The 55489-nt window shown below is 66.4% G+C and carries 56 protein-coding genes, 3 tRNA genes and 1 other RNA gene (1 of these 60 cut by a window edge); 44 read left to right on the forward strand and 16 right to left on the reverse strand.

Annotated elements, in window-relative coordinates; all coding sequences use genetic code 11:
- Window positions 1-201: 201 nt before the first annotated feature.
- Window positions 202-405 (reverse strand): 30S ribosomal protein S21, encoded by a 204-nt coding sequence (gene rpsU / locus TSH64_RS25050; RefSeq protein ID WP_012974546.1) that lies wholly within the window; start codon window positions 403-405, stop codon window positions 202-204.
- A 216-nt stretch (window positions 406-621) separates the two neighbouring features.
- Between rpsU and def the strand changes: the two genes are divergently transcribed.
- Window positions 622-1182, forward strand: coding sequence for a peptide deformylase (def, locus tag TSH64_RS25055; protein WP_109449196.1), 561 nt, complete (start codon window positions 622-624; stop codon window positions 1180-1182).
- A 24-nt stretch (window positions 1183-1206) separates the two neighbouring features.
- On the forward strand, window positions 1207-1902 hold the full coding sequence (locus TSH64_RS25060; protein WP_109449198.1) for a COQ9 family protein: 696 nt from the start codon (window positions 1207-1209) through the stop codon (window positions 1900-1902).
- Window positions 1903-1939: 37 nt separating this feature from the next.
- On the opposite strand, the gene TSH64_RS25065 is transcribed toward TSH64_RS25060, so the two are convergent.
- The 3 genes from TSH64_RS25065 to ssrA all read right to left on the reverse strand — a co-directional run bounded on the left by TSH64_RS25065 (window position 1940) and on the right by ssrA (window position 3252).
- Entirely contained in the window at window positions 1940-2302 is a 363-nt protein-coding gene (locus TSH64_RS25065; protein WP_109449200.1) for a TfoX/Sxy family protein, read from the reverse strand.
- A gap of 12 nt (window positions 2303-2314) precedes the next feature.
- The gene (locus TSH64_RS25070; RefSeq protein ID WP_109050291.1) at window positions 2315-2812 is read right to left on the reverse strand and encodes a ClpXP protease specificity-enhancing factor SspB; all 498 of its coding nucleotides are present in this window, start codon (window positions 2810-2812) and stop codon (window positions 2315-2317) included.
- Between the two features lie 79 nt (window positions 2813-2891).
- Window positions 2892-3252: a transfer-messenger RNA gene (gene ssrA / locus TSH64_RS25075) on the reverse strand.
- 134 nt (window positions 3253-3386) lie between these two features.
- Here ssrA and thyX point away from each other — a divergent pair.
- A complete protein-coding gene (gene thyX, locus TSH64_RS25080; protein WP_109449202.1) occupies window positions 3387-4328 on the forward strand; it encodes an FAD-dependent thymidylate synthase in 942 nt (313 codons plus the stop codon).
- Window positions 4329-4345: 17 nt separating this feature from the next.
- Window positions 4346-4780 carry a tetratricopeptide repeat protein gene (locus TSH64_RS25085; protein ID WP_247873138.1) on the forward strand — a complete coding sequence of 145 codons (435 nt, stop codon included), beginning with the start codon at window positions 4346-4348 and terminating at the stop codon, window positions 4778-4780.
- A gap of 23 nt (window positions 4781-4803) precedes the next feature.
- On the opposite strand, the gene ruvX is transcribed toward TSH64_RS25085, so the two are convergent.
- Window positions 4804-5346, reverse strand: coding sequence for a Holliday junction resolvase RuvX (ruvX, locus tag TSH64_RS25090; RefSeq protein ID WP_109449204.1), 543 nt, complete (start codon window positions 5344-5346; stop codon window positions 4804-4806).
- A 76-nt stretch (window positions 5347-5422) separates the two neighbouring features.
- Here ruvX and TSH64_RS25095 point away from each other — a divergent pair, with 76 nt between their 5' ends.
- From TSH64_RS25095 to gatA, 4 genes are all read left to right on the forward strand, one after another.
- Window positions 5423-5965 carry a GNAT family N-acetyltransferase gene (locus TSH64_RS25095; protein ID WP_109449206.1) on the forward strand — a complete coding sequence of 181 codons (543 nt, stop codon included), beginning with the start codon at window positions 5423-5425 and terminating at the stop codon, window positions 5963-5965.
- Between the two features lie 126 nt (window positions 5966-6091).
- Window positions 6092-6409 (forward strand): hypothetical protein, encoded by a 318-nt coding sequence (locus tag TSH64_RS25100; RefSeq protein ID WP_109449209.1) that lies wholly within the window; start codon window positions 6092-6094, stop codon window positions 6407-6409.
- Between the two features lie 88 nt (window positions 6410-6497).
- Window positions 6498-6785 carry an Asp-tRNA(Asn)/Glu-tRNA(Gln) amidotransferase subunit GatC gene (gatC, locus tag TSH64_RS25105; RefSeq protein ID WP_042691134.1) on the forward strand — a complete coding sequence of 96 codons (288 nt, stop codon included), beginning with the start codon at window positions 6498-6500 and terminating at the stop codon, window positions 6783-6785.
- Window positions 6785-8266, forward strand: a complete 1482-nt coding sequence (gene gatA / locus TSH64_RS25110; RefSeq protein ID WP_109449211.1) for an Asp-tRNA(Asn)/Glu-tRNA(Gln) amidotransferase subunit GatA — start codon at window positions 6785-6787, stop codon at window positions 8264-8266. Before gatC ends, gatA begins: the two co-directional genes overlap by 1 nt.
- 87 nt (window positions 8267-8353) lie before the next feature.
- Here the strand turns inward: gatA and TSH64_RS25115 are convergent, their stop codons facing one another.
- Entirely contained in the window at window positions 8354-8554 is a 201-nt protein-coding gene (locus TSH64_RS25115) for a hypothetical protein (protein WP_109449213.1), read from the reverse strand.
- A gap of 76 nt (window positions 8555-8630) precedes the next feature.
- Window positions 8631-8825 carry a hypothetical protein gene (locus tag TSH64_RS25120; protein WP_109449215.1) on the reverse strand — a complete coding sequence of 65 codons (195 nt, stop codon included), beginning with the start codon at window positions 8823-8825 and terminating at the stop codon, window positions 8631-8633.
- A 142-nt stretch (window positions 8826-8967) separates the two neighbouring features.
- Here TSH64_RS25120 and TSH64_RS25125 point away from each other — a divergent pair, with 142 nt between their 5' ends.
- Window positions 8968-9291 (forward strand): hypothetical protein, encoded by a 324-nt coding sequence (locus TSH64_RS25125; protein ID WP_199237661.1) that lies wholly within the window; start codon window positions 8968-8970, stop codon window positions 9289-9291.
- 46 nt (window positions 9292-9337) lie between these two features.
- On the opposite strand, the gene glnA is transcribed toward TSH64_RS25125, so the two are convergent.
- Together glnA and TSH64_RS25135 are read right to left on the reverse strand one after the other, a co-directional pair.
- Window positions 9338-10747, reverse strand: a complete 1410-nt coding sequence (glnA, locus tag TSH64_RS25130) for a type I glutamate--ammonia ligase (protein WP_109050284.1) — start codon at window positions 10745-10747, stop codon at window positions 9338-9340.
- Between the two features lie 294 nt (window positions 10748-11041).
- Window positions 11042-11380 (reverse strand): P-II family nitrogen regulator, encoded by a 339-nt coding sequence (locus TSH64_RS25135; RefSeq protein ID WP_012974531.1) that lies wholly within the window; start codon window positions 11378-11380, stop codon window positions 11042-11044.
- Window positions 11381-11748: 368 nt separating this feature from the next.
- On the opposite strand from TSH64_RS25135, the gene TSH64_RS25140 reads away from it, so the two are divergent.
- The 11 genes from TSH64_RS25140 (at window position 11749) to TSH64_RS25190 (ending at window position 24729) form a co-directional block, all read left to right on the forward strand.
- Window positions 11749-11824: transfer RNA gene (locus TSH64_RS25140), tRNA-His, on the forward strand.
- Window positions 11825-12024: 200 nt separating this feature from the next.
- Window positions 12025-13488: an NAD(P)H-hydrate dehydratase gene (locus TSH64_RS25145; RefSeq protein WP_109449217.1), complete on the forward strand. Its 1464-nt coding sequence runs from the start codon at window positions 12025-12027 to the stop codon at window positions 13486-13488.
- Window positions 13489-13601: 113 nt separating this feature from the next.
- Window positions 13602-15155, forward strand: coding sequence for a malonyl-CoA decarboxylase (locus TSH64_RS25150; RefSeq protein ID WP_109449219.1), 1554 nt, complete (start codon window positions 13602-13604; stop codon window positions 15153-15155).
- Between the two features lie 137 nt (window positions 15156-15292).
- Window positions 15293-15377, forward strand: a tRNA-Leu gene (locus TSH64_RS25155).
- 91 nt (window positions 15378-15468) lie between these two features.
- Window positions 15469-16812: a trigger factor gene (gene tig, locus TSH64_RS25160; protein ID WP_109449221.1), complete on the forward strand. Its 1344-nt coding sequence runs from the start codon at window positions 15469-15471 to the stop codon at window positions 16810-16812.
- A 112-nt stretch (window positions 16813-16924) separates the two neighbouring features.
- On the forward strand, window positions 16925-17551 hold the full coding sequence (gene clpP, locus TSH64_RS25165) for an ATP-dependent Clp endopeptidase proteolytic subunit ClpP (RefSeq protein ID WP_098739527.1): 627 nt from the start codon (window positions 16925-16927) through the stop codon (window positions 17549-17551).
- Window positions 17552-17837: 286 nt separating this feature from the next.
- Window positions 17838-19100 carry an ATP-dependent Clp protease ATP-binding subunit ClpX gene (gene clpX, locus TSH64_RS25170; protein WP_012974526.1) on the forward strand — a complete coding sequence of 421 codons (1263 nt, stop codon included), beginning with the start codon at window positions 17838-17840 and terminating at the stop codon, window positions 19098-19100.
- Between the two features lie 331 nt (window positions 19101-19431).
- On the forward strand, window positions 19432-21459 hold the full coding sequence (locus TSH64_RS25175) for a methyl-accepting chemotaxis protein (protein ID WP_146208066.1): 2028 nt from the start codon (window positions 19432-19434) through the stop codon (window positions 21457-21459).
- A gap of 206 nt (window positions 21460-21665) precedes the next feature.
- Window positions 21666-24080, forward strand: coding sequence for an endopeptidase La (gene lon, locus TSH64_RS25180; protein WP_109449225.1), 2415 nt, complete (start codon window positions 21666-21668; stop codon window positions 24078-24080).
- Between the two features lie 198 nt (window positions 24081-24278).
- Complete coding sequence (locus tag TSH64_RS25185) at window positions 24279-24551, forward strand: HU family DNA-binding protein (protein ID WP_012974523.1); 273 nt, start codon at window positions 24279-24281, stop codon at window positions 24549-24551.
- Window positions 24552-24654: 103 nt separating this feature from the next.
- Window positions 24655-24729: transfer RNA gene (locus tag TSH64_RS25190), tRNA-Val, on the forward strand.
- 98 nt (window positions 24730-24827) lie between these two features.
- Here the strand turns inward: TSH64_RS25190 and TSH64_RS25195 are convergent.
- A complete protein-coding gene (locus TSH64_RS25195; RefSeq protein ID WP_109449228.1) occupies window positions 24828-25730 on the reverse strand; it encodes a DMT family transporter in 903 nt (300 codons plus the stop codon).
- Between the two features lie 215 nt (window positions 25731-25945).
- Here TSH64_RS25195 and TSH64_RS25200 point away from each other — a divergent pair, with 215 nt between their 5' ends.
- The 4 genes from TSH64_RS25200 to TSH64_RS25215 all read left to right on the forward strand — a co-directional run bounded on the left by TSH64_RS25200 (window position 25946) and on the right by TSH64_RS25215 (window position 28388).
- Complete coding sequence (locus TSH64_RS25200; protein ID WP_109449230.1) at window positions 25946-26959, forward strand: hypothetical protein; 1014 nt, start codon at window positions 25946-25948, stop codon at window positions 26957-26959.
- A 10-nt stretch (window positions 26960-26969) separates the two neighbouring features.
- Entirely contained in the window at window positions 26970-27440 is a 471-nt protein-coding gene (locus tag TSH64_RS25205) for a hypothetical protein (protein ID WP_109449232.1), read from the forward strand.
- 97 nt (window positions 27441-27537) lie between these two features.
- A complete protein-coding gene (locus tag TSH64_RS25210; protein WP_109449234.1) occupies window positions 27538-28068 on the forward strand; it encodes a hypothetical protein in 531 nt (176 codons plus the stop codon).
- Window positions 28062-28388, forward strand: a complete 327-nt coding sequence (locus TSH64_RS25215; protein ID WP_109449236.1) for a LuxR C-terminal-related transcriptional regulator — start codon at window positions 28062-28064, stop codon at window positions 28386-28388. Before TSH64_RS25210 ends, TSH64_RS25215 begins: the two co-directional genes overlap by 7 nt.
- 240 nt (window positions 28389-28628) lie before the next feature.
- Here the strand turns inward: TSH64_RS25215 and TSH64_RS25220 are convergent, their stop codons facing one another.
- Window positions 28629-30893 carry a DNA topoisomerase gene (locus TSH64_RS25220; protein WP_109449238.1) on the reverse strand — a complete coding sequence of 755 codons (2265 nt, stop codon included), beginning with the start codon at window positions 30891-30893 and terminating at the stop codon, window positions 28629-28631.
- Between the two features lie 87 nt (window positions 30894-30980).
- Here TSH64_RS25220 and TSH64_RS25225 point away from each other — a divergent pair, with 87 nt between their 5' ends.
- The 9 genes from TSH64_RS25225 (at window position 30981) to TSH64_RS25265 (ending at window position 38944) form a co-directional block, all read left to right on the forward strand.
- Complete coding sequence (locus TSH64_RS25225) at window positions 30981-31754, forward strand: trypsin-like serine protease (RefSeq protein WP_247873139.1); 774 nt, start codon at window positions 30981-30983, stop codon at window positions 31752-31754.
- Between the two features lie 95 nt (window positions 31755-31849).
- Window positions 31850-32197, forward strand: coding sequence for a RidA family protein (locus TSH64_RS25230; protein ID WP_063634880.1), 348 nt, complete (start codon window positions 31850-31852; stop codon window positions 32195-32197).
- A gap of 229 nt (window positions 32198-32426) precedes the next feature.
- Complete coding sequence (fusA, locus tag TSH64_RS25235; RefSeq protein WP_109449242.1) at window positions 32427-34568, forward strand: elongation factor G; 2142 nt, start codon at window positions 32427-32429, stop codon at window positions 34566-34568.
- 362 nt (window positions 34569-34930) lie between these two features.
- A complete protein-coding gene (locus TSH64_RS25240) occupies window positions 34931-35407 on the forward strand; it encodes a tetratricopeptide repeat protein (RefSeq protein ID WP_247873140.1) in 477 nt (158 codons plus the stop codon).
- A 282-nt stretch (window positions 35408-35689) separates the two neighbouring features.
- Window positions 35690-36058, forward strand: a complete 369-nt coding sequence (rpsM, locus tag TSH64_RS25245) for a 30S ribosomal protein S13 (protein ID WP_012974491.1) — start codon at window positions 35690-35692, stop codon at window positions 36056-36058.
- A gap of 15 nt (window positions 36059-36073) precedes the next feature.
- Entirely contained in the window at window positions 36074-36472 is a 399-nt protein-coding gene (gene rpsK / locus TSH64_RS25250) for a 30S ribosomal protein S11 (protein ID WP_012974490.1), read from the forward strand.
- A gap of 135 nt (window positions 36473-36607) precedes the next feature.
- Entirely contained in the window at window positions 36608-37624 is a 1017-nt protein-coding gene (locus TSH64_RS25255; RefSeq protein ID WP_098739536.1) for a DNA-directed RNA polymerase subunit alpha, read from the forward strand.
- A gap of 161 nt (window positions 37625-37785) precedes the next feature.
- Window positions 37786-38214 carry a 50S ribosomal protein L17 gene (gene rplQ / locus TSH64_RS25260; RefSeq protein WP_109049822.1) on the forward strand — a complete coding sequence of 143 codons (429 nt, stop codon included), beginning with the start codon at window positions 37786-37788 and terminating at the stop codon, window positions 38212-38214.
- 151 nt (window positions 38215-38365) lie between these two features.
- Complete coding sequence (locus TSH64_RS25265) at window positions 38366-38944, forward strand: YqaA family protein (RefSeq protein WP_098739538.1); 579 nt, start codon at window positions 38366-38368, stop codon at window positions 38942-38944.
- Window positions 38945-38972: 28 nt separating this feature from the next.
- Here the strand turns inward: TSH64_RS25265 and TSH64_RS25270 are convergent, their stop codons facing one another.
- Window positions 38973-39245 carry a hypothetical protein gene (locus TSH64_RS25270; protein WP_146208067.1) on the reverse strand — a complete coding sequence of 91 codons (273 nt, stop codon included), beginning with the start codon at window positions 39243-39245 and terminating at the stop codon, window positions 38973-38975.
- A 124-nt stretch (window positions 39246-39369) separates the two neighbouring features.
- On the opposite strand from TSH64_RS25270, the gene TSH64_RS25275 reads away from it, so the two are divergent.
- Both TSH64_RS25275 and TSH64_RS25280 read left to right on the forward strand, forming a co-directional pair.
- A complete protein-coding gene (locus tag TSH64_RS25275) occupies window positions 39370-39735 on the forward strand; it encodes a hypothetical protein (protein ID WP_146208068.1) in 366 nt (121 codons plus the stop codon).
- 10 nt (window positions 39736-39745) lie between these two features.
- A complete protein-coding gene (locus TSH64_RS25280) occupies window positions 39746-41065 on the forward strand; it encodes a replication-associated recombination protein A (RefSeq protein WP_109449250.1) in 1320 nt (439 codons plus the stop codon).
- 73 nt (window positions 41066-41138) lie between these two features.
- Here the strand turns inward: TSH64_RS25280 and TSH64_RS25285 are convergent, their stop codons facing one another.
- Together TSH64_RS25285 and TSH64_RS25290 are read right to left on the reverse strand one after the other, a co-directional pair.
- Window positions 41139-41366 (reverse strand): hypothetical protein, encoded by a 228-nt coding sequence (locus tag TSH64_RS25285; protein ID WP_109449252.1) that lies wholly within the window; start codon window positions 41364-41366, stop codon window positions 41139-41141.
- Between the two features lie 176 nt (window positions 41367-41542).
- Entirely contained in the window at window positions 41543-42400 is an 858-nt protein-coding gene (locus TSH64_RS25290; RefSeq protein ID WP_109453023.1) for a cell envelope integrity EipB family protein, read from the reverse strand.
- Between the two features lie 108 nt (window positions 42401-42508).
- On the opposite strand from TSH64_RS25290, the gene TSH64_RS25295 reads away from it, so the two are divergent.
- From TSH64_RS25295 to TSH64_RS25335, 9 genes are all read left to right on the forward strand, one after another.
- Window positions 42509-43537: a D-glycerate dehydrogenase gene (locus tag TSH64_RS25295; protein WP_247873141.1), complete on the forward strand. Its 1029-nt coding sequence runs from the start codon at window positions 42509-42511 to the stop codon at window positions 43535-43537.
- 297 nt (window positions 43538-43834) lie between these two features.
- Window positions 43835-44551 (forward strand): GGDEF domain-containing protein, encoded by a 717-nt coding sequence (locus TSH64_RS25300; RefSeq protein WP_109449254.1) that lies wholly within the window; start codon window positions 43835-43837, stop codon window positions 44549-44551.
- 301 nt (window positions 44552-44852) lie between these two features.
- Window positions 44853-45260 (forward strand): response regulator, encoded by a 408-nt coding sequence (locus TSH64_RS25305; RefSeq protein ID WP_098739544.1) that lies wholly within the window; start codon window positions 44853-44855, stop codon window positions 45258-45260.
- Window positions 45261-45301: 41 nt separating this feature from the next.
- The gene (locus TSH64_RS25310; RefSeq protein WP_109449256.1) at window positions 45302-46696 is read left to right on the forward strand and encodes a PleD family two-component system response regulator; all 1395 of its coding nucleotides are present in this window, start codon (window positions 45302-45304) and stop codon (window positions 46694-46696) included.
- A gap of 106 nt (window positions 46697-46802) precedes the next feature.
- Window positions 46803-47468: a phosphatase PAP2 family protein gene (locus tag TSH64_RS25315; protein WP_109449259.1), complete on the forward strand. Its 666-nt coding sequence runs from the start codon at window positions 46803-46805 to the stop codon at window positions 47466-47468.
- 224 nt (window positions 47469-47692) lie between these two features.
- Window positions 47693-51211, forward strand: a complete 3519-nt coding sequence (locus tag TSH64_RS25320; RefSeq protein ID WP_109449261.1) for a DEAD/DEAH box helicase — start codon at window positions 47693-47695, stop codon at window positions 51209-51211.
- Window positions 51212-51435: 224 nt separating this feature from the next.
- A complete protein-coding gene (locus tag TSH64_RS25325; RefSeq protein WP_109449263.1) occupies window positions 51436-52242 on the forward strand; it encodes an enoyl-CoA hydratase in 807 nt (268 codons plus the stop codon).
- Window positions 52239-52760 carry a CoA-binding protein gene (locus TSH64_RS25330; RefSeq protein WP_109449265.1) on the forward strand — a complete coding sequence of 174 codons (522 nt, stop codon included), beginning with the start codon at window positions 52239-52241 and terminating at the stop codon, window positions 52758-52760. Before TSH64_RS25325 ends, TSH64_RS25330 begins: the two co-directional genes overlap by 4 nt.
- A gap of 21 nt (window positions 52761-52781) precedes the next feature.
- On the forward strand, window positions 52782-54077 hold the full coding sequence (locus TSH64_RS25335; protein WP_109449267.1) for an O-acetylhomoserine aminocarboxypropyltransferase: 1296 nt from the start codon (window positions 52782-52784) through the stop codon (window positions 54075-54077).
- Window positions 54078-54098: 21 nt separating this feature from the next.
- Here the strand turns inward: TSH64_RS25335 and TSH64_RS25340 are convergent, their stop codons facing one another.
- On the reverse strand, window positions 54099-55340 hold the full coding sequence (locus tag TSH64_RS25340) for an MFS transporter (protein ID WP_109449269.1): 1242 nt from the start codon (window positions 55338-55340) through the stop codon (window positions 54099-54101).
- Between the two features lie 133 nt (window positions 55341-55473).
- Window positions 55474-55489, reverse strand: partial view of an alternative ribosome rescue aminoacyl-tRNA hydrolase ArfB gene (arfB, locus tag TSH64_RS25345; RefSeq protein ID WP_109049835.1) — the final stretch only. The gene runs 404 nt beyond the window's last position; only the last 16 of its 420 coding nucleotides appear in the window; the start codon falls outside the window, past its right edge; its stop codon occupies window positions 55474-55476.

A 55489-nucleotide genomic window follows, 5' to 3' on the forward strand; every position in this document is an offset into this window, starting at 1 on the left:
TGGATGCAGCGGGCCGAAGGGGGGCGGTCCAGCTCGCTGACCATTCAATACGCTTGGCCGACGCACAGTCGGACCAAGAAAAATGGCGCAGATACACCAAAACCGCCCACGCGAGATTCGCGGGACGGTCGGGTGCAAGACACAAGGGGTCTTGGGCGCGCATCACACGCGCCCTTCGCAGTCGCTAAGCGCGACCGACGATTAGTAGCCCTCGCGTTCCATCCGCTTGCGGAGCAGCTTGCGGGTGCGACGCACCGCTTCAGCCTTCTCACGCGCACGCTTCTCCGAGGGCTTCTCGTAGTTACGGCGGAGCTTCATTTCACGGAAAATGCCCTCGCGCTGCATCTTCTTCTTGAGCGCGCGGAGGGCCTGATCGACGTTGTTATCTCGGACCAGAACTTGCACGTTAACCGTCACCCTTCCAAGTGAAGCATGTTGCGCCAAGGCAACAAATAGGCATGCGCGGCGGGCGCACCCCTTGTGTGGGCGCAGTGTGTAGCACGACCCAACGCCTTTGTGAAGGGGAGTCTTCGGTTCACCAGCATGAGCCCGGCCATAAGCCCGGTTGGGACCCACAGGAAACGGTTGCCCCGGCGGTGCCCACACTCCAGATATAGAGACATGCCAGTGCTTCCAATCGCCCGGATGGGCAATCCCTTACTCCGCAAGATCGCGGAGCCCATCGCCGACCCGACCGATCCGGCAGTCGCCCGGCTGGCGGCCGACATGATCGCCACCATGCTGGACGCGCCCGGAGTCGGCCTTGCCGCTCCGCAGATCTCCGAGCCGCGCCGGATCATCGTGTTCCGCGTCCCCGTCGACCGCGGCGAGGGGGAGGAGGTGGCAAACACCGTCCTGGTCAATCCGGTGATCGAGCCGCTGACCGACGAAAAGGTTCTTGGGTGGGAAGGCTGCCTGTCGATTCCGGGCCTGCGCGGGCTGGTGCCACGCTACAAGCGCATCCGCTACCGCGGTTATGGGCTGGACGGCGCCCGGATCGAGCGGGAGGCGTCGGGGTTCCATGCCCGCGTCGTCCAGCACGAGGTCGACCACCTCGACGGCGTGCTCTATCTTGATCGCATGGACGATCTGCAGCTCCTGGTCTGCACCGAGGAGATGCATCACCTCAACGCCGCGCTGGCCGCGGCGACTCGTGACACCGACGCGCCGTCCCGGACCTGAGGGCCGGCGCAGGGAGAGTTGGCTATGAGCATCGACACGCTTCGCGACGAGATCCTGGTGGCGAGCCTGCCCAACGTCGTTTTCGACGGCTGGAGCCTGCAGTCCCTGCGTGACGGCACCCAGATGGCGGGGCATGAGCCGTCGGCGCTGCTGCGCGCCTTCCCCGGCGGCGTCACCGATGCGGTGGAGCATTTCGCTGACTGGGCCGACCGCCAGATGCTCGACCGGCTGGAGGCCCAGCCGCTGGCCGAGATGAAGGTGCGCGAGCGCATCTCGCTGGCCGTCCGCACCTATTTCGAAGTGCTGGAACCGTACCGCGAGGCCAAGCGCCGGCAGCTGTCCTATCTGGCCATGCCGCAGAATGTGGCGCTTGGCCTGCGGCTGCTCTACCGCACAGTCGATGCCATGTGGTTCGCGGCCGGCGACAGTTCGACCGACTACAACCACTACACCAAGCGGGCGCTGCTGTCGGCGGTGGTCAGCTCCTCCACCTTCTACTGGCTGGACGACAAGTCGGACGACCATGCCGAGACCCGCGCCTTCATCGACCGCCGTCTGGCCGACGTGATGGCGGTGGGCAAGGCGACCTCGTCGGTCGGCAAGCTCGGCTCGATGCTGAACCTCATTCCCAACCCCCTGCGTTTCGCCCGCCAGATGCGCCAGCGCACCACCGGTGCCCAGGCGAGCAACGCGACGGTCCACATGGCCGAGAATATCTGAGGAGAATACGCCCTCTCCCGACGCGGGAGAGGGCGCTTTATGTCCGCTTCGCCTTTGCGGCTTTCTTCGCCGCGGCCCGCAGCGCCGCCTCGAACCCCGACCGGGCCCAGGGCAGCAGTTCATCGCGGTCGTCGAACGCCGAATCGGGAGGTGGGTAGTAGGACAGGGTGGTGGGTTTGTCCGGCATCGGCCGGAAGGGCTCCAGGCCCAGCTCCGTGAAGGACGCTCGGTTCACGTCATCCGCCTTGAAATAGAGAATTTCGTCGGCGATCAGCGCGAAGGTCAGTCCGTCGATGGACAGGCCATAGCCGCCGAACATGCGGCGCACACGCACGTCGCCCAGCGGCGCCAGCATCTCGCAGAGTGTCGCGACATACTCACTGGGCGGCTGGGCGGGCATCTGTTCGGAAAGTTACTTCTTACGGAAAGCGTCCAGGGCCACGACCTCGCCACGCTTCGGCTCTTCGGCCGGAGCGCTTTCCTCTGCCTTCTCTTCCGCACGCTCGGCGGCGGCGCGGGGCGGCATGGTCGCGACCTCCGCCGATTCGGCGGCGGCCAGCGGCTGGAACTGGAGGGCGAAGTTCACCGACGGGTCGGCGAAGGTGGTGATGGCGGCGAACGGAATCACCAGCCGCTCATGCACGTTGTTGAAGCTCAGCGTGACCTCGAAATGATCGTCCGTCACGTCCAGCCCGTAATATTGGAACTGGAGGACGATGGTCATCTCGTTCGGATACTGAGAGGACAGGTAATCCGGAATCTCGACACCGGGGAAGCCAGTGCGGAAAGTCAGGTAGAAATGGTGATTGCCCGGCAAGCCGCGCTCGGCAACCTCGGTCAGCGCGTCGCGGACAACGCCTCGCAACGCGGTTTCGACCATCCGGTCATAGCGGAGCTGCTCTTTCGGCATGCTTGGGCGGGTCCCTGGTAACGCGATCGGTCTTGCGTCCCGCCTTGGCCAAGGGCCGGCACGAAACGCTGGGAAGAGAGGTGTGGGCCTTCTGTTGCTAGGCGGCCCACGGCCCCACCCTTAGGCGCTAACCCTCGGGGATTAGGTTTAGGCTACCAGCCGCCGTTAGGCAGCGAGGCGAGCCTGAGCAACGTTGTCGTTGGCAACTATTGCAACGGCCCGATAACGGCGGAACCATGCCGAGCGAAAACCATGCCTTTACTACGCGTGTCGATCCTGTTTCGCCCCCAACGACCCCGGTCAACGAGTCCGGTGTATGGTTGGTGGAGGCGCCGGGTACCGCCCCCGGGTCCACAACGCTTATTCCACAAGGCGTTTATCGCCATAGTCGGCGAACCGACGTCGCGAATATAGGCACTCCCGCCCGGCAAGGGAAGGGCTTGTGTGACGTGATCGCCAAATGCGTAGTTATCGAACACCTCCGCAGAGCTTCCCCCGCATGAGGACGGATTGTCCCGTTCCCGTGCCGCGCGCTGTCTGGTAAGACTGCCGGCTTCGTAACCCCGGAGTCACCATGCCGATCACGCCCGAGCAGCGCGACGAAATCGATCGCCTGCGCGCCGTCACCGCCACCACCCGCCGCGCCACCGTCCCGGCCCTGGAGGACATCCTCTATCAGCCGCTGGAGGTGCTGGACCACGGCTTCGTCCGCGTCATCGACTATATGGGCGACGATGCCGCGGTCGTGCAGGCGGCGCGCGTGTCCTATGGCAAGGGCACCAAGAAGGTCAGCGAGGATTCCGGCCTCATCAAGTATCTGATGCGCCATCGCCACTCGACCCCGTTCGAGATGTGCGAGATCAAGTTCCATGTGAAGCTGCCGATCTTCGTCGCCCGCCAGTGGATTCGCCACCGCACCGCGAACGTGAACGAATATTCGGCGCGCTATTCCATCCTCGACCGCGAGTTCTACGTGCCGGCGCCGGAACAGCTGGGCGCCCAGGCCGTGGTCAACCGCCAGGGCCGCGGCGACGTGCTGGAGGGCGAGGAGGCCGCCAACGTGATGCGGCTGCTGCGCGAGGATTCCGAACGCGCCTACGGCCACTATGAGGAGATGCTGAACCACCGTGAGGACGGTTCGGTCATCGATCCCAACCGCCAGGGGCTGGCGCGCGAACTGGCGCGGATGAACCTGTCGCTGAACTATTACACGCAGTGGTACTGGAAGGTCGATCTCCACAACCTTCTGCACTTCCTGTCGCTGCGTGCCGATGCGCATGCCCAGTATGAGATTCGCGTCTATGCCGACGCGATGCTGGACGTGGTGAAGCGCTGGGTTCCGGCGGTCTTCGACTCCTTCACCGAATACCGCATGGGCGGCGCCCATCTGTCGCGCACCGGCCTGGACGTGGTGAAGCGCTTGCTGGCCGGCGAGCCGGTGAGCCAGGAGGCCAGCGGCCTGTCCAAGCGCGAATGGCGCGAGCTGATGGACCAGCTCGGCCGCAGCGAGTCTTAAAGAGGGAAGTCGGACCGATGACGCCGGATCAGGCCGAAAGCATCTATCGCCAGGGCCTGATCGCCGCGCAGGCCGGCCGCTGGGCCGAGGCGCAGGAACTGATCGCCCAAGCCATCACCGCACGCCCCGGCGTCGCCGTCTGGTGGGCCACCTATGGGCTGGTGCTGGAAAGCCAGGGCGATCTGCCGGGTGCGGTGCAGGCCTTCGCCGGGGCGCTGAACCTCGACGGCGATCTCGCCATGGCAATGGACGGCCTGCTGGCGGCGGCAGAGACGCTGGCCGCTGCTGGCCACGCCGATCTGGCGGAGGGCTGTTACTGTCGCGCGCTGGCGCTGACCCCCGGCACGCCGGCCGCTCTCGTCAAGTCAAGCGCCCTGCTGCTGGTGCAGGGGGTCGACCCGTCCAAGCTGCTGCGCCGTGCCGCTCTGCTTCAGCCCGAACGCCAGGCCTGACCGAACCGCCGCCGGGGCCGCGGTCAGTCGCGGGCGTCGTGGTCTTCGTCGTCCCGCTCGTCTTCGTCCGCTTCGGCGGCGAGGCGGCGCTGGTTGGCCAGCATGTCGAGCGCGCCCTGGAGGATGTAGGCGGCGGCCATCTTGTCGACCACCTCGTCGCGGCGCTTCCGTGTCATGTCGGCCTCACCGATCATGAAGCGCTCGACGGCGGAGGTCGACAGCCGCTCGTCCCAGAAGGCGATCTCCGCCTCCCAGCCCAACAGGTCGGAGCGCTCCAGCAGATTGTTGGCGAAGGCGCGCACCGACTCGGCACGCGGCCCCTCCGTCCCGTCCATGTTCAGCGGCAATCCGACCACCAGCCCGCCGATGCTGTAGTCGCGGATGGTCTTGCCCAGCTCGCGTGCGTCCTGGGTGAATTTGGTGCGCTTCAGCGTGCCGATCGGGGATGCGACGATCAGTCCAGGGTCGGCCACCGCCAGCCCGACGGTCTTGGTGCCGACGTCAAGGCCGAGCAATCGTTGGTTTTTGCCCAGCCGGGCTGCGAGTTCGGAGAGGGTGTGGATCATCGCCCGACCATAGGGCCGCAGCCTTGTCACCGCAAGATTGCTTGAGTTGATCTCAAAGATACTTACTCTTCTAAGTATGAGCAGCGCCTTCCCCCAAGCCCTCCTGTCGCACCGGCCGCTTGCCGACGCCGACATCCCGACGATCTGCGGCTTTCCCCGCACGGCCGAAGAGCTGTATTTCCTGTTCCCGCGGGCGGTGTGGCCGCTGACCCCGGATCAGGTCCGGGCGACGCTGGGCATGCGCCGCGACCCCACCGTCATCACCCTGGCGGAGAACGGACGGGAGCGTGTGGTCGGCTATGCCAATTATGCCACCTTCGAGGATGGCCGCACCGCCAGCATCGGCAATCTCAGCGTCGATCCGGCCCTGCGCCGGCGCGGCATCGCCGAATATCTGGTGCGCACCATGATCGACCGTGCCTTCGACCATCACCACCTGCCCGAACTGACGCTCTACTGCTTCAACACCAACACTCCGGCTCTGCTGCTCTATGCCAAGCTGGGCATGGCGCCCGTCGCGCTGGAAACGCGGGTGACCCCCTGGGGCCAGCCGATCGCGCTGTTCAAACTGCGCATGGATCACGCCACCTGGCGTTCGGTCGTTCCCATTGCCGCCTGACCTTCCGAATATTTAATGATAGGGCCGCTGGCGGGGCGGGACATGAGGCGTATAGTCGGTCGCCTGTGGACGCGGCTGCCTCGTGCGCGGCTGCTGCGTGGCCCGAACCATCGACGGAGCGGACGGATGAGCAAATTGGGCGCGGATGCGAGCCGGCGTGCGGTGCTGGCCGGACTTGTCGCCGGCGGTGCCGGGCTGTTTGCCGCCGGTGGGGCCAAGGCGATCACCGCGCAGTCCAGTTCCGATTATGGCGCGATGCTGGATGCCGCCTGCGGCGCCAGCACCGACCACAAGCGCCAGATCGCCGCGGTGGAGAAGACACTTGGCGTCCTTCTCCCCGACGCGCGGGTGGTGGAGGCGTTGCAGCGCACCCAATGCCCGTCCTGCGGATGCCCGCTGGCGCTGGCTGCCGGGCTTGCGAAAGGCGATGCCGGCGCCTTCTGAGCGGCGGAATGGCCGCAATCGTTGCGGATGAAGCCGGCGGGTGCTAGCTTCGCGGCCGATTTCCAATGTTTTGGAAGAGAGTAGAGGCATGTCGCTCGACAAGGCCACGGTGGCCAAGATCGCGCATCTGGCCCGCATCAAGGTGCCGGACGAGGAACTGGAATCCCTGGCTGGGGAACTGAGCCAGATTCTGACCTTCGTGGAACAGCTCAACGAGGTCGACACGAAGGACGTGCCGCCGATGACCAGCGTCGCTGCGCAAAAGCTGCGCCGCCGCAAGGACGAGGTCACCGACGGCGGCTATGCCGCGCAGGTCCTGTCGAACGGTCCGGAAACGGCCGAAGGCTTCTTTGTCGTGCCCAAGGTGGTCGAGTGATGACGGCGCTCACGCATCTGACGATGGCCGGGGCCCTGGATGGCCTCGCCAAGAAGGAGTTCACCGCGGTCGAGCTGACCGAGGCGCATGTGCGCGCGGTCGAGGCCGTGCGCCCCTTCAACATCTTCATCACCGAGACGCCCGATGCCGCCCTGTCGATGGCCAAGGCCAGCGACGAGCGCCGGGCGCAGGGCACCGCCGGTCCGATGGACGGCCTGCCCATTGCGGTGAAGGACCTGTTCTGCACCAAGGGTGTGGCCACCACCGCCGGCAGCCACATCCTGGACGGCTTCAAGCCGGAGTATGAGTCCACGGTGACCTCCCAGCTGTGGCGCGACGGCGCCGTCATGCTGGGCAAGGTGAACCTGGACGAGTTCGCCATGGGCTCCGCCACCATCACCGCCCATCAGGGCGAGACGGTCAGCCCGTGGAGCCCCGGCGCGCCGGGTGCCTGGGAGAGGAAGATCGTCGCCGGCGGGTCGTCGGGCGGCTCCGCCGCGGTGATCGCCGCGCGTGCCGCACTGGGCGCCACCGGCACCGACACCGGCGGCTCGATCCGCCAGCCGGCCGGCTACACCGGCACCGTCGGCATCAAGCCGACATACGGCCGCTGCTCGCGCTGGGGCATCGTCGCCTACGCCTCCTCGCTGGATCAAGCCGGGCCGATGACCCGCACGGTCGAGGATGCGGCGATCATGCTGCGCTCCATGTGCGGGTTCGATCCGAAGGATTCCACTTCCGTCGATATGCCGGTGCCGGATTTCCGCGCCGCCCTGACCGGCGACATCCGCGGCCTGCGCGTCGGCATTCCCAAGGAATACCGGGTCGAGGGTCTGTCGGCTGAGATCGCCGCGCTGTGGGAGCAGGGCATCGCCTGGCTGAAGGAGGCCGGTGCCGAGCCGGTCGAGGTCAGCCTGCCGCATACCAAATACGCGCTGGCCGCCTACTACATCATCGCGCCGGCCGAGGCGTCGTCCAACCTCGCGCGCTATGACGGCGTGCGCTACGGCCTGCGGGTCGAGGGCGGCAACCTCAAGGAGATGTACGAGAACACCCGCGGCGCCGGTTTCGGCAAGGAAGTGCAGCGCCGCATCCTGATCGGCACCTACGTGCTGTCGGCCGGCTATTACGACGCCTACTACAACAAGGCCCGTCAGGTGCGCACGCGCATCAAGTGGGACTTCGACGAGGCGTTCAAGAGCTGCGACGTCATCCTGACGCCGACCGCCCCCAGCACGCCGTTCGCCATCGGCGAGAAGATGGACGATCCGGTGCAGATGTACCTGAACGACGTCTTCACCGTTCCGATCAACCTCGCCGGCCTGCCGGCGATGTCGGTCCCGGCTGGTCTCGGTGCCGACGGCCTGCCGCTCGGCCTCCAACTGATCGGCCGCCCGTTCGACGAGGAGACGCTGCTGCGCGTCGGTCAGGTCGTCGAAAAGGCCGCCAATTTCAGCGCTGTTCCGCCCTTCGTGGCGTGACGCGGGTGGCTTGACAGCTTGACAGCGGAAGGGCCGGCTCCTACCAGGAGCCGGCCCTTTTCGTTTGGAATGAGGCGGTCGGGGCGCTTACGCCCCGCCGATGCCCTGAACATAGGTCTCGCCGGTCTTCGGATCGATGTTTTCGCCAGTCCCCGGCGTGCCCGGCGGCGCTTCGTCCTTGTCGCTCATCGGTTCGACCGCCGGCGTCACCGGGATCGGCTTGGTCGCCGGACGGTCGCTGGCGGACCGGTCAGTCTGCGGCATATCGGAGGTCTTCTCATCGGCCATGACGGCTTGCTCCCTTCGTTGGCTCGGTTCATCCCCACCAACAGGCCATCGGCAGCATCGTCACCCCCCGGCCCCGCTATTCCGCCGCCTCCAGCGCCACCCGCGCCAGTTCCAGCAGCTTCTTGTCCACTTCTTCCTCGTCATAGCCGGGGTTGTCGGCCAGGGAGTCGCGCAGTCGCATGGTGATCAGTTCGCCGGTGTGATGCTTTTCGTAAAGGCGGACGTCGCCCAGCGCCTTTGCGACGCGGCGCAGCTTATCGCGGTCCATCATGCTCTCCTGTCTTGGTCAGCCAACTTGATCACTGCAGTGGAAACAGCCGGACCGCTGCATCATTCCTGCCCTCTATCCTCGTCCATGCGCCGTACTGCGCTTGGATGGCGGAACAGGGGAGGGCTTTCCAGCGTCCCTGTAGATGTCGGCAATCATGGCGATTGGGGGCGTAAGCATGGATCCGGGACACGATCAACGGCGCGAATTGCTCACCCGCGTTCGCCATGTCGTGGAGCATTACGAACGCTACAGCACCGCCGGGCCGGCCATCATGCGCGGCGTGCGCTATGACCTTGCGGTGCGGGCAACCGACCTGAACGGCGACGGCTGCCAGTTCCCCGCCTGCAACTGCGCGAAGGCGGACTGCGCGGAGCGCAAGGGATGCGTGCCGGATGTCGGCGCTTGGACCGAACAGGCCAAAAAAGAAAACCGCCCCCGGCACGGACCGGGAGCGGCTTTGGAATGATGCGTAACCGGCCGCGGCGCCCGTTGCCGGACGCCGCGAGGCAACATCAGACCGAGTAGTACATTTTGTATTCGATCGGGTGCGGCATGGTCTCGAAGGCCATCATCTCTTCCGTGCGGAGATCGATGTAGCCGTCGATCATGTCGGCCGAGAAGACATCGCCCTTGCGCAGGTACTCGTTGTCCTCGCGCAGCGCGGTGAGCGCCTCGCGCAGCGAGCCGCAAACCGTCGGAACCTTGGCCAGCTCGTCCGGCGGCAGGTCGTACAGGTTCTTGTCCATCGCGTCGCCGGGGTGGATCTTGTTCTGGATGCCGTCCAGGCCGGCCATCAGCATGGCGGCGAAGGCCAGGTACGGGTTGGCCGACGGATCCGGGAAGCGGACCTCGACGCGCTTGCCCTTCGGCGAGGCGACGTACGGGATGCGGCAGGACGCCGAACGGTTGCGGGCCGAGTAGGCCAGCAGGACCGGGGCCTCATAGCCCGGGACCAGGCGCTTGTAGCTGTTGGTCGACGGGTTGGTGAAGGCGTTCAGCGACTTGGCGTGCTTGATGATGCCGCCGATGTAGTACAGCGCCAGCTCCGACAGGTCGGCGTACTGGTTGCCGGCGAACAGCGGCTGGCCGTCCTTCCAGATCGACTGGTGGCAGTGCATGCCCGAACCGTTGTCGCCGAACACCGGCTTCGGCATGAAGGTGGCCGACTTGCCGTAGGCGTGGGCGACGTTGTGCACCACGTACTTGTAGTACTGCATGTTGTCGCCGGTGCGGACCAGCGTGTCGAACTTGATGCCCAGCTCGTGCTGGGCGGCAGCCACCTCATGGTGGTGCTTCTCGACCGGAACGCCCATCTCGGCCAGGACGCTCAGCATCTCGGCGCGCAGGTCGTTGCAGCTGTCGACCGGAGCGACCGGGAAGTAGCCGCCCTTGGTGCCCGGGCGGTGGCCCAGGTTGCCGTCCTCATAGTCCTTGCCCGACGAGTAGGAACCCTCGTCCGAGGCGAACTCGTACGACACCTTGTTCATGTCGACGGAGTACTTCACGTCGTCGAACACGAAGAATTCGGCTTCCGGGCCGAAGAAGACGGTGTCGCCGATGCCGGCCGAAGCGGTGTAGCGCTCGGCGGCCTTGGCGATGCCGCGCGGGCAACGGGCATAGGAACCGCCGGTGCCCGGATCGTACACGTCGCAGAGGATGTTCAGCGTCGGCTGGGCGGCGAACGGATCCATCACGGCCGTCGTCGGGTCCAGCTTCAGGATCATGTCCGACTCTTCGATGCCCTTCCAGCCGGCGATCGAGGAACCGTCGAACATGATGCCGTCTTCGAACACGTCCTCGTCGATGGTGGAGACGTGCTGAGCGGTGTGGTGCAGCTTGCCGCGCGGGTCGGTGAAGCGCAGGTCCACGTACTTGACGTCGTGTTCCTTGATCAGGTCGAAGACCTTGCTGATGTCGGACATGTCTCTTTTTCCACGCTTTAAGAGGGTTGGATCCCGCTGCGTCAAGCCGCTGTCGAAGCCCCTACGGGGCTTTGGCGGCGGAGGGCGGCGCTCGCGGCGGACGTTATCTCACGCCTTTCTTCCCCGCACAACGCGCCAACCCAAAAAGTCGCACGTTCGCCATAGGCGGCCTTCGGCCGTTCGGCGAGGTGTGCGGCAGGAGCCGGCAGGAGGGAGAGGGGAAATCGGCGCATGTTGGCGGATGCTGGTCGGAGGGAGGCCGGTCGGACCGGTGGGGGCCAGGACGTCGCGCGATCAGATCGCGTCGGCGCCCTTCTCACCGGTGCGGATGCGGACAACTTCCTCCACGGGCGTGACGAAGATCTTGCCGTCGCCGATGCGGCCGGTATGCGCGGCCTGCTGGATCGCCTCGATCGCCCGTTCCACCAGGGAGTCTTCCATCACCACCTCGATCTTCACCTTCGGCAGGAAGTCCACGACGTATTCCGCGCCGCGGTAAAGCTCCGTGTGGCCCTTCTGGCGGCCGAAGCCCTTGGCTTCGGTGACGGTGATCCCCTTGATCCCGACTTCGTGAAGGGCCTCCTTCACCTCGTCGAGTTTGAACGGCTTGATGATGGCTTCGATCTTCTTCATGGGTCTCTCGTGTACGAGGTGCCAACGCCGGCAGGCACCGTCCACGGCACTGCCGACAGCGACGACGGTAAGCATGGAGCGTGCCACATTCGGCCGATCCGGTCCGGCGGCATCGACGCTGGTCATAAGACGGTCGGATGCCGTCCGATGGGGCAGGGTGCTGCCGAAGGATTCAGCGGAGTGAACAATATTTGTGCAACTGGCGCAAGCGCTCCGCGCCAACCGGCGTTCAAAGGCCCGATCGTACGGGAGAAAGGGGTGCCGCTCCGCTCCGAAAGAAGTTTTTTCGCTTTTCGTGAAAAAGCCGCTTGACCGGCCAGCCGCGGTGGAGCATAACGCGGCTCCCGACGGCGGAAACGCTGACGGCGGCGGTGGTAGCTCAGTTGGTAGAGCTCTCGGTTGTGGTCCGAGCGGTCGTGGGTTCGAGTCCCATCCATCGCCCCATCATCTTCTTCGCGTCCTGGAAGAATTCTGTTCTATAAACGTCCGCACGGCTTAACCGCCGTCGCGGACGTTTGTGCATGTCGGCATGGGTTTTCCCGGGGGTGAGATATCGCCTACGGGTAGAGCGTGCGTGCGCATCTTCGCCCGCAGAGGAAACGGCAAGGCAAGCCAGGGTCGGCCAGGGGTGGGGAGAGTGGGGGATGGATGAGCTTCTGTCCGTCGCGGAGATGTATCGGGCCGACCAGCTGACGATTGCCGCCGGCGTGCCCGGTCCGGCCCTGATGGAGGCTGCCGGCGCCGCCGTGGTTCGGGCGGTGTGCGAGCGCTGGGCGCCGCATCCGACCGCCGTGCTCTGCGGCCCCGGCAACAACGGCGGCGACGGTTTCGTCATCGCCCGGTTGCTGCTGGAGGCCGGCTGGCCCGTCCGTCTGGCGCTGCTCGGCACCCGCTCGGCCCTGACCGGCGATGCCGCGGTGGCGGCGGAGCGCTGGCCCGGCCCGATCGAGGCGGCCGATCCCTATATCCTGAAGGGCAACCCCCTGGTCATCGATGCGCTGTTCGGCGCAGGCCTGACCCGGCCGCTCGACGGCGTCGCCCGCGCCATTGTCGAGGCGATGGAAGGCCGCACCGTCGTCGCCGTCGACGTGCCGAGCGGCCTGCATGGCGACAGCGGCCGGGTGCTGGGCGCCGCACCGCAGGCGGCGCTGACCGTCACCTTCTTTCGCCGCAAGCCCGGCCATGTGCTGCTGCCCGGACGCACCCTGTGCGGCGAGGTGGTGGTCGCCGACATCGGCATTCCGGATCGGGTGCTGGACAGCATCGCGCCGCAGACCGCGGTCAACGAGCCGTCGCTGTGGAGCCACCGCTTCCCCTGGCCGGCGCTGGACGGCCACAAATATGCGCGCGGCCATGCGGTGGTGCTGGGCGGCGCGCGGATGACGGGCGCGGCGCGGCTGGCTTCGGTTGCCGCTCTCCGCGCCGGGGCTGGGCTTGTCACCATCGCCTGCCCGCCGGAGGCCTTCCCGGTCTATGCCGCCGGCTGCGCCAGCGTGATCGTCGATCCGCTGGAGGACGCCGGCGCCTTCGCCCGGCTGCTGCAGGACCCGCGCAGGAATGCGGTTCTGGTCGGGCCGGGGGCGGGAAGGGGGGCGCAGACCCGCGCCGCGGTGATGGCCGCGCTGGACGCCCGCCGCGCCTGCGTGCTGGATGCCGACGCCCTGACCAGCTTCGCCGAGTCGGCCGACGAATTGCTCGACCGGCTCGACCAGCGCTGTGTCCTCACCCCGCATGAGGGGGAGTTCGCCCGGCTGTTCGGCGATTCGGTGGGCATGGACGGCGACAAGCTGTCGCGGGTGCGCGCCGCCGCCGCGCGCTCCGGCGCGGTCGTCGTGCTGAAGGGCGCCGATACCGTGGTCGCCGCTCCGGACGGACGTGCCGTGGTCAACGTCAACGCGCCTCCCGATCTGGCAACCGCGGGAACCGGCGACGTGCTGGCCGGCATTGTTCTGGGGTTGCTGGCGCAGGGGATGGACGGGTTCGAGGCCGCCTGCACCGCCGTCTGGCTGCATGGCGAGGCCGGGCGCGCGCTCGGTCCCGGCCTGATCTCCGACGATCTTGCCGGCGCGCTGCCCGGCGTGCTGAAGGCGTTGAAGGTGCAGGGATAACCCCGGCCAAGGACAGGCTGGGGGCGGATTGGAGGCGACGTTGGCGGTACCCCCGACGACGGCGTCCGCGCGCCCCCTTGCGGCAGAGCGCCGGCAGGACCAGACTCCGGGTCATGAGCGACGCACCCGATACCACCATCCTGGAGCCTGTGCCGCCATCCCAGGCCGCGCAGCCCAATTTCCTCGACCGCGCGCTGGACAACCTGCGCACCCGCTGGCGCGAGATCGCAGCCTCGGCCCGCGGTGCCGTCGGCGCACCGCCGCGCACCCATCTGCCCAAGGAGGACGCCGAGCGCCTGAAGGAGCAGATCGAGGCCTGCCTGGAATCGCGCGGCGGCGAGGTTTCCGCCCGTGCCCGTGCCGCCCAGCTCGGCCGCACCTATCTGGCGCTCGATCCGCAGGGACGGCGCAATTTCCTTGTGATGCTCGCGCGCGACTTCGACGTCGACCGCGACGCGGTGATGGACGCGATGGCGACCTTCCAGGCGGCGGCCGATCCGGTGGCCCGCGGCCATGCCGAACGGGCCTTGCGCCGCGCGCTGGAACCGCCGCGCCTGCGGCTGCTGACCCAGTTCAACGCCCTGCCGGAAGGGGTGAAGTTCCTGGTCGATCTGCGCGCCGAGCTGATGGAGATGGCGCGCGGCGAACCGCTGCTTCAGGCGCTGGAAGACGATCTGAAGAATCTGTTGCGCGCCTGGTTCGATGTCGGCTTCCTGGAGATGCACCGCATCACCTGGGACAGCCCGGCCTCGCTGCTGGAAAAGCTGATCAAATACGAGGCGGTGCACGAGATCAGCGGCTGGCAGGACCTGAAGGACCGGCTCGATTCGGACCGGCGCTGCTTCGCCTTTTTCCACCCGCGCATGCCGCACGAGCCGCTGATCTTCGTCGAGGTGGCCCTGGTCCAGGGCATGTCGGACAATGTGCAGGCTCTGCTCGACCCGACCGCCCCGGTCTGCGATCCCAAGAGCGCCGACAGCGCCATCTTCTACTCGATCTCCAACGCCCAGGTCGGGCTGGCCGGCATCAGCTTCGGCAATTTCCTGATCAAGCGGGTCGTCGACGGGCTGGCGACCGAGTTTCCCAACATCACCTGCTACGCCACACTGTCGCCCATTCCTGGGTTCCGGCGCTGGTTCGACCGTGTGCTCGACCGCGACGGCGACGCCCTGCTGACCAATGCGGAAGCCGAGCGCATCGCCGAGCGGCTGGCCGAACTTGACCGGGCGGCCGATGCGGATGCCTCCACCGAAGGCGGTGTCGGGACCGACGAATCGCCGCTGCTCGCCCGCGCACTCGCCGGTCCCGGCTGGGCGGAGGACGAGGAGTTGCAGAAGCGCCTGCGCGGCCCGCTGATGCGGCTGGGCGTCCATTACCTGACCACGGTGCAGGAGGCGAAGGGCCATGGCCGCGCCCGTGCGCTGGATCCGGTCGCGCATTTCCACCTGACCAACGGTGCCCGGATGGAACGGCTGAACTGGCTGGCCGACAGGTCGGCCAAAGGGCTGAAACAATCGCTGGGGATGATGATCAACTACCGTTACCGGCTGGGCGAGATCGATGCCAACCACGAGGCCTACACCGGCGAGGGGCGCATCATCACTTCGTCCGCCGTGCGATCGCTGGACAGGGCAGGGAGCAAGGCGGGGGGCAAGGCCGGCGGCTGACGCGAAAAGACCGGGCCCCACTCTCTCGGGCGGGTCCAATTTGCCTGTTTGCTTCCGCCGCGCTGTGCTATAGACCGGACTTCGCCGGCGGTCCGGCGGGTGTTTGCGCACCCGTCGCGGCTGCCTTTGCCATGAACGCGGGCGTGGCGGAATTGGTAGACGCGCTGGATTTAGGTTCCAGTGACTTCGGTCGTATGGGTTCAAGTCCCTTCGCCCGCACCATGGCAACACCTTGGACCGCATGGACAACACGGATTCGGGCCGCCCGGACGGGCGCCGCCGGGCCGGACCAACGAGATAGGCTTTCGTTCCGATGAACATCACCGAGACCAGCACCGACGGCCTCAAGCGCGAATTTCAGGTCGTCATTTCCGCCAAGGACATCGAAGAGAAGGTGAACGGCAAGCTGGAAGAGCTGCGCCGTACGGTCCAGCTGCCGGGCTTCCGTCCGGGCAAGGTGCCGGTCACCGTGATCAAGCAGCGCTATTTCGGCGGCGTGCTGTCCGAGGTGCTGGAAGACGCCATCTCCGACAGCTCGCGCCAGGCGCTGAGCGAGCGCGGCCTGCGCGTCGCCCTGCAGCCGAAGATCGAGGTCGAGAAGTACGAGGACGGCGGCGACCTCACCTACAAGATGGCGGTCGAGCTGCTGCCCGACGTCGAGCCGGGCGACTTCACCGGCCTGGAGCTGGAGAAGCCGGTCGCCGAGGTGAGCGAAGAGGCGGTCAACGAGGCGGTCACCCGTCTGGCGTCCGCCCACTCGACCCAGGCCCCGGTCACCGAGGACCGCGCTGCCGAGACCGGCGACATCGCCGTGATCGACTTCGCCGGCACGGTCGACGGCGAGGCGCTGGAAGGCATGGACGGCAAGGACTACCCGCTGGAGCTGGGTGCCGGCCGCTTCGTTCCGGGCTTCGAGGAGCAGCTGGTCGGCGTCAAGGCCGGCGAGCACCGCACCGTCAACGTCACCTTCCCGGAAGACTACCCGCATGAGCGCCTGAAGGGTGCTGCGACCGTCTTCGAGGTCGACGTGAAGGAGCTGCGCAAGAACGTCCCGGCCGAGGTCAATGACGAACTCGCCAAGGAGTTCGGCATGGAGAGCCTGGAAAAGATGCGCGAAGCCATCCGCGACCGCATCAAGGGCGAGTATAACGGCCTGTCGCGCCTGCGCGTGAAGCGCCAGCTGCTCGACAAGCTGGCCGAGGCCCATTCCTTCGAGGTGCCGGCCGGCATGGTCGACATCGAGTTCGAGGGCATCTGGGCCCGCCTGCAGGAAGAGCTGAAGAACGGCACCGCCGGCGAGGACGCCGACAAGTCCGAGGACGAGCTGAAGGCCGAGTACCGCTCGATCGCCGAGCGCCGCGTCCGCCTGGGTCTGCTGCTGTCGGAAGTCGGCCGCCGCAACAACATCCAGGTCACCCAGGACGAGGTGAACCGTGCCCTGATCAACGAAGCCCGCCGCTTCCCCGGTCAGGAGCGTCAGGTGTTCGAGTTCTTCAAGCAGAACCAGCAGGCGCTCGAGAACCTCCGCGCCCCGATCTTCGAGGACAAGGTCGTCGACCACATCCTGGATCAGGCCAAGGTCACCGAGAAGACCGTCAGCGTCGAAGAGCTGACGAAGGACGAGGACGAGGCCGGCAACGAGTCTGCGGCCGCCTAACTCCCCAAAAGGAGTGGGGGCGGACTACCATCCGCCCCCAAAGGTTCCTATATGTGGTTCCGTGCCGGCAACGATCACCGGTTCAGCCAACTGCGGGGGCAGGGAAGAACACATGTACGACTTCGAGCCGAAGATGAATGCTCTGGTCCCGATGGTCATCGAACAGACCAACCGGGGTGAGCGCGCGTACGACATCTATTCGCGCCTGCTGAAGGAGCGGATCATCTTCCTGATCGGCGGAGTGAACGACGCCGTCGCCAGCCTGATCTGCTCGCAGCTGCTGTTCCTTGAGTCGGAAAATCCGAACAAGGACATCGCGATCTACATCAATTCGCCGGGCGGCTACGTCTCGGCCGGGCTCGCCATCTACGACACCATGCAGTACATCCGTCCGCAGGTGTCGACGGTGTGCATGGGCCAGGCTGCCTCGATGGGCTCGCTTCTGCTGGCCGCCGGCGCGCCGGGCAAGCGCTTCTCGCTGCCCAACAGCCGCATCATGATCCACCAGCCGTCTGGCGGTGCCCAGGGCCAGGCCTCGGACATCGAAATCCAGGCCCAGGAAATCCTGAAGCTGCGCTCGCGTCTGAACGACATCTACGTCAAGCACACCGGGCAGGACCTCGACACCATCGAGACCGCCATGGAGCGCGACAAGTTCATGTCGCCGGAAGAGGCGAAGGCCTTCGGTCTGATCGACGAGGTGGTGGAGAAGCGCCCGGGCGTCGACCACCATTCGTGAGCCGCGGGTCCTCGGCCCTCCCAACAAAGGGTTGATCGGGTCGTGACGCTGTTGTTGAATGGCGGTGACACGATCCGGTCATGGAGCGGTTCCGATAAGGAACCGGTCCCGAATGGGGAGAGTCTCGCAAGGGACCCGGCTATGCGGATCGTGATGCGTCGCCAAAACGGCGCATGACCTTGTCGCGGACGCCGTCCGCGATAACCTGAGTAGGACCGGCGTCGGGGGGCGCCGCGAACGGGCATGGCCCCAGGGGCCACGCCTCCCGCGAGATGACGGAGTACCGATGAGCAAGTCCAGCAGCGGCGATTCGAAGAATACGCTCTACTGCTCCTTCTGCGGCAAGAGCCAGCACGAGGTCCGCAAGCTGATTGCCGGTCCGACGGTGTTCATCTGCGATGAATGCGTCGAACTGTGCATGGACATCATTCGCGAGGAGAACAAGACGACCCTCGTGAAGTCCCGCGACGGGGTTCCGACTCCGCGCGACATTCATGCGGTGCTCGACGATTACGTCATCGGACAGTCCTACGCCAAGCGCGTGCTGTCGGTGGCGGTGCACAACCACTACAAGCGCCTCGCCCACGGGACGAAGCACAACGACGTCGAACTGGCGAAGTCGAACATCCTGCTGATCGGCCCGACCGGCTGCGGCAAGACGCTGCTGGCCCAGACGCTGGCCCGCATCATCGACGTTCCCTTCACCATGGCAGACGCCACGACGCTGACCGAAGCCGGTTACGTCGGCGAGGACGTCGAGAACATCATCCTCAAGCTGCTCCAGGCCGCCGACTACAATGTCGAGCGGGCGCAGCGCGGCATCGTCTACATCGACGAGGTCGACAAGATCAGCCGCAAGTCCGACAACCCGTCGATCACCCGTGACGTGTCGGGCGAGGGCGTGCAGCAGGCCCTGCTGAAGATCATGGAGGGCACCGTCGCCTCCGTGCCGCCGCAGGGCGGGCGCAAGCATCCGCAGCAGGAATTCCTGCAGGTCGACACCAGCAACATCCTGTTCATCTGCGGCGGCGCTTTTGCCGGCCTGGACAAGATCATCGCCCAGCGCGGCAAGGGCACCAGCATCGGCTTCGGCGCCGATGTGCGCTCCGCCGACGAGCGCGCCACCGGTGAGATCCTGCACGAGGTCGAGCCCGAGGATCTGCTGAAGTTCGGCCTGATCCCGGAATTCATCGGCCGTCTGCCGGTTCTGGCCACCCTGTCCGATCTGGACGAGGCGGCGCTGGTCGAGATCCTCAGCAAGCCGAAGAACGCCCTGGTCAAGCAGTACCAGCGCCTGTTCGAGATGGAGGACGTCCATCTGGAGTTCTCCGAGGACGCCATGCGCGCCATCGCCCACAAGGCGATTGCCCGCAAGACCGGCGCTCGCGGCCTGCGGTCGATCATGGAAGCCATTCTGCTCGATCCGATGTTCGATCTGCCGGGCCTGACCGGCATCGAGAGCATCCTGGTCAACAAGGAAGTGGTCGAAGGGCGGGCCAAGCCGCTCTACGTCCATGCGGAACGGCGCAGCGAAGCGCCTGGTGCATAACCGTCTGGGTTTTCCCGGTGCGGAAATCTAAAAAAGGGACGCTTCGGCGTCCCTTTTTCTTTTTCCGATTGTCGCCGCGGATCCCAATAAAACCATTCTCTGCATTGGTCTTGTCGGATGGAAACCGTTGAATAAGAGAATAACTTCAACAAATTTAACGAATATAAAAAGATAACGCCGTAATGTCGGCGCAGAGACATTGGGTAGGGTGGATGATCTGCCTTCATTCCAGGCTTGGCATCACCGCTATCCATTGTTTGCGCACGAATATTGCGGTGAGCGGGAAATGAAAATACGCAGTTTCCTTTACGTTTGCTTGGCGTGCGTCGGAGTGGTCGCTTCGGTTCCGGCCACTTGGCTTGCGGTGCAGGAAATCAACTCGGCCGGCCGGGCATCCGCTGCCAGGGACGTGGTGGACGTGCTGGGCGCCGCCACTGCTGTGAACGAGGCGATGGCGCTCGAGCGCGGCGTCGTCAACCTGCCGCTGACGGCAGGAACGGCGATCGACGACGGTGGCCGGGACTCTCTCAAGAAGGCCCGTGCACAGTCCGACGCTGCGCTCGCCCGCTACGTTGCCGCCGCCAAGGCGCTGGGCGACCCGAAGTCCGCCGACGAGACCGCCGCCCTGGGCAACAGTCTGGCGACCGTCCGCGCCCAGGTCGACGGCTGGCTGGTGAAGGACCGGTCCGGTCGCCCGACGGACGCCTCGGCGCAGTTCTTCGCCGGCATGGTCAAGGTCACGAGCCAGGTCGGGGTGACGATGAACCGACTCGGCCATCGCTTGAACGACCTTGATGCCACCGTCGGCGACCGGGCCGACATCGCGGTTCGCGCCGCCCAACTGCGGGAAATGGCCGGCCAGCAGTCGGTACTCTATCTGCGCGCACTGGGAACCGGCAAGCCGATGACCCCTGAGGCCGAAGCGGAGGCGATGACGCTGGAGGGGCGGATCTCGGCCAATTGGGAGTCGGTCGAGGACGATATCGTCACCGGCGAGATGGAGCCGGCCCTGCGGATGGCGCTGGAGACTGCCCGGAAAGGCTACATTCAGGGTTTCGGTGGCTTCAAGACCCGCGTTCTGACCGCATCGCGGGCGGGCAGGCCTTATGATTTGGACGGTGCGGAATGGCGCCGCTCGGCCTCGCCCCTGCTGCAGGACCTGCTGGTGATCCGCGACGCCGGCTTCGCCGTCGGGCGGGAACTGGCCGACAGCCATCAGGCCTCGGCTCTGCGTCATTTGATGCTGGCGGCTGGAATCATCGTCGCCGGGCTCGGCGCATTGCTGGGTGTGGCGGTTGCGATCACGCGCCGGGCCTCGCGTCCCATCGTCGAACTGGCCCGGATCGTCGGTGCGATTGCCGGCGGCCGGCGTGACCTCGACGTCCTCCACCGGAACCGCTCGGATGAAATCGGCGAGATGGCCGCGGCAATCGACGTGCTGCAAACCAGCGCCCGCGGGGCCGACGACGCCGAAGCCCGCCGCCGGACGGAACTGGAGCAGCGCGAGGAGAACCGGCGCGCCATGGAACGGGCGACGCAGGATTTCGTGGCGCAGCTCGAATCTGTGGTCGGACATCTGTCCGCCACGGCGGACTCCGTGCGCAGCAACTCCGAACGCCTGTCGTCCGCTGCGGAAAGCGCCTCGTCCCTCTCGTCCTCCGTGGCATCCGCCTCGGAACTGGCCAACGGCAACATCCAGACGGTCGCGGCCGCCGCGGAGCAGCTGCAATCCTCCATCGGCGAGATCAGCCGCCGGATCGACGACGCGTCCCGGATCGCCCAGGATGCGGTGCGCGAGGCCGGCAGCACGGCCGGGATCGTCGCGACCTTGGCCGACCGTGCCGCCGGCATCGGCTCGGTGGTCGATATGATCAGCTCCATCGCCTCCCAGACCAACCTTCTGGCGCTGAACGCCACCATCGAGGCCGCCCGTGCCGGTGAAGCCGGCAAGGGATTCGCCGTCGTCGCCAGCGAAGTGAAGAATCTGGCCGGCCAGACCGCGAAGGCCACCGACGACATCCAGCTTCGCGTCGGGGAGATTCGCGACGTCAGCGGCAGTGCGGTGACCGCCATCGACGCCATCAGCCGCACCGTCGCCGCGATCAGCGAGGCGGCGTCGGCCGTCGCCGCAGCGGTGGAGCAGCAGAATGCCGCCACCCGCGAGATCGCCCGGAACATCCAGGCGGCCGCCCAGGGCACCGTGGAGGTGTCCGGCAGCATCGGACAGGTCGCTTCCACCGCCGAAAGCACGCGCGTCGCGTCCGGAGAGCTGCTGACCGCATCGCGCGGCCTGTCGCATGAGGCCGGAACACTGCGTACGACCGTCGATGGCTATGTGAACCGCCTCAAAACCGCTTGATCCGGCAAAAACGGGGAGGGAAGCGGCGGTTTCCTGCCAGGTTGCGGCTTGGAAACCGCCCTTGGGGGTTGTCAGCCCCTTGAAGGCCGCAGGGCCGTGTGCCACGTTAGTCGGGTGCCGTAGGCGATCTCCGCGCTCAACCCGAGGCGGGGGCTGTGTCAGGCCCATTCCGGGCTGGCGGCGATCCATTCATTGAGGCCCTGCCCATGATCGAACTCTCCCGTGGTGCCCTCTACCCGGTCCTGCCGCTGCGCGACATCGTGGTCTTCCCCCACATGATCGTGCCGCTGTTCGTCGGGCGCGAGAAGTCCGTGCGCGCGTTGGAAGACGTGATGAAGGATGACAAGCAGATCCTGCTCGTCACCCAGAAGAACGCTGCGCAGGACGATCCGACTCCGGCCGACATCTACAGCGTCGGCACCGTCGGCACCGTGTTGCAGCTGCTCAAGCTGCCGGACGGGACCGTCAAGGTGCTGGTGGAAGGCGGCCAGCGGGCCGCCATCACCAAGTTTGCCGACAATGAGGAGTTCTTCCAGGCCCAGGCCGAGCTGGTCGAGGAAAAGACCGGCGAGAACCAGGAGCTGGAGGCGCTGAGCCGCGCCGTCGTCTCCCAGTTCGAGCAGTACATCAAGCTGAACAAGAAGATCCCGCCGGAAGTGCTGGTCTCGATCAACCAGATCGAGGAAGCCGGCAAGCTGGCCGACACCGTCGCGTCGCATCTGGCGCTGAAGATTCCGGAAAAGCAGCAGCTGCTGGAATGCGCCACCGTGTCGGAGCGTCTGGAGCGGGTCTATGCCTTCATGGAAGGCGAGATCGGCGTGCTGCAGGTGGAAAAGCGCATCCGCAACCGCGTCAAGCGGCAGATGGAGAAGACTCAGCGCGAATACTACCTGAACGAGCAGCTGAAGGCGATCCAGAAGGAACTCGGCGAGACCGAGGACGGCCGCGACGAATCGGCGGAGCTGGAAGAGAAGATCAACAAGACCCGCTTCTCCAAGGAAGCCCGCGAGAAGGCGCTCGCCGAGCTGAAGAAGCTGCGGTCGATGAGCCCGATGTCGGCCGAGGCCACCGTGGTCCGCAACTACCTGGATTGGATGCTGTCCATTCCGTGGAAGAAGCGCACCAAGGTGAAGCGTGACCTGAAGCTGGCCCAAAAGGTGCTGGACGACGATCATTACGGTCTGGAGAAGGTCAAGGAGCGCATCCTCGAGTATCTCGCCGTCCAGAACCGCATGAACAAGGTCAAGGGACCGATCCTCTGCCTCGTCGGACCGCCCGGCGTCGGCAAGACCTCGCTCGGCAAGTCGATCGGCAAGGCCACCGGCCGCAACTTCGTCCGCATGTCGCTGGGCGGCGTTCGTGACGAGGCCGAGGTCCGCGGCCACCGCCGCACCTATATCGGTTCCATGCCCGGCAAGGTCATCCAGGGCATGAAGAAGGCGAAGTCGTCGAACCCGCTCTTCCTGCTCGACGAGATCGACAAGCTCGGCGCCGACTGGCGCGGCGACCCGTCGTCGGCCCTGCTGGAGGTCCTGGATCCGGAGCAGAACGGCACCTTCAACGACCATTACCTGGAGGTCGACTACGACCTGTCCGACGTGATGTTCGTCTGCACGGCCAACACGATGCGCATGCCGCAGCCGCTGCTGGACCGCATGGAGATCATCCGCGTCGCCGGTTACACCGAGGACGAGAAGGTCGAGATCTCCAAGCGCCACCTGATCGAGAAGCAGATCGAGGCGAACGGCCTGAAGAAGGGCGAGTTCACCATCTCCGATGACGCGCTGCGCGATCTGGTTCGCTACTACACGCGGGAAGCCGGTGTCCGTTCGCTGGAACGCGAGATCGCCAACCTTTGCCGCAAGGCGGTGAAGGAGATCCTGCTGAAGAGCGGCGGCAACGCCAAGGTCGCGGTCACCCGCCGCAACCTCGACAAGTATGCCGGCGTCCGCCGTTTCCATTATGGCGAGGCGGAGCTGGAGGATCTGGTGGGCGTCACCACCGGTCTGGCCTGGACCGAAGTCGGCGGCGAGCTGCTGTCGATCGAGGCCGTGGGCCTGCCCGGCAAGGGCCGCGTCACCACCACCGGCAAGCTGGGCGACGTGATGAAGGAATCGGTCCAGGCGGCCGAGAGCTACGTCAAGTCGCGCGCCACCGCCTTCGGCATCAAGCCGACGCTGTTCGAGAAGAAGGACATCCACGTCCACGTTCCCGAAGGCGCCACGCCGAAGGATGGCCCGTCGGCCGGTGTCGCCATGGCCACCTCCATCGTCTCGGTGCTGACCGGCATTCCGGTGCGCAAGGATGTGGCGATGACCGGCGAGATCACGCTGCGCGGCCGGGTGCTGCCGATCGGCGGCCTGAAGGAGAAGCTGCTGGCCGCCCTGCGCGGCGGCATCAAGCATGTGCTGATCCCGAAGGACAACGAGAAGGATCTTGCCGACATCCCGGACAACGTGAAGCGCGGGTTGGAGATCATGCCCGTCGGCACGGTGGACGAGGTGCTGCGCAACGCGCTGGTCCGTCCGCTGGAGCCCATCGAGTGGACCGAGCCGGAGGTCGAGGCGGCCGCGGCGAAGGCTCAGGAGAAGGGTGCCGACGGCGAGGCTCTGCGTCACTGATCCGGGACCGGCGGTCGCGATCCGATCGTGACCGCCGCCCTCGGGCGTGACTTTTGGGACAAGAGCCGCTTTGCCGCCCGTCGGGAATTGACGGGCAGCAAGCGCTGTGCTTATCCTTTGCTTCCAAAAAGTCGTGGACGAAAAGTCCTGGGGCGGCTTTTGTCTTTCAGTATTTGCTGAATTTCGAAGGGGGATTGCGTGAACAAGAACGATCTCGTGGCGCATGTTGCCGAAGCGTCCGGTTTGTCCAAGACCGACGCCACGAAGGCCGTCGACGCCGTGTTCGACAGCATTGCCGAATCCTTGAAGAACGGTGATGAGGTCCGTCTGGTCGGCTTCGGCACTTTCGCGGTCGCTGAGCGTCCCGCGACCGAAGGCCGCAATCCGCGCACCGGCGAGAAGATCGACATCCCGGCGTCCAAGCAGCCGAAGTTCAAGGCCGGCAAAACTCTGAAGGACGCCTTGAACTAAGCGCTTATCAGCGCTTGAAGTTTTTGGCCCGCTCAGGGCATAGTGCGGCCGGCCGGGCACCACCCGGCCGGCCTGCCTTTGAGTGCGAAGGCTTGTCCGGTTCGGGCGATTAGCTCAGCGGTAGAGCGTCTCGTTTACACCGAGAATGTCGGGGGTTCGATCCCCTCATCGCCCACCAATCTTTTCAATGACTTAACGGTAATTCCAAGGCCCCTCCGAGGGGCCTTTGCCGTATCTAGGTGACAACTAGGTGGATCACCGCGAGATACATGAATGTCATGCTTTCGCGAGCTGCTCAACCGGACGGCGGAGGCCTGCGGCTTTCTCGGGGGTGATCGTCACTATCAGAGCCGCCAGCAGGACGAAGATCCCGCCGACCCCCGCCAGGACCCCCGGCACCTCGCCGAACAGAAGCCAGCCCATTATGGCCCCGACCGGCACGCCAAGCAGATCCAGAGGCGCCAGCATGCCGACGGGAGCCAGAGCGAAAGCGCGAGCGGCGAAAAGCTGCGCACCGGCGGCACACAGCCCCAGCATTACGAGAACCGGCCAGTCGGTGAGAGGCGGCATCACCCATGACGGCAGGGCGACCGGCAGTGTGCCGATGACGGCGGCAGCGCTGTAGATCAGGACGATCAGTGGCGCCGAGTTGGTGCGGGTGAGCCTGCGGACGGTTGTCTGCGATCCGGCGGAGGCGACGGCGGCGGTCAGGGCGGCCAGGATACCCAAGCGCGAGTCAGGAGCTTGTATCTCCGGCCAGGACGATAGAAGGACGCCCGCGAAGCCCAGCACGACGGCGCTCCACACCAGTGGTCCCGATCTTTCCCCCAACATCCACCGACCGGCGATGGGCATCATCAACGTCCGGCTGATGTAGAGAACCATCGCCAGTGCCAATGGGAGAACGGTCACGGCATAGAGCAGGCCAAAGATCGCAACCACCCCCAACAGGCAGCGTATGGCATGTCCCTGCAGATCCCGCGCCTTTTTGAGGTCGGCCAGAAGCCGCCATGTTCCGGCCACCATGACCGCGGCAACCAGAGACCGTATGAACGTCATCTCTATGGCCGGCAGCTTCGTTCCAAGCAGCTTCGCCGCAGCGCTGCCGGCACAGAATGCGACAACGGAGCCCACAGCCCATAAAGCGGCAGCGACACTGCCATTCGTCGCGATTCGCATGCCTGAAAACCTCATTTCACACCAAACGCGCATTGCCGGGTATGCAATTACCTGTTGCGGTACTGTTCGCTGCTTTCTACCCGTTGCGCGGCAGCAACAGTTCTGGTGTACAAGTCCCGAAAATTGCCGCTCGGTGGCAAAATTGCCATTTTGATGGTGCCACCCGTGAGTAGCGTTGGCAATGTGGATTTGCCACTTGAGAACTCCGGAATCCCATGGCCACAACCGAGATCCCGAAAGAGCTTTGCGAACTGATCAAAACCGCTGCCGATGTTCGGGGGGCGATCCTGATTTATGAGCGCAACGTCGTCGTCTTCGCGAATTCGGAGGCTCGGGAGCTGCATCACCAGCACGACTGGTCCACAGTCATCACGTTCGACGATATTTTTCAAGTCGGCGTCGAGCGCGGCCGGATCACCGAGCCGGCCATCCTTGCCGACCCGGAAGCACACCTCGCTTACGCAAAGATGGCGCGGGCGAGAGAACTGAGCTTCCAATTTCGCCGCAACTACGACGGCGTTCCGTATGACCGGTATCACACCGGTCTGAGCGCCGAGTGGAACGCACAGATCTGGGTGCCGGTTCGACCTTCCGTGTATGACCTCGACGACTCGTCCGTGCCGAGTCTGCAAGCACTTTCGATGCGCAACCGGGCTCAGGCGACGATGGCGGCGTTGCTGGAGCGGATGGGGGTGGCTGCGGCGGTCGTAACCGCCGATGCCCGGCTGATCGACAGCTCTTCGCTCATGGTGCGCCGTCTGCGCATCGGCGATGTGCTGGAGCGCGGACTTGGCAATCGGCTGACCTGCGGGGATGCGCAAAGTGCGGTGCGCCTGCACCAGGCCATCGCGTCGGTGGCGGCCGGCCGCGGCAGTGAGGCCCTCGTCCCGATCTGCGACGGCGTCGCCGTCCAACTCGTCGCGGTGATGCCCGCGCGAGCGGGGCAGGCCATCGTCGTCATGCAGGACCTCGCCCGGCCGGAGCCTCTGCAGGAAATACTGATCTCCGCCTTCGGTTTGACGAAGACGCAGGCCGAGGTCGCCGTGCGTGTCGCGGCTGGGGAGTGCGCCGAGCAGATCGCGGTGGCGCTCGATCGGAAGCTGGGTACGGTCCGGCGGCAAATCGCCACGTCGAAGGAAAAGATTGCCGTCGGAGGGCAACAGGATATCGCCCGTGTCGTAACACGGGCGGCAACATTATTCGGTGGCATTCCGCCATTGAATTCATAGAGGAAGCAATATGGCGAACCTTGAATATGTGAAGAACTACGATTTCTCGCGCGTGATTGCTCACATGGTGCGTGATGGTCTTTCGGAGGACGAAGCGGCGCAGTCGGCCGATCACCTGCGGGCCTTCATGGTTCTGAACGCCATGCACCTCGACGCACCGACCTGCCTGGTGGCCTGGGAAGGCATGGAGCCGGCATGGCATGCCTTCATCCTCGATACCCGCGCCTATGCATCATTCTGCGAGCGGGCTTTCGGGCGCATGCTTCACCACTGGCCGGATGCCTATGGCACTGACGAATTCCGTGCCGGCTGGTCGAAGACTGTCGAACTGGCTGCCAAGCATTTCGGAATCTTCCTGGATCGTGACCCGGAAGCCCGTGAAGCCAACCGTGGCAAGCAGTGGAACATGGCTGCGCTCTGCAACCGTCCCTTGGAGCAGGGCGAAGACCCCGAGGATCCCATCATCCGACAGGTCGCCTGATCGCGGCTGACGGGCGCCCGCTTGCGCCAACAAGCGGGCGCCCTCTCCGGGTCGGTCAGCCAGCCCAGACGATCAACCGAAGCCCTAGGAAGCAACGATGATCAACCGCCAGCATACCGCCGTAGGCGGCGGGTGCAAGGGTAAGAGCATGCCCGAAGCGCAATTGCCGTATATCGATCACCTATCCATCGACCAGCTTCGACGGCGAGCGGCTGATGATCGCGCAGACGCGCTGGCGTTGATCGGCGGCTCCTCGCCCGGAACCCTTTCCATGCTGTTGGAAGATGCCGAGCGATGCGAGGCGAGGGCGACCATGCTCGAACAGCGGTGCAGCGACTCCATCCCCGGCGGCCCGGGTGACCTGACGATCGAAGTTGCCATCGCTCAGTTGATGCATGCGGCGCGTGGCCGTGTGGTCGGTGATCGCGCGGGGCGCTCGGGATCGCCCATCACCGCAATAAAGGCCGACATCCTGCGCAATGTGGAGCGCGGCACCGCTTATGCCTTTGTCGCCCATTGCGCCGACTCCACACGCTTCCGCCTGCAGTCCACCCCTCAGCCGACGCTGGAGGCTGCCTACGTCGCGGCCGTCCGCTCCCTGACATCCATGGCGGTGAGGCAATGCTGATGCCCTGCATCGAGCCTTCCACGCGGCTGCGCACACCGGTCGGCACGGCGCTGGAGGCGGACGTGGGGGCGTCGCAATCCCGCGGACGGGATATGATGGCACGTCTTGGTCGGCTGACGGCGCGCGAGGTCGACGTGCTGGTGCGCCTCGTTGCCGGAAAAAGCTCCAAAGCCATCGCGGCCGATCTCGGCATCAGTTTCAAGACGGTGGAGTGCCATCGCGCCCGCGTCATGGAAAAGCTCGGATGTTCCGGTCTCTTCGAACTTGGCCGCGCCTGGGAGGCCGCCGTGTGGAGCAGCGGCCGTAAGGTCCCGCGATAACGGCCGCGCTGCGAAAGCGCCGGGTGGGCGCCCCCTTGTTGCGGTCACTCTTCGCCGCAGGGGGTCGGCTGGTCCCTCATGCCGAAACAGCCTTGCCTGGCATCGTACGGGAACTGGTACTGCCGCAGGACATGGCGGCCGGTGTTGATGAAGGGTGCCCTCTTGAGGGGACGGCAATCTGGCTGAAACCACGCAAATCCAGCTGATCGCACAACCGTTCACGCGGCTATCAATAGGCGGTCAGCGGGCGTGCTGATCCAGGAAGCCGCGGCATTGATCGAAATCGCGCAGGCACGGGTCGGGCAGGGCGATGCCCTTGCGCTCGGCGAGACTGCGGGCGAAGGCGACCATGCGCTCGGTCGGTTCGCGCCGACGCCGGGCGTCGGAGTTGGGCGCGTCGGCAACCGGAGTGCTTTCCGAAATGGCGGCAGCCGGCGGGGCACTGCCATCGGCCTTTGCCTTGCGGGTGCGCCGCGGCTTCGGCGCCACAGCCTCTCCGTCGGTGGATGCCGTTGCCTTGCGCGTCCGTCGACGCACCGGCTTCGCTGCATCACCGGGTGCCGTAGGAACGCCGCGGACCGTCTTCCCCCTTGCGGTCGTGCCGCGGCGGGAGAATCGTGCCTTCGGGGCAGGCAGGCCGAGGTCGAGCGCGGTGCCGCGTTGTCCGACCAGCGCACCGATCAGCCGGTCGGCCTCGCTGGCGATGGCGTCGATCACGCGGCGGAAATCGGCGCGTCCGGTTACCACCTCGTCCAGCTTCATTTCCCACAGTGCTGTGGTGCCGGGATCGACCAGGGTCGGGGCGGCGGCGCGCAAGGTCTCGAACAGATGCAGGCCGGCCGGGGTCGGCACCAGCCATTTGCCGTCCGCCCCCAGCAGGTTCTGCTTGCGCAGACCCTTGATCACCTCGGCGCGGGTGGCCGGGGTGCCGATGCCCTTGGCCTCTTTCAACCGGTCGCGCAGAGCCGGGTCCTCGACGAACCTCCAGGCATTCTGCATGGCATCGACCAGCGTGCCTTCGTTGTAGCGTGGCGGCGCCTGGGTGCGCTTGGCCTCCACCTTGGGATCGCTGAGCGTCGCCGGTTCGCCGTCGGTCAGCGGCGGCAAGGTCTGTTCGGTCTCCTCCTCCGGCTTGCCGTCGGATTCGGCCGAACCGAAGGCGGCCTTCCAGCCCAGCTTCAGCGGGATGCGGCCGACGGCGCGGAAGGCGACCGGCTTGATGCCTCCGGGCGTCGGCACCGGCACCGGCATGGTCACGCTGGTCTGGCGATACTCGTAATCCGGCATCACCGCCGCAAGGTATGACCGGCAGATCAGCGCAAACAGCCGCTTCTCGTCATCGGTCAGCCGGAAGAGCCGCGATTCCAAATCGTCCAGCACATTGACATTGGGGATCACCGCATGGTGCGACACACCTTCCAGCGCCTTGTCGCAGAAATGGCCGGACTTGCCCTTGCGGATCACCGGGCGCCGAATATCCATGTGGTTGTCCAGATGCGCGAAGCCGCGCAGCCGGGTCAGCGCCCCGACGATGGCGGGCACATCGGCGATCTGGTTTTCCGACAGGTATCGCGCCTCGGCGCGCGGATAGGTGATGAGCTTCTTGCCGTCGCCGTCATACAGTTCCTGCGCCACTGCCAGCGTACGGTCGGCGGTCCAGCCCCAGCGCTGGCCACAGGTCTTCTGCAGCGACGGAAGGTCGTAGAGCTTGGGCGGTGCCTGCCGTTTCTCCTCCACCGTGACCGTCAACGGTCCGCGGTGGGTGTCGGCGGCACGCGCGATGGCCTCGGCGGCGGCGCGGTCCTTGATGCGGTCCTTCGGCGCCGGGGCATGGCGCATCTGGAAGCTGCCCTCGGCCACGGTGGCTGTCGCCACCACCTCGAAATAATCCTCCGGCTTGAAGTTGCGGATCTCCAGCTCGCGCAGGCAGACGATGGCCAGCGTCGGGGTCTTGACCCGGCCGATGCCGATGACGCCGCGGGTGCCGGGGGCCAGCAGGGTCTTGGTCGCCGTGCGGGTCAGCGACAGGTTGTAAATTTGGTCGGCCTGCTGGCGCGCCACCGCGGCCTCGTAGAGCGGCCGCATGCTGTCGTTCGGCTTCAGCGTGGCGAAGGCGTCGCGCAGGGTCTTGGGATCCTGGGCTGTGAAAAGCGCGCGCCGCACCTTGCCGCGATAGCCGACATGCTCCAGGATTTCCTGGCCGATCAATTGGCCTTCGCGGTCGCAGTCGGTGGCGAGGATCACCTCGTCGCAGCCGCGCAGCGCGGCGGTGATCGCCTGCAGCTTCGCCGCCTTGTTGCCGCCCTGGTCGGGCCGGGTCGGATAAAGACCGTCCGGCTTCAGCAGGGTCGACGACCAGCGCTTCCAGGCCGGGTCGACCTCGTCAGGCTCGGCAAGGCGCAGCAGATGGCCCTCGGCCGGCAGGATGCGGCCGTAGCGGTCGCCCAGGGCCGCGCGCAGGTCCTTCGCCTGGCTGGATTTCTCGGTGATGATCAGCGTCGCCATGCGCCGGAGGATACGGGATTGAAGGAAACGGAGCAAGAACATGCGCGCGGTCGGCGTGGCTTTCGGCACGGTGCTGTTGCCGCGGCCTTGGCCGGTCTGGCGATGCTGGCCGGCGTGCCTGCAGCCCATGCGGAGCGGCCGCTGCTGCCCGGCGTTGGCCCGGGCGACCGGCGGGTACCGGTCGACGCGGCCGCCGATCCCTGGCGCAGCGTGGTGCGGGTGCAGACCAACCTGGCCGGACGCTGCACCGGGGCGCTGGTCGGCCGGCGCACGGTGGTGACCGCCGGCCATTGCCTGTTCAATCCGCGTACCCGGCGCTTCCTCCAGGCGTCGTCGCTGCATGTCCTCTTCGGCTATGACCGCGGCGCGTTCACCCGCCATGTCACGGTGGCGCGGGTGGCGACCGACCCGGCTTACGACCCGGCTGCGGCGGCGCCGATGCTCGCCGGCGACTGGGCGGTGCTGACCCTGGCGGAACCGGCGCCGGACCAGGTGCCGCCGCTCCCCGTCAGCGAGGCGCCGCTGCGGCCCGGCACGCCGCTGATGCTCGGCGGTTACAGCCAGGATCGGGCGCAGATCCTGATGGCCGACAGCGCCTGCCATCTGCTGGGGGAAAGCGGCGGGCTTCTTGTGCACGACTGCGATGCCACGCGCGGGACCAGCGGCGGGCCGCTGCTGGTGCGGACGGTGCGCGGCGCCGGGGCGAACGGCGGGGCAAGCGACGCGGCGAATGGCGGGGGGTGGGCGGTCGCTGGAGTCGGCGTCGCCGCCGGAAACGCACCGGCCGTGCGCAATTTTGCGGTCCCGTCGGCGCGTTTCGCCGCACTTTTGGCGAAGGATACCGCCGCGGGTCAGCCCTGAGCGGCGGAGGCGCATTTTTTTCTTCGCGCGCGGCCCCGAATGGCATAGACGTACCCGCATCTTTTTCAGCCCCCGGAACCCGGAGTCTTTCCGTCATGTCGATCCAGCGCTTCCACACCGGACCGCGCATGAGCCAGATGGTCGTCCACAAGGACACGGTCTATCTCGCCGGTCAGGTCGCCGACGAGCCGACGCCCGACGTCGAGCGTCAGACCATCCAGATCCTGGCCCAGATCGACGCCCTGCTGGCGGAAGCGGGCAGCGACAAGAGCAAGCTGTTGTCGACCACCATCTATCTGGCCGACATCGCCAGCTTCGGCGCGATGAACAAGGCTTGGGACGCCTGGGTCGATCCGGCCAATCCGCCGGCCCGCGCCACGGTGGAAGCCAAGCTGGCCGCACCCCAGTATCTCGTTGAAATTCAGGTCACCGCTGCTAAATAAGGCGGCGGAAACGGGGCGACCCGGCAGCCTCGGTTGGGGTGTGCCGGCGTGGCCCGAACGCTGTGAGGGCCGCGCGCTTCAATATTCCGACAAATTGCTTGTCGGTTTACGGAATGTTAATGACGCCTTAACAGATCGCCCGTAAAACCCCGACCAACCTCTGCCGCCGAAGCGGACGACCCCTGACGGTCGCGCTTCGGTTGTCGCGTTACTGCAATGGAACCGCAACATGCCGCGCCAAACGCCACTGTCTGACATTCGGAACATCGGCATCATCGCCCACGTCGACGCGGGCAAGACGACGACCACCGAGCGCATTCTGTACTACACCGGTCGCAAGCACACGATCATCGACGTCCACGAGACGAAGGATCTGAAGACGTCGACGACGACCGACTACATGGAGCAGGAGCAGAAGCGCGGCATCACCATCCAGTCGGCCGCGGTTTCGACCTTCTGGCGCGAGAAGAAGATCAACGTCATCGACACCCCGGGCCACGTGGATTTCACCATTGAGGTGAACCGCTCGCTCCGCGTGCTCGACGGCGCGGTGGTGGTGTTCGACGGCGTCGCCGGCGTGGAGCCGCAGTCGGAGACCAACTGGCGTCTGGCCGACAACTACAACGTGCCGCGCATCTGCTACGTCAACAAGATGGATCGTTCGGGCGCGAACTTCCAGCGTTGCGTCAGCATGATCAAGAGCCGCCTGAACGCGCGTCCGGTCTGCATCCAGGTTCCGCTCGGCTCGGAAGACAATTTCCGCGGCATGGTCGATCTGGTCGAGATGAAGGCCTATGTCTGGTTCTCGGACGACAAGGATGCCAAGTGGGAGATCTGGGAGATCACTGACGATCTCGCCCAGAAGCTCAACCTGAGCGTCAAGGAAGACCTCGACAACATCGCCAGCATCCCGGCGCTGCGCGCCGAGTTGGTCGACACTGCGCTCGAGCAGGACGACGCGGCGATGGAAGCCTATCTGGAGAGCGGTGAGGAGCCGTCGGCCGACGTGCTGCGCGCCTGCCTGCGCAAGGGCACCATCACCAGCGCCTTCACGCCGGTGCTCTGCGGCTCGTCCTACAAGAACAAGGGCGTCTGCCAGGTTCTGGACGCGGTCGTCGATCTGCTGCCGGCCCCGACCGACGTCGAGGCGATCAAGACGGTGGACGAGGACGGCAACCCGAACGGCGAGCGTCTCAGCTCCGACGACGCGCCCTTCTCGGCGCTGGCCTTCAAGGTGCTGAACGACACCTACGGCTCGATGACCTTCGTGCGCGTCTACTCGGGCGTGCTGACCAAGGGCATGTCGATCCTGAACTCGACCCGCGGCAAGCGCGAGAAGATCGGCCGCATGGTCGAGATGTACGCGAAGGACGCCAACCCGATCGAGGAAGCCCGCGCCGGCGACATCATCGCGCTCGTCTCCCTGCAGGAGACCGAGACCGGTGACACGCTGTGCGACGCCTCCGCGCCGGTCATCCTGGAGCGCATGCGCTTCCCGGACCCCGTCATCAGCGTCTCGGTCGAGCCGAAGACCAAGGGCGAGCAGGAGAAGTTCTCGATCGCGCTCGGCAAGATGGTCCGCGCCGATCCGTCGCTCCGCCTGGAGACCGACCGTGAAACCGGCCAGACCATCCTGCGCGGCATGGGCGAGCTGCACCTGGAAGTGACGCTCGACCGCATGCGCACGGAGTTCGGCGTGGAAGGCAACATGGGCAAGCCCCAGGTCGCCTACCGCGAGACGATCACCAAGCCGGTCGAATACACCTACACCCACAAGAAGCAGACCGGCGGTTCGGGCCAGTTCGCCGAGGTGAAGATCGTCTTCGCGCCGCGCGAGCGGGGCGAGGGCTTCGAGTTCCTCGACGAGACCGTCGGCGGCACGGTTCCGCGCGAATATGTGCCCTCGGTCAAGAAGGGTCTGGAGATGCAGAAGGAAGACGGCGTCCTCGCCGGCTACCCGACTGTGGACTTCAGCGCCCGCCTGGTGGACGGCAAGTACCACGACGTCGACTCGAACGCCCTGACGTTCGAAATCGCCGCCAAGGCCTGCTTCCGCGAGGCTCTGCCGAAGGCCGGCCCGATCCTGCTCGAGCCGGTCATGAAGGTCGAGATCGTCACCCCCGACGACTACCTGGGCGACGTCATCGGCGACGTGAACCGTCGTCGCGGCACCGTCCTGGGCCAGCTGGAGCGTGGGTCGAACATCGCCGTCGAGGCCAATGTCCCGCTGAACGAAATGTTCGGCTACATCGGCCAGCTGCGCGGCATGACCTCGGGCCGTGCGTCCTACACGATGGAGTTCAGCCACTACGAGCCGGTGCCGCGCAACGTCACCGACGAAATCGTGGCCGGCCGCAACAAGGCCGCCTGATCGCTTGGCTCCGACTTTTCGGGGCTGGCAATCGGGAGACATCCGGTAAAGCAGACGGCCGGCGGAGCAATCCGCCGGCCGTTCGCCGTTTCAAGGGGCGGAGGATGGAAACAGGGGCATAAGGCCTTCCGTTCCAGGCCGACCCTTCGCCTGCACCGACGGCATAAGGGACATAGGTCGGCAGCCTAACGCGCCGGGGCGGCGGCCAATGACCAATTCATTATCGTTTTGCAACCAAAAAATAGTTGGCAGTTTGTCGAATCCGTGCCCAAATTTGGAGCATGACGATTCGACGCTTCTTTTCCTTGACTGTGCTTTTGACGCTGACCCTCGGGGTACCGGCCGGGGCAGGGCAGGGGAACATGCGTCTGGACAGTCTTTTCCAGGCTTTGAACACCACCACCGACGCGACCTATGCCGAATCGGTGGAGGAGCATATCTGGGACTTCTGGCTCGATCATCCCGACCCGGTGATGGTGCGCGACATGCGTGCCGGGGTGAACAGCCTGAACGGCGACGACTATGATTCGGCCCTGCACGCCTTCGACGCCGTGGTCGCCCGCGACCCGTCCTATGCGGAAGGGTGGAACAAGCGCGCCGCCACCCACTACATGCTGGGCGACTACCGCGGCGCCATGTTGGACCTGCATCACGCGCTGTCGCTGGAGCCCCGCCATTTCGGAGCGCTGGTGGAGTTGGGGCTGGTGTATCTGGCGTTGGGCGATGAGAAGCCTGCTTTGCGCGCCTTCGACGCGGCGCTGAAGATCAATCCGCATCTGACGCGGGTTCGGGCGCAGGCCGATGCGATCCGCAATCGCCGGGCGGGAACCGATCTGTAGAACGACCGGGTCCGCCATCCGTCATTCCTGGTGCCGCTGCAAGCCCATCGCGGCTGCCGTTGATGCACGGGGCTGCGCCGCATGACGGGGTGTCCGGACGTTGCCCGCAATCGGTCTTGACAAGTTCCAGGGTTTTCCTATAGTCGCACCCTCTCGCCGCCCTGCGTGGGTGGCGGGTAACATTGTGCGTTCCCGGCCCCGGCCTTGTGTCGGGCGGGATTTGCTCGGTGTGTAGGCGGCCCGACGGGCTGCCGTTGAGATATCGAGACTGAGGAGAGTAGCGTGGCGCGTATTGCTGGCGTCAACATCCCCGCGCAGAAGCGCGTGGAGATCGGGTTGACCTACATCCATGGCATCGGCCCCTTCAAGGCCAAGGAAATCTGCGCGAAGCTGGAAATCCCGGCCGAGCGTCGCGTGAACGAGCTGACGGACGACGAAGTCCTGAAGATCCGCGAGACCATCGACGCCGACTACCGCGTCGAGGGCGATCTTCGTCGCGAAGTCGCCATGAACATCAAGCGTCTGATGGATCTGGGCTGCTACCGTGGCCTGCGTCACCGCAAGGGCCTGCCGGTCCGCGGCCAGCGCACCCACACGAACGCCCGCACCCGCAAGGGTCCGGCCAAGCCGATCGCCGGCAAGAAGAAGTAAGAGGACGAACGCAAAATGGCCAAGCCCTCCGCCGCTTCTCAGCGCCTGCGTCGTCGCGAGCGCAAGAACATCACCGCTGGCGTCGCTCATGTGAACGCCTCGTTCAACAACACGATGATCACCATCACCGACGCGCAGGGCAACACCATTGCCTGGTCGTCGTCGGGCACCATGGGCTTCAAGGGTTCGCGCAAGTCGACGCCCTACGCCGCCCAGGTCGCCGCCGAGGACGCTGGCCGCAAGGCCCAGGAACACGGCATGAAGACCCTGGAAGTCGAAGTGAAGGGTCCGGGTTCGGGGCGTGAGTCCGCGCTCCGCGCCCTGCAGTCGATCGGCTTCCAGATCACGTCGATCCGCGACGTCACGCCGATCCCGCACAACGGGGTTCGCCCGCCGAAGAAGCGTCGCGTCTGATTTAGTTCTGTTTCCGCACCCGCGGGGAACGACCGTTCCGGGACAGGGGGCCGCAGCCATCGCGGCCCCCTCAGCATGGGAACGGCTCGGGCCCCGCGGGTTCGTGTTCACCCGATGGCATCTTGAGGTCTATCCGTGCTTCAGAAGAACTGGCAGGAACTGATTAAGCCGAGCAAGCTGGACATCCAGCCCGGTGACGACGCCGACCGCTTCGCGACCGTGGTCGCCGAGCCGCTGGAGCGCGGCTTCGGTCTGACGCTCGGCAACGCGCTGCGCCGCATCCTGCTCTCCTCTCTGCAGGGTGCCGCCGTCACGTCGATCCACATCGACGGCGTGCTGCACGAGTTCTCGTCCATCCCCGGCGTCCGCGAGGACGTGACCGACATCGTCCTGAACATCAAGACGATGGGTCTGCGCATGGGCGGCGACGGCCCGAAGCGCATGCGCCTGCGTGCCGAAGGCCCGGGCGAGGTCAAGGCCGGCATGATCGAGACCGGTCCCGACATCCAGGTCATGGATCCGGAACTGATCATCTGCACGCTGGACAACGGCGCGCGGCTGAACATGGAACTGACGGTCGAGACCGGCAAGGGCTACGTCCCGGCCAGCCAGAACCGTCCGGAAGACGCCCCCATCGGCCTGATTCCGATCGACGCCCTGTTCTCGCCCGTGCGCAAGGTGTCCTACAAGGTCGACAATGCCCGCGTCGGGCAGGTCACCGACTATGACCGCCTGTCGATGACGGTGGAGACCAACGGTTCGGTCAAGCCGGACGACGCGGTGGCTCTCGCCGCCCGCATCCTGCAGGACCAGCTGCAGCTGTTCATCAACTTCGAGGAGCCGACGCACGCCGTCTCCGAGGAGAAGCACGAGGAGGTTCCGTTCAACAAGAACCTGCTCCGCAAGGTGGACGAGCTGGAACTGTCGGTCCGTTCGGCCAACTGCCTCAAGAACGACAACATCGTCTACATCGGCGATCTGGTGCAGAAGACGGAGGCGGAAATGCTCCGCACCCCGAACTTCGGCCGCAAGTCGCTGAACGAGATCAAGGAAGTGCTGTCCCAGATGGGCCTGCACCTCGGTATGGAAATCCCGAACTGGCCGCCGGAGAACATCGAAGAGCTGGCCAAGCGTCTGGAAGAGCCGTACTAAGCATCTCAGCATTTTGCCGCGCCCCGTCCGCCTTCGGGCGGGAGGGGCGCATTCCCCAGGGCCGCCACGGCCCGACCCGGCTGCCGTACCAGCATTACGACTGGGCGGCGGGGTTCACGATCGGCTCCCCGAGGGGGGCCATGCCATGAAGGAGGACCGCCATGCGTCACGGCGTTTCGGGACGTAAGTTCAGCAAGACCAGCAGCCACCGCAAGGCCATGTTCTCGAACATGGCGAACGCGGTGATCAAGCACGAGCAGATCACCACCACCCTGCCGAAGGCGAAGGACCTGCGTCCGATCGTCGACAAGCTGATCACGCTCGGCAAGAAGGGTGGCCTGGCCAACCGTCGTCTGGCTTTCGCCCAGCTGCGCGACAACGAGACGGTGACCAAGCTGTTCACCGTCCTGGCCGACCGCTACAAGGACCGTCAGGGTGGCTACAGCCGCGTCCTGAAGGCCGGCTTCCGCTACGGCGACGCCGCCGACATGGCGGTGTTCGAGCTGGTCGAGCGTGACGTTTCGGCCAAGGGTCAGAACTCCGGCCCGACGCAGGACGTTGCCGAGGCCGAAGGCGAGACCGCCGAGTAACATGACCGGCAGTCGCGCCGGTCTCACGCCCTGTGCGGCATCGGGTCCCAGGGCCCCGTATCGCACAGGACGGGATCGCCGATATCGGTGATATATTAAGCCCTTCCTCCGGTTCGCCGGAGGAAGGGTTTTCTCATTTGTGGCCGGTCAAATGTTGCGTTCTCTTTACACACGCCTCCAGCGCCTGTCCGCCCGCGACGATGCCGTCTGGTGGATGTCGGCGATCTCCTTTGCCGAAAGCTCCTTCTTCCCATTGCCGCCGGACGTGATGCTGGTGCCGATGTGTCTGGAGAAGCCGAAGAGGCTGTGGTTCTACACCAACATCTGCGCCTTTGCGTCGCTGCTCGGCGGAATGCTGGGCTATGCGCTCGGCTTCTATCTGTTCGAGAGCGTCGGGCGGATGATCATCGACTTCTACAATGCGCAGGAGTCGTTCCAGCATTTCCAGGAGATGTTCTCCGAGTTCGGCCCCTGGTTCCTGATCCTGAAGGGGGTGACGCCGATCCCCTACAAGCTGCTGACGATCACCGCCGGCTTCGCCCATCTCGACCTGACGGTCTTCATCCTCTGTTCCATCGTCGCGCGCTTTTCCCGATTCTACATGATCGCCATCCTGCTGCACTTCTACGGTCCGCAGGTTCAGCACATCATCGAAAAGCGCCTGATGCTGGTGGCCACCGTCCTGCTGGTCGTGGTGGTCGGCGGCCTCCTCAGCTTCAAGTTCGTCTAACCGGGCCCTCCAGATCAGTCCAGGCCGATCAATCCGGCATGCCCTGGTCCTGGCGGTCCCGCCGGGACGGCGGCAGGGCGTCGCGGTCGGCACGGTCGCGGCGCACGATCAGCACGATGGCGACCGCCACGAACAGACCGCCCAGCAGCGGCACGATCATCTCGCCCATGCCGATGTTGGGCAGGGCCAGCACGCGCGAGGCCAGCATGACGAGGCCGAGGACGAGCAGGGCAAGCAGCAGCCGCAAGGACCGGTGGCGCGGCCGGTTGCGTGTCGGTCTGCCGTCCGATTCCGGTGTCATTTCAGTCATTCCCTTCTTGATGCCGATATCGGCATAGTGGGGACCGAATGGGGGATGGTCCAGAGGGGTGTGGCATTCCGTCATGCCAAAGGCCATTTCCACAACAAGAACAATAGGAGCCGTCGTGGCTATGTTCCGTCCGGTCCGTCTCGTTGCCCCGCTTGTGGCCGTGGCCCTGCTCGGTCTGTCGGCCTGCGCCGATCCGGCCTCGCGCCCCGCCGCCGGCCCGGCGCCCACCGTCACCGTGGTCCCGGGACCGTCCACCCCGCGCGCCGGCGCTGACGACCAGTCGCTGCGGATCGACGGGGGCACCGGTGCCGGTGCGTCCTGCCAAGCCCAGTGCGAGCGCAGCCACAATTCCTGCATGGATTCGGTCGCGGCCCGCAACCAGGGTGGCATCGACCGCACCGACTCGACTCCCTTCAGCCCGACCGACAATTGCAGCTATCAGTTGAGGCAGTGCTACCAGCGCTGCACCTCGGTGCGCTGAGGCGGCGATCATGGCAAAACGCGGCGAGTCGGGCGGGGATGCCGGGCTGTTCTCGGCGGCGGCTCCCCGTCCGCTCGCCGACCGGCTGCGCCCGCGCACGCTGGACGAGGTCGTCGGGCAGGACCATCTGCTGAAGCCCGACGGACCGCTGGGCCGCATGGTCGCGGCGCGGCGGCTGGCCTCCATGATCCTGTGGGGGCCGCCCGGCTGCGGCAAGACCACCATCGCCCGCCTGCTGGCCCACAGCACCGACCTGCATTTCGAGCCGCTGTCGGCGGTGTTCTCCGGCGTCGCCGACCTGCGCAAGGTCTTCGACGCCGCGCGGGCCCGCCGGGTGGCGGGGCAGGGGACGCTGCTGTTCATCGACGAGATCCATCGCTTCAACCGGTCGCAGCAGGATGGCTTCCTGCCCTTCGTCGAGGACGGCACCGTCACGCTGGTCGGCGCCACCACCGAGAACCCGTCCTTCGAGCTGAACGCCGCCTTGCTGTCGCGGGCGCAGGTGTTCGTGCTCAACCGGTTGGACGACACCGCGCTGGAGAAGCTGCTGTCGCGGGCCGAGGTCGAGATGGGCCGGCCGCTGCCGCTGGACGCCGACGCGCGGGCCGCGGTGAAGGCGATGGCCGATGGCGACGGCCGTTTCTGCCTGAACCTGTGCGAGGAACTGTTCGCGCTGCCGGGCGAGACAATGCTCGACACCAACGCGCTCGCCGCCACCATCCAGCGCCGCGCCCCGCTCTACGACAAGTCGCAGGAAGGGCACTACAATCTCATCAGCGCCCTGCACAAGTCGCTGCGCGGATCCGACACCGACGCTGCGCTTTACTGGTACAGCCGCATGCTGGACGGTGGGGAGGACCCGCGCTACATCGCGCGGCGTCTGACCCGCTTCGCGGTGGAGGATATCGGGCTGGCCGACCCCAACGCCCTGACCCAGGCGGTTGCCGCGTGGGAGGCCTATGAACGGCTGGGCAGCCCGGAGGGCGAACTGGCCCTGGCACAGCTGGTCATCTATCTGGGGACGGCGCCGAAGTCGAACGCCGGCTATACCGCCTACAAGGCGTCGGTGCGGGCGGCGAAGGAGACCGGCTCGCTGATGCCGCCCAAGCATATCCTGAACGCGCCGACCAAGCTGATGAAGACCATCGGCTACGGCAAGGGGTACGAGTACGACCACGACACGGCGGAAGGCTTTTCCGGCCAGAATTATTTCCCCGACGGGATGGCGCGGCGCGAGTTCTACCAGCCGGTGGAGCGCGGTTTCGAGCGCGATCTGCGCAAGCGGCTGGACTATTGGGCCAAGCTGCGCGAGCGGCGGGGAGAGGAATAGGCAAAGCGATTTCGCCCCGTCCTACGCCGACGCGCGGGACAGGGCGAATGACTTGCCCGAAAACAAGTGGTTCTTACGCCGCCATCCCATCGGCCGGGGCCGAGGCGATCAGGCGGTAATGGCTGGTGTCGGCGAGGACCGAACAGCTCAGGGTCTTCGAGACGCCCTCGTCCTCGGTGCTGACGACGCGGGCGTGGGGGATGCCCAGCAGGTTGACCGTTGCCGTCACCCGCCAACCGCGGCCGGCGGCGCTGCCGACCGGTTGGAAAACCTGCCCGATCTGGACATGCTTCTTGCTCATGACGGAAAACCCTCGGACGGCCGGTCGCCCATGGAGGCGCCGGCCTGTTGCGCAAAATTCAACCGACAGTTAAACGCAGCAACAAGTCGCGATCAACAGGGAAACCGTCGAATATCCCATAGGCCGGTAAATGCTGGGTGAAATGTCACGGCCGGCCCCCTCGGCCGACCGGCTTCTCAGCACCCCGATTTCGGCAGAGCCTCGATCTTTTCCAGCACGGCGTTGACGGTGAAATCGCCATAGTCGATCTGCATGGACTCGGCGATGCCGTTTTCCAGCAGATGCAGGCTCATCTCATATTCCGGCTGGGCCGAATCGCTCTGCACCGGGAAAAAGGCCATACGGACCGGCCAGGCCTTGCCCACCTTCAGCAACGGATCCTTGGCCGAATCCTTCGGCGCACCGGGCTTGCCGACGACGGTCGACACCTCGGTCGGGCCCTCCGCGTCGGAGCCGTCGAAGATTGTGCGGGTGAAGAAGGGCTCCTTGCGTTCGGCATGGTCCAGGATCGCCAGCGTGTGGGCGGTCGGGAACATGGTTCCGGCCGGCAACTCCATCTCCTGCGGATCGGGCTTGGTGAACTGGGCGCTGCCGCCGCCGCCTTCGCCCAGGTTCGCCTCGCCGCGCACCTCCTCGTCGACCTCGCCGTTCACCAGCTTGCGGACGTTGAAGCGGTAGCGCAGGCCGTTCTTCGCCTCCCACGTCGTGTAGTTGGTGTTCATCGCCATGTCCTCGCCCTCGCTGTAGACGAAGCGCAGCTGGAAGCGCTGCTCCGTCGTCCAGCCGTCGCAGGCGTCGGCCCATTCGAACATCATGCGGCCGCGGACGTCGCTGACCTTCGAGCCGTTGCGTGCCGACCCCAGCGACATGGCGTAGATCGCCCGGTGGGGCTGGATCTTTGCCGCCACCGCCGCCAGCGAGGTCGCGGCCGGCTGAGCCAGGGCAGGGGAGGCCGCGAGAAGCGCACCGGCGGAAACGGCGGCTGCGAAGACCGCACCAACGGTTGCCGGGAGGGCAGAGAGACGGTCGAGCAAGACGGGATCCACAGGTGATTGACGGCTCTTGGTGGAGTATGGGTGTTTTTGCCGCGGTCCGAAAGGCCCGCCACCCGAATGTCCTATCAATGGAAGGGAACCGCCGGAATGACAAGCCCTGCCGAGGTGCAGCCCGTGACGCAGTCGGACAGTCCCGTCTCCCGCTCCGCCGGGCGCCCCGTGCTGCTGCTGACCCGCCGCCTTCCCGACGCGGTGGAGGCGCGGGCGTCGCGCGACTACCGGGCGGTGCTCAATCCGGAGGACCGCGCCTTCAGCGGCGAGGAGATCGCCGCCCGCGCCGCGGAGGCCGGGGCCGATGCCGTGCTCTGCTGTGCCGGCGACCGGCTGGATGCCGCCGCCATCGCCGCCCTGCCGCAGAGCGTTCGGGTGCTGGCGACCTTCTCGGTCGGGACCGACCACATCGACCTGGAGGCGGCGCGCGCCCGCGGCCTGACCGTCACCAACACGCCGGACGTGCTGACCGACGCCACCGCCGACATCGCCCTGCTTTTGCTGCTGGGGGCGGCGCGGCGCGCCTCGGAGGGCGAGCGGATGATCCGCGCCAATGCCTGGACCGGCTGGACACCGACCCAGCTGATGGGCACCCATGTCGGGGCCAAGCGGCTTGGCATCGTCGGCATGGGCCGCATCGGACAGGCGGTGGCGGCCCGCGCCCGCGCCTTCGGCATGGCCATCCATTACAGCAACCGCCGCCGCTTGGCCCCGGAGCTGGAACTGGGCGCCATCTATCATGCCGATCCCGAGGCGATGCTGCCGGTGTGCGATGTTCTGTCGCTTCATTTCCCGGCCACGGCGGAAACCCGACATTGGCTGAACGCCGACCGGATCGAGCGGCTGCCGCCCGGCGCCATCCTGATCAACACCGCGCGCGGCAGCGTAGTGGATGACGGCGCGGTGATCGACGCGCTGAAGCGCGGGCGCCTCGCGGCGGCCGGGCTCGACGTGTTCGAGAACGAGCCGAATCTGCATCCCGGCTACCGCGACCTGGCGAACGCCTTCCTGCTGCCGCATCTGGGCAGCGCCACGGTGGAGACGCGGAACGCCATGGGGTTCAAGGCGCTGGACAATGTCGACGCGGCGACGGCCGGCCGGCCGGCGCCGGACCGGGTGGTGTGAAGGGAGGGTGGAGCCTTTTGCCGGCCGCCCTCCGCTGCCTGCCCTCCACTGGCTGCGATCCCCTGCCTGCGATCCTTTGCCCGGCACTCCCGGCAGGGATTTCCTCCCCCGAACGATTGGAGTGGGCAGAAGATTCCGGTCTGGTGGGAAAGAGGCTCCACCCCTGCCGAATGATCCACGGGCGCAATCCGCCGGAAATGCATAAAATGCTTGGTATCTCCGGGGTGCGACGGGTTGGCACGGGGGTTGCTTGGAGAAAGGCGAAGTGTTCCGACCTTCATCTGAGGAGCCGACCCCATGAACGCCATCGTCGCCGCCCTGGACCTGAAGCATCATGCCGCCGACCGTTTCGACGTGCCGGCAGGCTGGTCACCGGTCGCGCTGGCCTCGCGCGTCGGGCTTCTGCGGGGGACAGAGCGCCAGACGCTGGACGAGACGATCGCGTTGCTCGCCGAGGCAAAGGAGACGATCGTCGAGTTGCAGGAGCGCATCGCCTACCTGGAAAGCCTGACGATGACGGACGAGCTGACCGGCCTCCTGAACCGGCGTGGCTTCTACAGCCACTTCCGGCGCGAACTGGCCTCGGCCCGGCGCACCGGCACCGCCGGCGGGCTGCTGGTCATGATCGACCTGGATGGCTTCAAGGCCATCAACGACACCCATGGCCATGTCGCCGGCGACGCCTATCTGCGGCAGGTGGCCCGCATGATCGTCGGCAATGTCCGGCAGGAGGATGTCGTCGCCCGGCTGGGTGGCGACGAGTTCGCCGTGCTGCTGACCAACACCGACACCGCCAACGGCCTCGCCCGCGCCCGCCAGCTGGCCGCCATCGCCGATGCCACCCATGTGGAGTGGGGTGGCCAGAGCCTGCCGGTCCGCTTCTCCGTCGGCACCCAGCCCTATGGCGCCGAGGACAGCGAGGACGAAGTGATGCGCCGCGCCGACGCCATGATGTATGGCGCCAAGGGAGCCCGCCGCCGCGACGCCAAGCGCAAGGCGAAGCGGGCGGCCTGAGAAGGCCGGCGCTGCCCGTCATTGCCGTTCCGGACAATCGAGACCGCCCGCGTCCGCCGCGGGCGGTTTTCCGTTTCCCGACAGGGTGATCGCAGTCCGATAAGGGATGCCGGCGAGCGGTTCGGTAACGACTATTTAACCGTCGCGACCTAATCAGAAAGGGGGTATACCGGATCTGCGGTCCCGCAACCGCGACTTCGGCCCGCCGGCCGGGGGGAGCGCGTCCGCGGTGCGCACGGTGCGGCATCGGACCGCGTGAACGGGACAGCGTGAACGCGGGGGTCACACCCAGGGAGGATGCATGCCAGCGGAGCCGTGCGGACCATTGGAGACCGGTGGTAAGCCGACCAAGACCGTCCTCATCGTCGAGGACAACGAGCTGAACATGAAGCTCTTTCATGACCTGCTCGAGGCCCACGGCTATGGCACGCTGCAGACCCGCGAAGGCATGGAGGCGATGCGTCTGGCCCGCCTGCATCGTCCCGACCTGATCCTGATGGACATCCAGCTTCCCGAAGTGTCGGGGCTGGAGGTCACCCGCTGGATCAAGGACGATCCGGAGTTGAAGAGCATTCCGGTCGTCGCCGTCACAGCCTTCGCCATGAAGGGCGACGAAGAGAAAATCCGTCAGGGCGGCTGCGAGGATTATGTGGCGAAGCCCATCTCGGTCGTGAAATTTCTTGAAACGGTCAAGAAGTTTCTCGGGTAAGTCGCTTTCATCTGTACCAATTCTGCAGGATTTCCCTTCCGATGTCCGCGCGTGTCCTTGTTGTCGATGACGTTCTGCCCAACGTGAAGCTGCTCGCGGCAAAGCTGACGCGCGAATACTTCAATGTGCTGACCGCCTTCAACGGACCCGACGCGCTGGAGATGGTGCGGACGGAATCGCCCGACATCGTCCTGCTGGACGTCATGATGCCGGGCATGGACGGGTTCGAGGTCTGCGAGAAGATCCGTTCCGACCCCGCCACCATGCACATCCCGGTGGTGATGGTCACGGCGCTGTCCGACATCGCCGACCGCGTCCGCGGGCTTGAGGCGGGAGCCGACGATTTCCTGACCAAGCCGGTGAACGACATCGCGCTGTTCGCGCGCGTCCGCTCGCTGGTGCGGCTGAAGATGATGATGGACGAGTGGCGCCTGCGCGAGACCACGTCGGGCCAGTTCGGCGTCATCGAGCGCAGCGGCACCATGCTGAGCGAGTCCTTCGAGCGCGCAAGCGTGCTGGTGCTGGAGGATTCCGCCCTCGACCTCGAAAAGATCACGGACACGCTGGAGCGCGACCACAACACGGTGACCTCCGCCGACACCTGCGCCAAGGCGTTGGAACGGGCGCTGGGCAGCCCGCTCGATCTGGTGGTGGTCAGCTTGACCCTGCTGAACGAGGATGGTCTGCGGCTCTGTTCGCAGCTGCGCTCGCACGAACGCACCCGGCAGGTGCCGATCCTGCTGATGGTCGACGACGGCGACCTTGGGCAGGTGGCGAAGGGGCTGGAACTCGGCGCCAACGATTACGTCATCAAGCCGGTCGACCGGAACGAACTGCTGGCCCGCGCCCGCACCCAGATTCGGCGCAAGCGCTATCAGGAACGGCTGCGCTCCAATTACGAGCAGAGCCTGTCGATGGCGCTGACCGACAGCCTGACCGGCGTCTTCAACCGCCGCTACGTCAACGCCCATCTGCCCCGGCTGCTGGAGCGCGCCATCGACAGCCACAAGCCGGTGTCGGTGCTGATGTTCGACATCGACCATTTCAAGGTGGTCAACGACACCTACGGCCACGCCATCGGCGACGAGGTGCTCCGCGAGGTTTCCGCCCGCGCCAGCCGCAACCTGCGCACCTTCGACCTCGTCGCCCGGCTGGGCGGCGAGGAATTCATCGTCATCCTGCCGGACACCGACGGCGAAGCGGCGCTGATCGTCGCCGAGCGCCTGCGCTCGCGCATCGCTGACTTCCCCTTCGCCGTCTCGGCCGACCGCGGCGAGATCAACGTGACGGTGTCGATCGGCATCTCCATCGGCGGCCGGCTGGGCGATACCGCCGAGGGTCTGGTCCGCCGGGCCGACGAGGCGCTGTACGAGGCCAAGCGCTCTGGCCGCAACTGCGTGATCGCCGACGCCCGCGCCGACCAGCTGGAAGGTTGAGGGGCGGACCCAGGCGTCCGCACCCCTTTTTCGTCCCCTTGCTGTCCCTGCTGCGCCGCACCATGTGGCAAAGCCGTTCCTTTCCACCGGCATCATTGGGGATCCGATGCTCGCCACCGCCAGCGGCGCCATCACCCATCTGGGCAGCAGCAGCCTCCTCGTTCCACTGTCCGCCCTCTATGCGACCGCGCTGTGGCGGCACCACTCGGCGCCGCTGGCGCTGCGCTGGCTGCTGGCCCTGGCGCTCTGCCTTGGCGCGATGGTCGTGCTGAAGCTGATCGGGCATGGCTGCGGCCTGCCGGACTTTCCGCTGTTCCCCTCGCTGTTCGCCGGTGACCGCTTCATCAGCCCCAGCGGCCATGCTGCCTTTTCCGCCGTCTTCTACGGGTCGGTGTCGGCACTGGCCGCGCGCAATGCTGAATCGCGCTGGCTGCGCATCGGTCTGCCGCTGGCGGCGGTGGCGCTGGTGCTGGCCATCGGGGCCTCGCGCGTCGCCGTCTCGGCCCATTCCGGGGCGGAGGTGGTGGCCGGGCTGACCATCGGCGGGCTGTCGGCCCTGCTGTTCCTGTGGAGCAGCCGCAAGGACGGCGCCCCGCGGCTGCGTCCCTCTCCCTGGCTGGCGGGTGCGATGGTGCTCGGGCTCGCCCTGCTGGTCCATGCCGGCGACCCGTCCTTTGTCGAAGGGACCATCCGCTGGGCCGCCCATCAGCTCGGCAGCGGGGCCGGCCTGTGCGAGCTGGCCGGCCACGTGTTTCCCGGCAGCCGCGGATAACTCACCAACCGGGGTGAAGCCGGCGGCATCCTGTGTTATGACGGACGGCCGCGCACGGTCCCGGCAACACGGCGCCGTTCACGTCACTGCTCAAGCCAAAGGCTTGCGCTGCGCTGCGTAAGATCCTATACCGACGCCCCGTTTCCGTTCCGTTCCGTTCCGTTCCGTTCCGTTCCGTTTTCGCGCCCAACCCATCCAAACTGCCCTGGTCACCCCCGCACCGCATGTCGCTTTTTGATGCCTTGCCGCGTGGCCCTTCGTCGGGTGGCGCCGCCGTCCCCTTCGGTCAGGATGACCTGACGCGCGTCTTCGATGCCAAGACGCTGCAGCGCGGCCGCACGCTGATGATGACGGGTGCGGTGGCGCTGGGTGCGCCCGGCAGCGACCGGATCGAGGCGGAGGTCAGCGACCTCGGCCGCCGGCTGTCGGTGACGGTGACCCCGGTTCAGGGCAAGCGCGGCGTGGTGCTCGACCGCACCTGTTCCTGTGGCCGCAACGCCTGCGCCCATATGGCGGCGGCGGCGATGCTGGCACTGGAAAGCCGTCCGGAATGGCGCCGCGCCTCCCTGTTCGACGTGGCCGACGTGAAGGCGCCGCTCGCCCCGCCGCCGCCACCTCCGGTTCCGCTCGCGTCCCCGCCGGCCGCTGCGGCCACCGTACAGCCATCGGCGCCGTCTCCCGCATCGCCTCCTGTGCCGCCGGTTGCTCCCAAGCCCCCGCTCACCCTGGTCCGTCCGCCGGTTCCGCCGCCGGTCCGCAGCGTGGCGCCACCCCCTCCGCCACCTCCGGCCCCGAAGCCGGAGCCGGTGCGCAGCCTGCGCTGGACGCTGGAGCCGGGGCAGGGCGATGTGGCCTGCTACATCCTGGCGGAGTTCGTGGCGGAGGGGGAGGCCGACGGCAGCCCCGCCACCCCGCGCGACGTGCTGGCCAAGGCGCCGCGCTCGCTGGACGGCGATGCCGACCGCGCCATCGCCCGGCTGCTCGGCGGCGGCGGTACGGAGCGCACCCCCGTCGCCAAGAGCCGGGGCGAGGCGGTGGATCGCCTGCTGCGTCGCTTGCTCTCCACCGGCCGGCTGCGCTGGCGTGACGGCACCCCGCTGGCCGAGGCGCCGGGCCGCACCGTCCGCACCTTCCGCGACCCGGCCACGCGCAAGCTGCGCCCGACCGGTCTGCCTGAGCGCAGCGTGCTGGTGAAGGGCCAGTCCTACTGGTGCGTCGACAGCGCCACCGGCACTGTCTTCCCGGTCGATCTCCAGGTGGTGGAGGTGCCGAAGGCCAAGCCGGTACCGCCCGCCCCGCCGCCGCCGCCGGTGCCGTCGAAGGCCACCCCGTCGCGCCTGTTCGGCCCGTCGCGCGGTGGTGTCGCGTCGATGCCGCGCATCGCTCCGCCACCTCCGTCTATTTCCACGCCTAGCTTCCGCGACAGCGGCATTCCCGGCGTGCGCAGCGGAGCGGCGGATGCCGCGGCCATCGTCGAGCGCTCCCCCCGCATCATCGCCCGCCTTGGCCGCGTGGTGACGCCGGCCGATGGGCTGGTCGACGTGCTGCGCCTGTCCTTCGACTATGGCGAGCCCGGCAATGCGGTGGAGATCGAGCCCGACGACCAGCGCCAGTTCGCCCGCTACGAGGATGAGTTCAATGAGGTCACCTTCGTCCGCCGCGACAAGGCCGACGAGCAGGCGGCGCTGGACCGGCTGTCCGGCCTCGGATTCGCCCAGGCGCGCATCGAGCCGCCGAAAGGCGCCTTGAACGCCCGCGGCTCCCGCGTCCACTGGCTGACCGGCCGGGACGTCGAGGAGCGCTGGCAGCATTTCCTGACCAACGAGGTCCCCGCCCTGACCAAGGCCGGCTGGATCATGGAGGTCGGCGCCGATTTCGGCACCAAGGTGATCGAACCGGGCGCCGAGGTCGAGGTCGCCGTGCGCGATGCCGGCGATGGCTGGTTCGACCTGGATGTCGGTGTCGAGATCGACGGCGAGCGCCAGCCGCTGCTGCCGATCCTGGCCCGGCTGGTGGAGAAGGGCGGCCTGTCGACCACCCGCATCATCGACGGCCGCGCCCACATCGTTCTCGACGACGGCAACGTGCTGGCCCTGCCGGCCGAGCGGATCGAGCGGCTGCTCAGCGTGCTGGAAGCGATGCTGGACAGCGGGCGCAGCAGCGGCGACCGGCTGAAGGTTCCGCTGGCCGAGGCCGATTCGCTGCTGGACATCGACGACCTGATCGCCCGGCGCGGCGACGAGACGGCGCAGATCGACGGCTATCTCCAGCGCCTGCGCGCCGACGAGATGCCGGGCGACATGACCCCGCCGCCGGGCTTCAAGGGGGAGCTGCGCGACTACCAGCGCGGCGGCCTTGCCTGGATGCAGAGCCTGCGCGCCAACAACGTCGCCGGCATCCTGGCCGACGACATGGGTCTCGGCAAGACCGCCCAGACACTGGCCCACATCGCCATGGAAGAGCATGAGGGCCGGCTGACCGAGCCCTGCCTGGTGGTGGTGCCGACCAGCCTCGTGCCGAACTGGGTGGCGGAATCGGAGCGCTTCACCCCGCATCTGCGCGTCGTCGTGCTGCATGGCATCGACCGTCACGGCAAGCTGTCGGAAATCGACCGCGCCCACATTGTGGTAACCACCTATGGCGTGGTGGCGCGCGACGTCGATCTGCTGAAGCGGCTGACCTGGCACATGATCGTGCTGGACGAGGCGCAGGCGATCAAGAACCCCGACGGCAAGGCGACCCGCGCCGTGGCGGCGCTGCCGGCGCGGCATCGGCTCTGCCTGTCCGGCACGCCGGTGGAAAACAATCTGGGCGAGCTGTGGAGCCAGTTCGCCTTCCTGATGCCGGGCCTGCTGGGCGACCGCAAGGAGTTCGGCAAGCGCTACCGCGTGCCCATCGAGAAGCGCGGCGACAACACCCGCGCCAACCTGCTGATGCGCCGCATCCGCCCCTTCCTGCTCCGCCGCACCAAGGAGGCGGTGGCGAAGGAGCTGCCGCCGAAGACCGAGGTGGTGGTGCGCATCGACCTGGAACGCGACCAGCGCGACCTCTACGAGACCATCCGCTTGTCGGTGAACGAGACGGTGCGTGCGGCGCTGGCCGCCAGCGGCAAGGGGCTGGGGCAGAACGCCATCGCGGTGATCGACGCGCTTTTGAAGCTGCGTCAGGTCTGCTGCGACCCGCGCCTGCTGAAATCCATCGCGGCGCTGGGCGGCAAGGCACGGCCGAGCGCCAAGCTGCACGCCCTGACCGAGATGGTGAAGGAGATGGTGCCGGAAGGCCGGCGCATCCTGATCTTCTCGCAGTTCACCACCATGCTCGACCTGATCAAGCTGGAGCTGGAGAAGGCCGCCATTCCCTATGTCGAGCTGACCGGCCGCACGCTGGACCGCGCCGAACCGGTGAACCGCTTCCAGAACCGGGAGGTCCCGGTCTTCCTGATCAGCCTCAAGGCCGGTGGCCGCGGCCTGAACCTGACCGCCGCCGACACGGTGATCCACTACGATCCCTGGTGGAACCCGGCCGCCGAGGATCAGGCGACCGACCGCGCCTATCGCATCGGCCAGGACAAGCCGGTCTTCGTCTACAAGCTGATCGCCGCCAACACGGTGGAAGAGCGCATTCTCGACCTCCAGCGCCGCAAGGGCAGCCTGTCCGACGCCACCATCGAGGGCAAGGGACTGGTCAGCGCACTGGATGGCGGCGACATCGACTATCTGCTCGGTGACGGCGACGAGGAGTAGTGGGTATTCCCTTTCCCGCCGTTTTGTGTTGCTTCCGAAAACCTACTCCATAAGAAGACTTCAAAGGTTTTCCACAGAGATCCTTGTTGAAATCCTCTGCAGCATGTCGTCTCATCCTCCCTGCCTTGCAGGTTCCCCGTGTTGCCTGCAGGCTTGGCGCGTTAAGCTGCCCGCGGTGCGCAACCGAAATCCGGAAGCCGAAGACGCACGGGAGGACAACAACCATGAGCACCGCAGTCACCACCCACGATCCCCATGCTCCGCTGGTCCTGCGCGAGGACCGCGACGGGGTCGCCACGCTGACGCTGAACCGGCCGAAGGCGCGCAATGCGCTGTCGGTCGGGCTGATGGCGGCGTTGCAGGATGCGCTGGACGCCATCGACGAGGATCGCTCCGTACGCGCCGTGGTGCTGGCCGGGGCCGGCGGGGCCTTCTGCGCCGGGCACGACCTGAAGGAGATGCGCGCCGCCCCGTCGCGTGACCTGTACGAGGCGCTGTTCACCCAGTGCTCGCGCCTGATGTTGACGATCAACCGCATCCGCCAGCCGGTGATCGCCAAGGTGCGCGGCGTGGCAACCGCCGCCGGCTGCCAGCTGGTGGCGACCTGCGATCTGGCCTATTGCGAGGAGGACGCGCGCTTCGCGACTCCGGGCGTCAACATCGGGCTGTTCTGCTCGACGCCGATGGTGGCGCTGACCCGCGCGGTCGGGCGCAAGGCGGCGATGGAGATGCTGCTGCTGGGTGACCTGATCGACGCCGAGGAGGCGGAGCGCATCGGCCTCGTCAACCGCGCGGTGCCGGCCGACCAGCTGGACGAGGTGGTGGCCGGCGTCGCCGCCAAGATCGCGTCGAAGTCGCCCCTGACTCTCGCCACCGGCAAGGAGGCCTTCTATCGCCAGATCGATCTGGACGCGGAAAGCGCCTATGCCTACGCCGCCAAGGTGATGACCGAGAACATGATGGCGCAGGATGCCGCCGAGGGCATCGACGCCTTCCTCGGCAAGCGCACGCCGGTCTGGTGCGGGCAATGAGCGAATCCAAGATCACCGAGCCGGCCGACTACACGGACGCCTTCCTGCGCGGCGTCCTGGAAAGCGCGAAGAGCATCGCCGTGGTCGGCGCCAGTGCCGATCCGGTGAAGGCCAGCTTCTTCGTGATGAAGTACCTGCGCGACAAGGGCTACACCGTCATCCCGGTCAATCCGAAGATGGCGGGACAGACCATCCTCGGCTTGGCCGTCTATGCCAGCCTCAAGGACCTGCCGGAGCCGCCGGACATGGTCGATGTCTTCCGCAACTCCGCCGCCGCCGGCGGGGTGACGGACGAGGCGATTGCCGCCGGGGCCAAGGTGGTGTGGATGCAGCTTGGCGTGCGCAACGACGAAGCGGCGACACGGGCCCAGGCCGCCGGCCTGACCGTGGTGATGGACCGTTGCCCCAAGATGGAAATCCAGCGCCTCTATGGCGAGATCGGCCGGATCGGGGTCAATTCCAACGTGCTGGTGACGCGCCGCAGGGCGCCGACGAAATCCTTCAAAAAACTGATCTGAAAAACTGGGGGAATCACACAGATGACTGAGCAGAAGAGCTTCGGCTTCGAGACCCGCGCCATCCATGCGGGCGCCGCTCCCGACCCGGCGACCGGTGCCCGCCAGACGCCGATCTACCAGACCACCAGCTTCGTCTTCGAGAATGTCGACGATGCCGCCTCGCTGTTCAACCTGCAGAAGGTCGGCTTCATCTATTCCCGCCTGACCAACCCGACGGTGGCGGTGCTGGAAGAGCGTCTCGCCAATCTGGAAGGCGGCGCCGGCGCCACCGCGACCTCGTCGGGCCATGCCGCGCAGTTGCTGGCCCTGTTCCCGCTGATGGCGCCGGGCGACCACATCGTCGCCTCGAAGAAGCTCTATGGCGGCTCGCTGAACCAGCTCGGCATCAGCTTCCCGCGCGCCTTCGGCTGGCAGCCCAGCTTCGTCGACACCGATACGGTGGACAACGTCAAGGCGGCGCTGACCGAGAAGACCAAGGCGATCTTCGTCGAAAGCCTTGCCAACCCCGGCGGCGTGGTGACCGACATCGAGGCCATCGCCAGGATCGCCGACGATGCCGGCATCCCGCTGATCGTCGACAACACGCTGGCGACGCCCTACCTGATCAACCCGATCCAGTGGGGCGCCACCCTGGTGGTTCATTCGACCACCAAGTTCCTGTCCGGCAACGGCACCTCGGTCGGCGGCGTGGTGGTGGACAGCGGCAAGTTCGACTGGAGCAAGTCCGGCAAGTTCCCGGCGCTGAGCGAGCCCGATCCCGGCTATCACGGCCTGCGCTTCCACGAGACCTTCGGCCATCTCGCCTTCACCATCCACGGCCATGCCGTTGGCCTGCGCGACCTCGGGCCGAGCCAGGCGCCGATGAACGCCTTCCTGACGCTGAACGGCATCGAGACGCTGCCGCTGCGCATGCAGCGCCATGCCGACAGTGCGCTGAAGGTGGCGCAGTTCCTGGAAGGCCATCCGGCGGTCGGCTGGGTCAGCTATGCGGGGCTGGAGTCGTCGAAGTACCGTGCGCTTGCGCAGAAGTACCTGCCGCGCGGCGCCGGTGCCGTGCTGACCTTCGGCGTCAAGGGAGGCTTTGAGGCCGGCGTGAAGGTGGTGGAGAGCGTCGAGCTGTTCAGCCACCTCGCCAACATCGGCGATGCCCGCTCGCTGATCATCCACCCGTCCTCGACCACCCACCGCCAGCTGTCGGCGGAGGCCCAGGCCTCGGCCGGCGCCGGTCCCGAGGTGATCCGCCTGTCCATCGGGCTGGAGACGCCTGAGGACATCATCGCCGACCTCGATCAGGCGCTGAACAAGACGCTGGCGTAACCGGTCAAGTCCGGCGGCGGGTCACTCCGCCGCCGGCACCGGCTCCGCCACCGGTTCGGCCTTGCGGCGGTCGTCCGGCAGCAGCAGGGCTGCGGCGAAGGCCATGGCGGCCAGCACCGACAGGGTCAGATAGAGCATGGTGAAGTCGCCGGTGCGCTCATAGACCCAGGCGACGAGCTGGACCGCCAGCGGACCGGCGCCGAAGGACAGGATGTATTTTGCGCCATAGGCAAGCCCGCGATGCTTGTCCGGGGTGTAGCGGGCCAGCAGCATGTTCTCCGCCGGGATCTGCGTCTGCGAGGCGATGACCACGAAGGCGGCGGCGGCCACCAGTGGCAGCTCGGCCAGGACGGCCACCGCGGCCATCAGCGGAATCTGGGCCAGCAGGCAAAGGACATAGACTCGTTTCAGCGAATGCCGGTCGGCTAGCACGCCGCCGATCATTTGCGGCAGGGCGGAAATCAGGTAGACCGCCGTCACCAGCCCGCCGACCCCCAGCGTGCCGCTGCCGAGCCAGCCGCCCAGCCGCGCCTCGAACAGCTTGGGCAGCACCACCTGCATGGCGTTGAAGATCAGCCCGGCGCAGACCATGGTCAGCGACAGCACGAAGAAGGCGCGCACCACGTCGCCGCGCGACGGCTTGGGCTGCGGCTTCACGTCGGCATGGCGGTCCTGAACCACGCCGGTCATCATCAGCACGGCCAGCACGACGCCGAGCACGAGGCAGATCGCGCCGGGGATGATGAAGGCCATGCGCCAGTTCAGCCATTGCGTCAGGCTGCCGGCGACCACCGCGGCGGTGGCGACGCCGAAGGTTCCGAACAGGCCGAGCCAGCCCATCGCCTTGCCGCGGTTCTCGGCGTTCGCCATCATCCAGGCCATGCCGACGGGGTGGTAGATCGACGCCCCCAGCCCCAGCAGGGCCAGCGACCACATCAGCATCTCCGGCCCGTCCGACAGCCCGGCCAGCATCGCCCCGGCGCCGGTCATCAGGTAGAAGACGGCGATCATGCCGGCCGAACTCCAGCGGTCGCCCAGCCAACCGGCCAGCGGCGCCCCGAGACCGATCATGAAGGCGCCCAGCGTCCACAGCCGGATCAGCTCGTCATAGGACAGCTTCCACTCGGTCTCCAGCGCCAGCACGATGGTCAGGAACAGAGCCGAGACGATGTGCATCAGCGAATGCCCGACCCAGGCGAAGCCGACCGACAGCCGGGCCGAAGTCGGCGACGGCAGGGCGGCGCTGGCGAATGGATGACTCATCGAACGTCTCCGGCCCCGGATTTGTCCTCGCGGGGGAATGTTTTGCAGGCAAGCGAAAGGCAAGGCTGGCACGGGATGGTTGAACCGTCCAATGCGCCTGTCTCATGGCGGGCATGCCGGGTGAGTGTCCGGCTCAGTCCTGCACGTTC

This window comes from Azospirillum sp. TSH64 (assembly GCF_003116035.1).
In the GTDB taxonomy this organism is placed as follows: domain Bacteria; phylum Pseudomonadota; class Alphaproteobacteria; order Azospirillales; family Azospirillaceae; genus Azospirillum.

Excerpts from the sequence above, each read along its gene's own strand:
- TSH64_RS25060 (WP_109449198.1), top strand. The coding sequence starts at position 1,207 with ATGAGCATCGACACGCTTCGCGACGAGATCCTGGTGGCGAGCCTGCCC.
- TSH64_RS25315 (WP_109449259.1), top strand. The coding sequence starts at position 46,803 with ATGCTCGCCACCGCCAGCGGCGCCATCACCCATCTGGGCAGCAGCAGC.
- TSH64_RS25095 (WP_109449206.1), top strand. The coding sequence starts at position 5,423 with ATGAGCAGCGCCTTCCCCCAAGCCCTCCTGTCGCACCGGCCGCTTGCC.
- lon (WP_109449225.1), top strand. The coding sequence starts at position 21,666 with ATGATCGAACTCTCCCGTGGTGCCCTCTACCCGGTCCTGCCGCTGCGC.
- TSH64_RS25150 (WP_109449219.1), top strand. The coding sequence starts at position 13,602 with ATGAGCGACGCACCCGATACCACCATCCTGGAGCCTGTGCCGCCATCC.
- TSH64_RS25265 (WP_098739538.1), top strand. The coding sequence starts at position 38,366 with ATGTTGCGTTCTCTTTACACACGCCTCCAGCGCCTGTCCGCCCGCGAC.
- TSH64_RS25285 (WP_109449252.1), bottom strand. The coding sequence starts at position 41,366 with ATGAGCAAGAAGCATGTCCAGATCGGGCAGGTTTTCCAACCGGTCGGC.
- rpsK (WP_012974490.1), top strand. The coding sequence starts at position 36,074 with ATGGCCAAGCCCTCCGCCGCTTCTCAGCGCCTGCGTCGTCGCGAGCGC.
- gatA (WP_109449211.1), top strand. The coding sequence starts at position 6,785 with ATGACGGCGCTCACGCATCTGACGATGGCCGGGGCCCTGGATGGCCTC.
- gatC (WP_042691134.1), top strand. The coding sequence starts at position 6,498 with ATGTCGCTCGACAAGGCCACGGTGGCCAAGATCGCGCATCTGGCCCGC.
- TSH64_RS25100 (WP_109449209.1), top strand. The coding sequence starts at position 6,092 with ATGAGCAAATTGGGCGCGGATGCGAGCCGGCGTGCGGTGCTGGCCGGA.
- TSH64_RS25240 (WP_247873140.1), top strand. The coding sequence starts at position 34,931 with ATGCGTCTGGACAGTCTTTTCCAGGCTTTGAACACCACCACCGACGCG.
- TSH64_RS25115 (WP_109449213.1), bottom strand. The coding sequence starts at position 8,554 with ATGGCCGATGAGAAGACCTCCGATATGCCGCAGACTGACCGGTCCGCC.
- TSH64_RS25325 (WP_109449263.1), top strand. The coding sequence starts at position 51,436 with ATGAGCACCGCAGTCACCACCCACGATCCCCATGCTCCGCTGGTCCTG.
- TSH64_RS25300 (WP_109449254.1), top strand. The coding sequence starts at position 43,835 with ATGAACGCCATCGTCGCCGCCCTGGACCTGAAGCATCATGCCGCCGAC.
- glnA (WP_109050284.1), bottom strand. The coding sequence starts at position 10,747 with ATGTCCGACATCAGCAAGGTCTTCGACCTGATCAAGGAACACGACGTC.
- TSH64_RS25335 (WP_109449267.1), top strand. The coding sequence starts at position 52,782 with ATGACTGAGCAGAAGAGCTTCGGCTTCGAGACCCGCGCCATCCATGCG.
- TSH64_RS25195 (WP_109449228.1), bottom strand. The coding sequence starts at position 25,730 with ATGCGAATCGCGACGAATGGCAGTGTCGCTGCCGCTTTATGGGCTGTG.
- rplQ (WP_109049822.1), top strand. The coding sequence starts at position 37,786 with ATGCGTCACGGCGTTTCGGGACGTAAGTTCAGCAAGACCAGCAGCCAC.
- TSH64_RS25205 (WP_109449232.1), top strand. The coding sequence starts at position 26,970 with ATGGCGAACCTTGAATATGTGAAGAACTACGATTTCTCGCGCGTGATT.
- TSH64_RS25120 (WP_109449215.1), bottom strand. The coding sequence starts at position 8,825 with ATGATGGACCGCGATAAGCTGCGCCGCGTCGCAAAGGCGCTGGGCGAC.
- clpP (WP_098739527.1), top strand. The coding sequence starts at position 16,925 with ATGTACGACTTCGAGCCGAAGATGAATGCTCTGGTCCCGATGGTCATC.
- TSH64_RS25340 (WP_109449269.1), bottom strand. The coding sequence starts at position 55,340 with ATGAGTCATCCATTCGCCAGCGCCGCCCTGCCGTCGCCGACTTCGGCC.
- TSH64_RS25270 (WP_146208067.1), bottom strand. The coding sequence starts at position 39,245 with ATGACACCGGAATCGGACGGCAGACCGACACGCAACCGGCCGCGCCAC.
- ruvX (WP_109449204.1), bottom strand. The coding sequence starts at position 5,346 with ATGATCCACACCCTCTCCGAACTCGCAGCCCGGCTGGGCAAAAACCAA.
- TSH64_RS25330 (WP_109449265.1), top strand. The coding sequence starts at position 52,239 with ATGAGCGAATCCAAGATCACCGAGCCGGCCGACTACACGGACGCCTTC.
- TSH64_RS25135 (WP_012974531.1), bottom strand. The coding sequence starts at position 11,380 with ATGAAGAAGATCGAAGCCATCATCAAGCCGTTCAAACTCGACGAGGTG.
- TSH64_RS25145 (WP_109449217.1), top strand. The coding sequence starts at position 12,025 with ATGGATGAGCTTCTGTCCGTCGCGGAGATGTATCGGGCCGACCAGCTG.
- clpX (WP_012974526.1), top strand. The coding sequence starts at position 17,838 with ATGAGCAAGTCCAGCAGCGGCGATTCGAAGAATACGCTCTACTGCTCC.
- TSH64_RS25295 (WP_247873141.1), top strand. The coding sequence starts at position 42,509 with ATGACAAGCCCTGCCGAGGTGCAGCCCGTGACGCAGTCGGACAGTCCC.
- TSH64_RS25065 (WP_109449200.1), bottom strand. The coding sequence starts at position 2,302 with ATGCCCGCCCAGCCGCCCAGTGAGTATGTCGCGACACTCTGCGAGATG.
- TSH64_RS25085 (WP_247873138.1), top strand. The coding sequence starts at position 4,346 with ATGACGCCGGATCAGGCCGAAAGCATCTATCGCCAGGGCCTGATCGCC.
- TSH64_RS25125 (WP_199237661.1), top strand. The coding sequence starts at position 8,968 with ATGTCGGCAATCATGGCGATTGGGGGCGTAAGCATGGATCCGGGACAC.
- fusA (WP_109449242.1), top strand. The coding sequence starts at position 32,427 with ATGCCGCGCCAAACGCCACTGTCTGACATTCGGAACATCGGCATCATC.
- tig (WP_109449221.1), top strand. The coding sequence starts at position 15,469 with ATGAACATCACCGAGACCAGCACCGACGGCCTCAAGCGCGAATTTCAG.
- TSH64_RS25310 (WP_109449256.1), top strand. The coding sequence starts at position 45,302 with ATGTCCGCGCGTGTCCTTGTTGTCGATGACGTTCTGCCCAACGTGAAG.
- TSH64_RS25230 (WP_063634880.1), top strand. The coding sequence starts at position 31,850 with ATGTCGATCCAGCGCTTCCACACCGGACCGCGCATGAGCCAGATGGTC.
- TSH64_RS25215 (WP_109449236.1), top strand. The coding sequence starts at position 28,062 with ATGCTGATGCCCTGCATCGAGCCTTCCACGCGGCTGCGCACACCGGTC.
- TSH64_RS25305 (WP_098739544.1), top strand. The coding sequence starts at position 44,853 with ATGCCAGCGGAGCCGTGCGGACCATTGGAGACCGGTGGTAAGCCGACC.
- TSH64_RS25070 (WP_109050291.1), bottom strand. The coding sequence starts at position 2,812 with ATGCCGAAAGAGCAGCTCCGCTATGACCGGATGGTCGAAACCGCGTTG.
- TSH64_RS25210 (WP_109449234.1), top strand. The coding sequence starts at position 27,538 with ATGATCAACCGCCAGCATACCGCCGTAGGCGGCGGGTGCAAGGGTAAG.
- TSH64_RS25200 (WP_109449230.1), top strand. The coding sequence starts at position 25,946 with ATGGCCACAACCGAGATCCCGAAAGAGCTTTGCGAACTGATCAAAACC.
- TSH64_RS25320 (WP_109449261.1), top strand. The coding sequence starts at position 47,693 with ATGTCGCTTTTTGATGCCTTGCCGCGTGGCCCTTCGTCGGGTGGCGCC.
- thyX (WP_109449202.1), top strand. The coding sequence starts at position 3,387 with ATGCCGATCACGCCCGAGCAGCGCGACGAAATCGATCGCCTGCGCGCC.
- TSH64_RS25220 (WP_109449238.1), bottom strand. The coding sequence starts at position 30,893 with ATGGCGACGCTGATCATCACCGAGAAATCCAGCCAGGCGAAGGACCTG.
- def (WP_109449196.1), top strand. The coding sequence starts at position 622 with ATGCCAGTGCTTCCAATCGCCCGGATGGGCAATCCCTTACTCCGCAAG.
- TSH64_RS25280 (WP_109449250.1), top strand. The coding sequence starts at position 39,746 with ATGGCAAAACGCGGCGAGTCGGGCGGGGATGCCGGGCTGTTCTCGGCG.